The sequence below is a fragment of the Rahnella laticis genome (assembly GCF_015644585.1).
Lineage (GTDB): Bacteria > Pseudomonadota > Gammaproteobacteria > Enterobacterales > Enterobacteriaceae > Rahnella > Rahnella laticis.
Map to the genome: position 1 here is coordinate 401,496 of NZ_JADOBI010000005.1, position 55,649 is coordinate 457,144.

Genomic DNA, 55,649 nt, shown 5'->3' on the forward strand with positions numbered 1-55,649 from the left:
GTAATCGACGCAGCTCAAGAACGTGCTGACCTGATTCTCGCGTCTCAAATTCAAGCTGCCCGCGCATCTGTTGCAGGCGTTTCAGCGATGTTCTGCATTGAGTGTGATCGTCCCATTCCCGAAGAGCGTCGCGCAACTCTGCCAGGCGTTGAGCTTTGCGTGTACTGCAAAGAAATTGCTGAGATGACAGCCAAACATTATCGAGGGGACAAATGATAATTCTCTCGATAGCGTTGTTCATTCTGGCCGGCATTAATGCTGGCTATCTGATCACTGATATCAAAGATGGTCTGTAATGCTGACCAGCCGTTTTAATCCTCACACTGGAACGCCCGACGTATGGGCGTTCCCCTGGAATAAACCCCTCACCCCGATCGTGCCTCAAGAAAGACCGAGACCGTTTACCCGTGATGAATACCATCAGGGGCAAGCCGTTTTAATCAGAGTAAAAAGTCTCTCGAAGGATCTGCGTGAAATCTTCACTGGCCGTTACGCACACCTGCTTAATACCCAGGGGATTATCGCTGCCTACAAATACCTGATTTACACTCTGGGGCGCAGCATCCTGCCGCGTGTTGATGCAGTTAATTCAGCTCACACAATGAATGCTGATGCCTCCATGAGATTCATGTCAGAGGCAGATACCTATCACGGGCTGCCGAGCATGACTGATAAGCCACTGCGCAGGTTTGCTCAGGACATCGCGCGACAACTCAGAGACATCTATGAAGAACGTTGCGAACAGTTGCTAACTCAATACCACGGTGATAACGCGATTCTTTTTGATCGTGATACGCAGTGTGAACTTTATGGCGAAATCGCGGGTATGGCTCAGGCCTTCAATGTCAGGCCGATGCACTGGACAAGGTACCTCAAGGACAAGCTTGATACTGTCTCCGCCATAGCTGGCCTGTCTCGCTTGGTTAATCCTGAATGGTGGCTAAGTCAGCTCAAAGGTCAGCGAACCCGCTGGCGTGAATCTTTGCTGATCGCAATAGGCAAGGTAAACCGCGACGCCTCTCCCTATGCCAGTAAGCAGGCGATACGTGAAGTGCGTGCACGCCGCCTGTCGAATCTCGACTACCTGAAAAGCTGCGACCTTGAAAACGTCGAAACCGGCGAGCGCATTAGTCTAATCGATAAGGTAATGGCGAGCATCTCCAATCCTGAGATCCGCCGTATGGAACTGATGAGCACCATAGCCGGTACCGAAAAATATGCTGCGGCAAATGGCGATGTCGGCATGTTTTTGACGATCACTACCCCGTCCAAATATCACCCGACGCGCATTGTTGGCAAAGACGATAAAAAGCGCGTTCAGCGCAATCATGCGTGGGCCAAAGAAGCCTATACACCGAAAGATGCGCAGCGATACCTTTGCGGGATCTGGAGCAAAATGCGCACCGCTTTCAAAGATAGCGGTCTGTCCGTTTACGGGATGCGCGTTGTCGAACCTCACCACGACGCGACGCCGCACTGGCACATGATGCTATTCACCAAACCCGCCATGCGTCAGCCGGTGATCGATATCATGCGCAAATATGCCATGAAAGAAGACGGCGACGAACGCGGTGCAGCAAAGAACCGTTTTGACTGTAAGCACCTGAACCGTGGCGGCGCTGCTGGCTACATCGCTAAATATATTGCGAAGAATATCGATGGCTACGCACTGGAAGGCGAGCGTGATCACGAAACCGGCGAGTTGCTGACAGACTCCGCTGCCGCTGTTACTGCCTGGGCTTCTACCTGGCGTATCCCGCAGTTTCACCCTATCGGTCTGCCAACGATGGGTTCATATCGCGAGTGTCGCCGTATCCGTTCCATCAGCCTGACCGAAACCTTCGACGAAGAAGTCGAAGCCGTACGCGCAGCTGCTGATGCCGGTGATTTTATGGCGTACATGGAGGCTCAAGGCGGCGCGAATGTTCCGCGTGAAGATCAGACCGTTCGTGTAGCTCGTCGGGTTGCTGCTGAACTGAACGCCTACGACGAAGAAGTGAAAAAGGTTGTCGGCATTTTTGCCTCGCACCTGGGCAACTCTCGTGTTTATGAAACCCGCACAACCCAATGGCGCATCGTTTCTTCCGCCGTTGACCTTGAGGTTTTGACCTCAAAAAGCGCCCACGGCGCGCCTCGGAGTCCTGTCAATAACTGTGGGTTAGGTGGAAAGAAAAAGGCTACAAATTGGCGTGATAGCCAGGCTGGGAACGCGCCTACAGCGTCTAATTCTCTCAGCCTGCGAGTTATTGACTGGACAGACACAGCCGCCGTGAGGGCGATTGTGGCGCGTATAAGGGAGGAAACACCGAGAGTCAGCAAGGCGCAGCGAAGTTTTGACCCAACAAAGGGGCGCGATGTTGCCCCATCAGCAAGATTGACCGCTGAAGAACGGGCGCGATTGCCTCGGATTGAACAGGAATTGCTTAAAAAAGATATCAAAGCACAAAGATGGGAGCTGGAAGCATTAACCCGGGGAGCCAAAATCAGTTTTGGTGACGTTGTGATCCATCATCCTCCTCTTATGGACTGGCAGGAATTTTATGAAGACTAAGACTGGCGAAACATTCATCGAAGCTATTGGTTAAACAATAACATTCAGTTTTTATTGGAATTTGTTAAGAAATGGTAATATTATACTGTATAAATAACCAGTGCACTGAAGTGAGTAATGGACCCCTCTCATGAGCTTAAGATGGCTTTGATAAAAATCCGGCTTATGGCTGACATCGCACAGTCAGCCCAGTGCAGAAATGACGAGTACGCACTGGTGATGGAAATGATCTCTGACATGGCCGATAGCGTTTTGGATGAAGCTGACACGCCGTCAGTGCCGTTCTCTGTTTACGACGATGAAGAATAGCCAGGAACGCGGGAGATCTCACTTTGTCAGCTCTGCATGCAGTGAGTGCATGATTTTGCATTGAGATCGCCCTGCTCTTATGTCCCCGCGACACCAGTGCTGGCGTGGATCAAAGTGGATCACGCAACTGCATTAAAAGCGACCTATAAAGCGGGCAGGCGTGGCGGGGATAGCATTGCGCGCATCTTGTCAAAACAGGATGCGTGGCAAGTGCTAAATCAGAATCTAAGCATGAAAAACTAAAGCTTGTTCGATACAATTATAGAGCCCTGTTGTCCTAAATATATCTCTGTGATAGCCAATTCTCATATGTGTTTCGACTCTTTCTTTATTCATATTTCTATCAGTTGACAACTCCCCTTGAAATACCATTGAAAGAATATACATAAAATCGTGACCATTACAGACATTTAAATAATTTGCGTTTTGCAAAGTTACATTTTGATTTAAGAGTGCTTGATACTCATTTTTTATTCTTTCAAAATCATATCCATCGGCTAACCTACCACTTCGGCTAATAACATGTTGTATATATCCATCCAAATTAAACTCAACCAATTCATTATTCACAGTTACAAAATCTGCGTATCGCATAGATTTGAATCTTAAGAGTAGGTGGTTATTATAGTTTAACCACTTCAAAATACCGATTGAATAACAAACTTCAAGGATGGATTTTTTAATCCTATCTTTAAACTCTGACCTATTTAAGGAAATGATATAGCTATGCTTAGTGAACATATCAATAAATCTGTCAACGACGCCGCCGGCAATTAACATCATTTCCAGATCATGAAAATCCGTTAAATATATATTCTCATATTGGATGCCAGATAAATTATCAAAATCTGCGTCACATATGCCATAACATTTTTCGTTCCCTTCATTTCTGATCTCATTTACTGCCTTAATAACTTCAAGCTTCCCACAACATGGGGAATCAAAATGTATTCTTTCATCATATGCATTTGTATTAAAGAATGAAATATCTGTTTCGCCTTCTAATACTAAGAGAATTTTATTGGCATATAACGCACTTTTGAAAAGCAAAATCATCGAATCAGCCCAATCCGTCAACGTAACGGCTTCCCTTAACGAACTCATTTCAAATTACCTTTTGTAGCTTCAAACAAATCGTACGTTAATTCCCATTTATTATCAATGATTTGTGGTGAGTGGGTGGCAATAATATATTTAGATGATTTGTTTATTTTTTGAATTTTCTTTAATGAATTAAGGAATTCCTTTTGCCATGCAACATGTAATGAAATTTCAGGCTCATCAATTAATATAACATTTTTATCTTTACTATTGAATATTAAATCAAATAATATTACGACTTGATTCTGCTCTCCAGATGAAAGCATATTTCGATCAATTACATCTCCTATATCACTTACAAAAATAAAACCTTCCTGCCTATCAAATTTAACTTTTTTAAATGAAAGTATTTTTTCCTTCAGTAAGGTGGAGAAGAGATCAATCCTACTAAATAATGATTCAAATGGAGCGAGTTTCTCAAGCCCGTCATCTATATATAATTTTAGTACATTAAGGTATTCATTATTTTTAATTACATGAGTTGTATTTGAAGGAAGCAGGTCGATCTCAGAATCAATGAGCCCATAACCCATGTATAACTTTCTCTTATCCTGTATGCCAATTAGTCGATCGCTTATATTACCATACGCGGCTAATTGAGAATCCGCTATCATATCAAAGAGTCTTGAGGGAAATGTTGTATCAAGCCGTTGACTTATTTTTGCTGACTCACTAGTAGCCAGTTCCATTAACTGTATTAGTTTTAAAGCATAATCATCAATAACTGTATTTTTGCTCTCTTTGGTTTCAAGTCGCTGTGCTTTTATAAAAGTGACCCCTTCGCTTGAAAAAAATTTATCCAAAACATTGGAAGTATATTTTGATTTTGAATCAGTGTGTTCATCTTTAACTACACTACCATCTTTAGCCCAAAATTTTATGTAAAAGTTTTGTTTTAATAAGTCTTCGTTATTGCAATCTAGCTTTTCAGGAGCGTCTTTGTAATAAATTTTCTCCTCATACCTAGAAGAACCTTCAGTAACAATTAAAGTGATTGATTTTTTTTTGGTCTTTATTGTTTTGGAAATTTCAATTTCAGCAACATCTGTACTTAAAATAATATTTTCGAACTTCAATTTCTCGAAAATAGTTAAATCATTTATTAATATATCCTTTATTATCCTTAATAAAATTGTTTTACCATAGCCATTTGGACCCGTGAGAATAGTAAACTCATGATTATCCAAAGGAATGTTATAATCCAACATTCCAAACAATCCGTTGACCTTTAGTCTAATTAAATTCATCAAAACCTCGTCTGATCCTTAGTAAGTCTCTCATTATTGTGTTATTCACCAATAAATTGCAATTCAAACCAATCAAAAAAGACATTAAATTAAGGTAGTAACTTGGTTAGAAAATAACACGTCTACTCAATGGGGTGATAATGCGTATGCTTTGAAGGCTACAATTTTATAATGAGTGTATCCATTAACCTCTTTCATTCTCTCCTGCAACGGCGTCAGCTCGTTCCTTACAAACACTTGCGCCGCCTTCTCCACATCCCCAAACCCTCCCGCATTATCAGGTATGATCCCCATCATCTGAGGCGGAACGCGGTGCGCGCTTAGCATGTCGTCCCGGCTGGATTTTTTGATATTAAAGAAGTCGTCCTTGGTGGCAACTTCACTCAGCGGCAGAATCTGAATGCCATCCTTTTTGCCGTTCGGCGCGTACATGAACAGGTTGCGGAAGTTACCCAGGCCTTTGGTATCCCGCATCGCTTTTCGCATCGAATCAATATCACTGCTGCTCTGCGCAGCATCGGTCATATACAGGATGTAACCTGCGTGTGCACCGTTCTGATAATACTTCCGGCGGAACAACGTCGCGGCTTCGTTTAGCCAGGCAGAATTCAACGCACTCAGGTATTCCGGCAGGCCGTAAATCTCCTGGTTAATGTCCGGTTCAATCAGATGAAAGATGCTGCCAGTTGCGAACTGATGCGGCTCTTTCCAGCCCTGCACAAACCAGTACGTCCCCTCTTCCACTCCGCGACGCACATATTTAGCCGGTACGGCCTCAAATCGTAACGGTTCGCCGAGCTGGTTGCGGATCAGTTCCAGGTACGCGTTCCCGAAGACCAGATAATCCAGCGCGAATTTGCTGAACTCCTGCTGGCTCAGGAGCGGATGCGGGATAAATGTCGAAGCGAGGATATTGCGCTTCACGTAAATCGGAGAGCTGTGATGAACGGCGGCGCGCAGACTGCGGGCAAGTCCGTCAAAGCTGACCGGCGGCTCATACCAGCGACCGTTACCGGTGCATTCGATGTAATCCAGAATCTCACGGCGGTCTAAAACCGGCGTCGGATCACCGAAGCTGAATACCTCCGCGCCCTGCTGGCTTTCAGTGGTCGTGGTCTGTGTGGTTTTGCGGTATTTGCGCTTGCTCATTTAGTAGAACTCCAGAATGTTCGGGCTTTGTCCGCCATTGGCTGCGGTCAGCGGTTCATTTAACAGGGCGTGCATGATTGCCCACGCCACGTCGGCGTGGCTGGCCTCTTCACTGCGGCTGGCTTCGTAGGTTGAACGGTTGCCGCTGGCGGTCATGGTTTTGCGGATCGCCATAAACGACGCAGTGATGTCGGTATGGCCGGTGTCGTACTCCAGACGGCCGGAGCTGATGGTGTCTTTTGCTTTGAGTACCAGTGCGGTTTTCACCTCGGGGCTGTAACGGATCTCACGTGCCGCTGGAAAGAATTGCTGCACAAGCTGGAACACACCCTGCCCGATGCCAGTCGCATCGATACCGATGTACTCAACTGCATAACGATTGGTGAGTTCTTCGATACTTTTGGCCTGCGCGGCAAAGTCCATGCCCTTCCACTGGTGACGCTCTAGCACGCGGAACTTGCCGCCAGACACCACCGGCGGAGCGATCACCGCACAGCCTGCGCTGTCGCCGGTGTGCGACGGGTCGTAACCAATCCACACGGGACGATATGCAAATGGCCGCTTAAGATACGGGTCGAAGTCTTCCCACTCGTCCAGACTGTCCACCATGCAGCCCTGCAGCTCGGCGAACGGGAACACCGACGCCTGATCGTCCACAAACTCACACATCAGCAGGTTTTCATATTCGGCGGGGCTGTATTCCAGTTGCAGCTGTTCCAGGTCGAACAAGTTACAGCCGCCTGACAGCGCGTCTTCCACCGTTACAATCTGCCGCCATTGGCCGTCATCGCATAGCACGCCTTTCGACAGGTGCGCGTGCGTGAGATCCAGGTCAATCCTGTCGGCTTTGTTGCGACGGCCTTTGTTGAACAATTCGCCCGACCAGAACGGATAGGCGCTGTGTGCCAGGCTAGACGGCGTTGAGAAGTACGTGCTTCGCCATTTCTTATGCAGGGACATACCGGAGGCGACTTTACGCAGCTCCTGAAACTTAGGGATCCAGAAGTATTCGTCCAGGTAGAGATTGCCGGTATAACTCTGTGCGGTACGGACGTTGGTACCGAGGAAAATCAGCCGTGCGCCATTCGGCAACACAATCGGGTCACCTTTTAAATCGACGTCCACCTGTCGGGCAAAGTCGATAATGTAGTTTTTAAAAACGTGCGCCTGCGCCTTACTGGCCGACAGGAAAATCTGATTACGGCCGGTGGTCAGCGCATCAATCAAAGCTTCCCGGGCAAAGTAGAAGGTTGCGCCAATCTGGCGGGACTTGAGGATGTTACGAATGCGGTGCTGTAATCCGGCCTGATGCCATCCGCGCTGATACTCAAACGATGTTTCAATGAAGATGTCGCCGAGTTTCTCAATGGCTTCATCACTGAACACATTCTTATCGGGTGCCTTTCGTTCGCCCTTATTACGGTTGACAACGTTCGGATTTAAATCAGCCTCGCTGCCGGTATGGTTGTAGCGGTTTACCCGTGCCAGGCGTTCAATCTGTCGGCCTAACAGGTCGATCTCTTTGTAGTCCTTCCCCTCCTTCACATCTTTCATGACGAGCTGGATTAGCCGCGCTTCCATGCTGGTTTCCACGCGAGAGATGGGCGCAATGGCCTCCCACTGATCGCGCGTTTTCCAACTCTGCACGGTCGGCGTTTTTTGGCTCAGCATCTCCCCGATTTGCCGGACAGAAAAGCCCTGCCAGTAAAGCAGTGCCGCCTGTCGGCGCGGGTCGCTGATGATGGTGGAGTTTGAAATATTCATGCCGCCACGTTACCGGCCAGCCAGCCGTTTTTCGCGCTGCCCAAGTTGTGCCATCGGGCAACAACCCGCATCGGCTGGCGGCCTGCGGCGACTCTCTGGAAACTAACTCCCGTTCTCAACACTCATTACCGGAGTCAATTACATGGCAAAGAAAGTATCGAAATGGTTCCGCATCGGGGTCGAAGGTGACACCTGCGATGGCCGCGAAATTGATGCTAACGACATCAAACAAATGGCGGAGACATACAGCGCGAAAGCCTACGGTGCCCGCGTCAATCTGGAACACATCAAAGGCGTTTTACCGACCAGCGATTTCCGCCGCTATGGCGACGTGATCCAGCTTAAAGCCGAACAAATTGATGACGCGGCTGAACCGCTGCTGCATGACAAATGGGCTCTGTACGCAATGATCAGCCCGACCGCGGATTTAACGCAGATGGTTGGCGACGGACAGAAGGTTTACACCTCGATGGAGATCAAACGTAACTTCGCCAACTCCAATAAATCCTACCTGGTCGGTCTGGCCGTCACCGATGACCCCGCAAGCCTCGGCACTGAAATGCTCGAGTTCAGCCGTAAAGCCAGACAGAACCCGCTCGCCGGTCGTAAAACCGATCCGGACAGCCTCTTCACTGTCGCCACCGAAGCACTGATTGAGTTTGAAGATGCGCCGGAAACTGCCCCTTCTCTTTTCGCCCTGGTGAAACAAAAGCTTTCACGTAAACAGGCGTCAGACGATGCCCGCCTGGCTGATGTTCATGAAGCTGTCAGCGAAGTTGCTCAATACGCTCAGACTGAACTGGATAAGCATGAAACCAGCCTGACCGACCTGTTGAGCCGCGTCGATACCTTGGAAAAATCCACCGCTGCCGAACATGACGCCCTCACTGAACTGAAAGGCAAGCTTGCGCAGACACCGGCGCAGAACTTTAACCAGCGCCCGCACGCCACCGGCGGCACAGGCGCTGAAGAGACAGTGACCGACTGTTGATCCGACACCTTTAATTCACCCTCAGGAAATAAGTCATGAAAAAAGAAACGCGCTTTAAATTTAATGCGTTCCTGTCTCAGCTCGCCAAACTCAACAACGTTGACGTCGGCACGCTGGACAAGAAATTTAACGTCGAGCCGTCCGTCACGCAGACGCTGATGACCCGATTACAGGAATCCTCAGAGTTTCTGACCCGTATCAACATCATTCCGGTGGACGAAATGATGGGCGCGAAAGTTGGCGTCGGCGTCACCGGCACGATTGCCAGTACCACCAACACTGACGCGGGTGACGAGCGTGAAACCGCTGATTTCACCAAGCTCGATCAGGAAGGCTATCACTGCACCAAAACCAACTACGACTTCCACTGGATGTACAACAAGCTGGATTTGTGGGCGCGCTATAACGATTTTCAGACCCGACTGCGTGACGCCATTATCAAGCGTCAGGCGCTGGATCGCATCCTGGTCGGCTTTAACGGTGTTTCCCGCGCACCAACTTCTAACCGTGTACAGAATCCTTTGTTGCAGGATGTCGGCGTGGGCTGGCTGCAAAAATACCGTCTGAATGCCCCGACCAAAGTGATGGGCATGATTGTCGCCGAAGACGGCACCGTGACCAATGAGGCGGTGAAAGTCGGTGGCGAAGGTGAATACAAAAACCTCGACGCGCTGGTCTTTGATGCGGTGAATGAACTGATCGACCCTATCTATCAGGACGACACCGAACTGGTGGTTATCTGCGGCCGCAAGCTGCTCGCGGATAAGTATTTCCCGCTGATCAACAAAAAGCAGCCAAACACGGAGGCGATGGCCGCCGACCTGATTGTCAGCCAGAAACGCATCGGCAATTTGCCCGCCGTGCGTGTCCCCGGCTTCCCTGCTAACGCCATGTTGATCACTCGTCTGGATAACCTGTCCATTTACTGGCAGGACGGCACGCACCGCCGCCACGTTGAAGAAGTACCAAAGCGTGACCGTATCGAAAACTACGAATCCATTAACGAGGATTATGTGGTGGAAGATTACGGCTGCGGCTGTCTGATCGAGAACATCGAAGTGACCGTAGAAGAAGACGACGCCGCTGATAAGGCCGAACTCAGCAAATTCACCTCAGCGATCGTTGATGCCATCAAAACTGCATCCTCTACCACTGCACCGGCAGCTCAGGAGTAAGTCATGACCAGCCCTGCCCGACGTCATTTGTTGCGGCAGTCAGCTATCGAAGCCGCGCAGCAGGATACCAGCCTGCTGCGTCATGCCACCGGCTATGAACTGCTGCTGCAAAAGCTTAATGCTGACCAGAAAGCCCTGAAGAAAGCCTATTCCGCAGAAAAAAAGGCAGAACTCAAACGCAAGATGCTGCCCGAATATGCGCCGTGGGTGGCGGGCGTCCTCGCCGAAGGTAAAGGCGCGCAGGACGCCATCCTGATGACGATCATGATCTGGCGAATTGACGCAGGTGATTATGCCGGTGCGCTGGAAATCGCCCGCTATGCGCTGCATTACAAGCTGGCGATGCCGTTCGGCAAACGCCCTGCCGGTTATGCGCTGGCGGAGGAAATCGCCGACATGAGCACCCGCGCTCATGCTGCTGGTGAGCCAGTCGGTCTCGATGTACTCATGACCACAATGGAACTGACGGAAAGCCAGGACATGCCGGATCAGGTACGCGCCAAGCTGCACAAAATCACCGGCTACCTGTATCGCGACGCAGAAAAACTGCCGCTCGCCCTGCAACACCTAAAACGCGCCTTCCAGTTGAACAGCAACTGCGGCGTTAAAAAGGATATTGAGCGGTTGGAGTCAGCCATCAAAAAGGCGGCCAACAGCTAAACAGAACGCGCCCCGCGCCGGACGGCACGCCAGCCGCGACAGGTCAGTGACCGCGTTCAACGCTGGCGTCCACCGTCCACCTATTCAGAGGTCACTATGTCTCTTGTTGTACCTGCACCAAAGCCGGACGCCGCGACGGAACCCGCGATCAAAAACACGCACTTCTGGCCGGATATCAGTCCGTTGGAGTTGCGCGACACGCTGCGCCTGGAAGGAACGGTGACCGCCAAACGTCTGCGAGCCGTCATTAAGTACGCGCTGACCGAAGTTAACGCCGAGCTTTACAGCTACCGCGTCGCACAGCTGGCTCAGGGATACAAAACTCTCGCTGATGTCCCAGCTGACCAGATTGATGATGAAAGTATCAAAGTCTGTGCCTATCTGCGGGCGGTTTCCTCCATTACGGCTGCCATTCTGGCGGAACGATATCCGAACAGTGATACGACCGATGCTGGCAGTAAAAAGGCGGAGATTGTCGAAAGTACGGTTGATGAACTGTGGCGTGACGGCCGCAACGCGATCAGCGACGTCGCCGGTGTGTCTCACTGCATCATCGGGCTGCTCTGATGAAAGTCTATGCCGAACAGGGTGACACCGTGGATTCACTCTGCTGGCGGTACTACGGGCGCACCGTATCGGTGGTTGAACAAATTTACGCGGCTAACGTGGGGTTAGCCGCTGCTGGGGCAATCCTGCCCCATGGCTACGCGGTGGAGCTGCCGGACATTACTCAGGCCGCAGTCAGTGAAACCGTCTCACTTTGGGACTGATGACCATGGAGCGCATCACCTCGTTTATCTGTTACTGCGTCGCGGCCTTTCTTGCCTGGCTCGGCGCAATGTCACCGCAGGATATCGCCTTTCTGGTCGGTGCCGCCGTCGGCGTCGCGACCTTCCTGGTGAACTGGTATTACCGTCGCAAAACCTACCGCCTGCTCAAACAAATGGGCGTCAGTGGAGAAATCAATGCAGCCATCAATCGTTAGACGCTGCGCCGTCGCCGCAGTACTTGCGATTGCCGCGCTGCTGCCGCAAATGCCGACGCTGCAAACATCCGCCGCCGGTCTGGCACTGATTGCCGATTTTGAAGGCTGCCGCCTGTCGGCGTATCAGTGCAGCGCGGGCGTCTGGACAAACGGCATCGGGCACACCGCAGGCGTGAAGCCGCAAACGCAAGTCAGCGAACGGCAGGCCGCCGTTAACCTGGTGGAAGACGTGATGCGGGTGGAGAAAGGCATTGCGCGCTGTATGCCGATCACCATGCCGCCGTCGGTGTATGACGCCGTGGTGTCCTTTGCGTTTAACGTCGGCGTGACGGCGGCCTGCAAATCAACGTTAGCGTTTTTCATCAATAAAGGTCGATGGCGTGACGCCTGCGAGCAGTTGCCGCGCTGGGTGTTTGTTAAGGGCGAGCGCGTCACCGGCCTGGAGCGCCGCCGCGCGAATGAGCTGGCCTACTGCCTGCGGGGTGTCTGATGCGAATTTTAATTTTGGTACTGCTGGCGGCGATAGCGCTGGCGGGGCTGCAAACCTGGCGTATCGGCGGCCTGACTGAAAAAGCCGACCAGGCGCAGCGCATTATCGGCACGCTGTCCGCTGGTATTGAAAGCCGCGACAACGCCATTAACCGCCTGAGCGATGAGGCCGTGACGCGCGAACGCCAGGAACAAAGCCTACGCGCACAGCTCTCACAGGCGGGGCAGTTAGCGCGGAATCGTGAAATTCACCTTCAAAGGTTACTCAATGAAAATCAGGAAATGCGCGACTGGTATAGCGCTCGCCTGCCTGACGGTATTGGCCGGATGCACCAACGCCCCGCCTTTGCCAGCACCGCAGATTATTTACGTTGGCTGTCCGGCGGTAACGAGTTGCCCGATACCGGCAAGCTCACCGGCCACTAACGGCGACTTGAGCGCCGACGTCAGAAACCTGGAGGCGGCACTCACAGCCTGCGGCCTCCAGGTGGAAGCGGTCAAACAATGCCAGGAGGAACACCGTGTTAAAACCCGCACAGCTGCGAAAAGCCTTAACTGACGCCGTGCCGGTGCTGCAAACCAGCCCCGACACCCTGCGGATGTTTGTGGATAACGGGCGCATCGTTTCCATGTTAGCCAGCTCGCTGTCGTTTGAATATCAGTATCAGACCGAGCTGCTGATCACCAACTTTGCCCAGGACTGCGATCTGATCATTGTCCCAATCCTGGCCTGGCTGCGTGAGAACCAGCCGGACATTATGGCGACACCGGAAAAGCAGCAGACCGGTTTTAAATTCAAGGCCGATATGCTGGATGATGGCTCCTACGATATCGCGATTGATGTGCAGCTCACCGAGCGCGTGATCGTCAAACAGATTGATTCCGGTCTGCACGTTGAACACTTTCCGGAACCGCCGCTGCCTGAGCCGGTGGAAAGGCCGCGTGAGCTGTATCTGCACGGCGTGTTAGTGAGTCAGTGGCATGAGTGAACTGACCGCATTTGATACCCGCCTGGCCGGATTGGTTGCGGCGCTGTCACCGCAAAGCCGTAAGGCGATGGCGGCAACCATTGCAAAGCGTCTGCGCAAACATCAGCAGCAGCGTATTAAGCAGCAGGTTACACCTGACGGTCAGCCGTTCACGCCACGCCGTCCGCAGCCGTTGCGGGCAAAGAAAGGTCGCATTAAGCGGGAGATGTTCGCCAAACTGCGCACGGCAAAATACATGAAGGCCAAAGGCAACGCAGACGACGCCGTGGTGGAATTCACCGGACAGGTTCAGCGCATGGCAAAAGTGCATCAGTACGGACTGCGGGATCGTCCTTCTGTCCGCGCAAAAGAAATGCAGTACCCGGCGCGGCCGTTGTTAGGGCTGGACGCCGAAGATATGAAAATATTAGAAGATGAATTAATGAAATTACTAATAATTTAAAGAGTGCCTTATCCAACTTGATACATGTTGAAAATACTTTTACCCATAATAACTTGGCTTTGCTAGTTATTCTTTTAATCGTTGAATTAAAATAGATTCTTTGAAGGATATCCATTTTTCTTTTTCTGCAACAACATCCAATTCATAATAATCACCTTCGATATTTTCTATATGTTTTACCCAGTTTAAATATTCTTTGCAATCTTTTTCAAAATCAATACCAGATGAAAGATAAGCACTTCTTTCATCATTACTCAACTTGCAATAATACGTCGGGTAATCATCCATGCTTTCGTTTTTTTTGCAGCGTTCAACTGCCGCAATAATATATACGTGATTTACTTTCGGATAATTATCGAGTTCTTCTTGGGTTATGTTGCTATTTCTTATTATTTCAATAACCTGTTCAACACTAGGGTTAAAGTAATGTCTCCCAATGTAATTGGAAAATCGATAGTCGATGCTTATTTGTTTTTCATTATTATCTAAATAATCCTCCTTAACCTTTAAGTAAACTTCACCGACCCCACTTGAAAAGTTTTCAACACAGGCTTTCGAAGCCTCGTAAAGGGGATTATCAAAAATACTCGCAATTACAATTGGCAATGGGAAAATAACTTTATTTGGAGAGCAAGTTAAATTTTTATCTTGTCGTAAAAGGTAATTAAATTGACTTATTAAAGCAGCTAATGCAGTTGAGTAATAAGTTTTAATTCTTGCCTCTCCTTCAATTTCATTTCCTTTAGACGCATCGTAAAAAAGGGCATGTTCAAAAAAATCAAACTTATTCAGAAGACGTTGGTATTCTGCATACTGATTTTCTTTATTGTCTTGTATAACATAACTAGCATTCACGGCTATCAGGAAAAGAACATCATTGCGTATTAAAGAACGAACAAGTGATGAAAATACTTTCTTTTCAATTACAGATGAATCATCGATGTAAAAGTTATGCTCGATAAATTTTAGCAAATGATACAAAATTCGCATGTATGGGCTTAGATGACTATGCCCTCTTAATTTATTAAAAGCTGTAAAATGATCAATGGAGCCACTTAACTCCTTTACCAAAGCTAAACCTTCTGGTTTATCAAGGTACAACTGTACTATTTCAAGCTGAGCATTATGCTGCTCAAGCAACAAGCTAAAATGCCGGGTGAATTCATCACGTCTTGTATTATTTTGGGCATATTCCAAAGATCTACGTGCGACTTCTGTGCTATCTTTCGCAGCGTAAGCCGCCTTAGCCGCATAAATCATAGCCCCTGCTGTTACCAATGCGCCAAATAGAGTAAAGAGACCCACTATCGGATCTGTTTTATCTAGGTAAAATTTCCAGACATCAGTAAGTAAGGTAAAGTCCATACATTCCCCTGCAAGTGCATTGTATAAATTTAATACAATTATATGTTTGAGTATGTGTTTGAATCTATTTCAAAGAAGTTCCAACATCAAGTCAAAATAACGCAATGCATTGACAACAATCAAGAAACACACATTTCATTTTCTACAAAATATTACATAGATGCTACCTCTTAAAGAGAATTATGTTCTCTTAGGAAGGTCTTTCACTCAGCATTTAAATTTTCAGAAAACCGCTACGTTGTGCCATAGATACACAACCTGCCTCAAATTGTATGCTGCCTGACAGGACGGCATTCTTTTATGCATGAATACATCAATCCCCAACAACGACATTCCGCGCCTGCTGCGCAATCTGATCCGCATTGGCACCGTTGCCGAGGTGGATTTAAATGCGGGCACCTGTCGCGTCAATACCGGCGGCAACGTTACCGACTGGCTGCACTGGCTGACTTCCCGCGCAGGGCGCGCCCGTTCCTGGTGGGCACCGTCTGCCGGTGAACAGGTTGTGCTCTTCTGCCTGGGCGGCGAGCTGGATACCGCCTTTGTGATGCCCGGCATTTTCTCTGATGAATTTCCGGCACCGTCGGCGTCAGCCGATGCCGTACATGTCACTTTTCCTGACGGCGCGGTGATCGAATATGAACCCGAAACCGGCGCGCTGCTGGCAACCGGTATCAAATCCGCCATGGTAAACGCCTCGGAAAAAGTCGCGGTGACTGCACCGGATATCACCTGCACTGCATCGACACGCATCACGCTCGACACGCCGGAAGTGGTCTGCACTAACAAACTCACCACCGCCACCATCGAGATTAAAAAGGGCGGCACCCTAACCGGCAACCTCACCCATTCAGGCGGGAGCCTCACGTCAAACGGCATCGTTGTTCATACCCATAAACACAGCGGCGTCCAGACGGGCGGCGGTCAGACGCAGGTGCCTTCATGACCAATGCAAAATACATCGGCCTGGCTCGCGACTCTGGGCGCAGCGTCGAAGACCTGGCGCATATTCAGCAGTCGGTCAGCGACATTCTGCGCACACCCGTCGGTTCCCGCGTCATGCGCCGTGACTATGGCTCACTGCTGTCTGAACTGACTGACCGCCCGCAGAACGCGGCGCTACGACTGCAAATCATGGCAGCCTGCTACAGCGCGATCCTCAAGTGGGAGCCACGCGTCAGCCTGACCGGCATCACCTTTGAAACGACGTTTGACGGAAAAGCGGTGGTGGAACTCACCGGCACCCGCAAAGACACGTCCGCCGCCATTTCCTTAACCTTACCCGTGAGTTAATTATGGCAACTATCGACCTGAGCCAGTTACCCGCCCCCGACGTGGTGGAGGTGCTGGATTATGAAATTCTGCTGGCGGAGCGCAAAGCCACGCTGGTATCTCTGTACCCCGAAGACCAGCAGGCCGCCATTGCCCGCACGCTGACCCTGGAATCTGAGCCGATTGTGAAGCTGCTGGAGGAGAACGCCTACCGTGAGGTTATTTTGCGGCAGCGGATTAATGAAGCCGCCGAAGCCGTGATGGTGGCTTATGCCACCGGCGCAGATCTGGATCAGCTCGGGGCAAACGGCAACGTCACCCGCCTGACCGTCACCGCCGCCGATAATACTACCGTGCCCCCGACGGCGGCGGTGATGGAAGCCGACGGCGATTATCGCGGGCGCATTCCGCAGGCGTTTGAAGGGCTGAGCGTTGCGGGTCCGACGGGCGCCTATGAGTATCACGCCCGCAGCGCCGACGGACGCGTGGCGGACGCCTCGGCCATCAGCCCGTCACCGGCCAATGTCACCATCACCGTGTTGTCACGCGAAAGTAACGGCGAAGCCAGCGCGGAGCTGCTGGCGATAGTTGACGCGGCGCTTAACGATGAAAACGTGCGCCCCGTGGCCGATCGCGTGCGGGTTCAGTCGGCGGCGGTGGTGAATTATACCGTTGACGCCACGCTGTATCTCTACCCGGGTCCGGAGGCCGAACCCATCCGCGCCGCAGCGCAAACGAAGCTGCAAACCTACATCAGCGCACAGTCACGACTGGGGCGCGATATCCGCAAGTCAGCCCTTTACGCCGCCCTGCACGTCGAGGGCGTGCAGCGGGTCGAGCTGGCCGCCCCTGCGGCGGATGTTGTCCTGGATAAAACCCAGGCTGCCTACTGCACCGGCTATCAGTTAACACTCGGCGGCACCGATGAGTAGCCGCCTGCTGCCGGTGGGATCGTCCGCGCTGGAGGTGGCCGCCGCGCAGGCGTGCGCCGCTATTGACGCGCTGCCTGTTCCGCTGCGTCAGCTCTGGAACCCCGACAACTGCCCGCTGCCGCTGCTGCCTTACCTGGCGTGGGCGTGGTCGGTTGACCGGTGGGATGAAACCTGGCCGGAGTCCACCAAGCGCGGCGTAGTACGGGCGGCGTATTTTGTTCACCGGCATAAGGGCACCGTGGGCGCGCTGCGCCGCGTGGTGGAGCCGCTCGGCTATCTGATCCGCGTGAGCGAATGGTGGAAAACCAACGATACGCCCGGCACGTTCCGCCTGGACGTCGGCGTACTGGAAACCGGCATCACCGATGACATGTATCAGGAGCTGGAGCGCCTGATTGACGACGCTAAACCGTGCAGCCGCCATCTGATTGGCCTGTCTATCAACCTTGACGTCAGCGGTACGCTTCCCGTTGCAGCAGCAAGCTACAGCGGCGACTTGCTGACCGTTTACCCCTACACCCCTGAAAGTATCACCGTCTCCGGCAGCGGCTACGCCGGTGCGGCGGTTCACCTTATCGACACTGTGAGAGTTAACCCATGACAACCAAATACTTTGCCCTGCTGACGAACCAGGGGGCGGCAAAGCTGGCGAACGCCGCCGCGCTTGGCACGAAGGTACAAATCACCCAGATGGGTGTCGGTGACGGCGGCGGCGCGCTGCCCACGCCTACCGGCACGCAGACGGTGCTTATCGGCGAAAAGCGCCGCGCCGTGCTTAATGCCCTGAGCGTGGACGCCGCCAACAGCAGCCAGATTATCGCGGAGCAAATCATCCCCGAAAATGAGGGCGGGTTCTGGATCCGTGAAATCGGGCTGTACGACAGTGAGAACACGCTGATTGCCGTGGCGAACTGCCCCGAAACCTATAAGCCGCTGCTGGCTGAGGGCAGCGGGCGAACGCAGACCGTGCGCATGATTCTAATCATCAACAGCACGGACGCGGTGACGCTGAAAATCGATCCGTCCGTGGTGCTGGCAACCCGCCAGTATGTGGACACCAAAGTGATTGAGGTGAAGGCTTATGCTGATGAATTAATGGCGCAACATCTGGCAGAAGTCGCCGCCCGCTTGGCCTATGTCCCTGGCGTGGTGGGCGCGTCACGCAAGGCAAAGATGAATGTGATTGCCGCGTCAAAAACAGCAACTTTCATCGCAGATGAATTGATCGTGGAAAGCAGTGCGGGTGAACAATACCGGCTCAGCGCTTTCAGCAAAACCGTGAATCTTGCGGCAGCAGGTGCAGGTGGAATGGACACGGGCGCGGTGCCCTCAGCGGGATTCGTAGGGTTATACGCTATCTTTAATCCCACCACAAAAACCGCTGATGTGCTGGCGGTCAATGCCAGTTCGTCACAACTTGATGAGCGCTATACCGGTGCCAACATGCCCGCAGGATATACCGCCTCAGCGTTAATAAGCGTCTGGCCTGTGTCCGGTGCAATGTTTGCTATCGGCTGTCAGGAAGGTCGGTTTATTGCCCCTCTCTCGACGGGGATGCTGTCCGCAGCCAGCACGGCAACGGCAGCAGCAGTCACCACGTTTGCAACGCTGTCATTTCCTAAGAACGCCAAAACCATTTCGGGCTACGGCACGGTCACGGTGGGCGCGGCGCAAAGTGCCGATTTGTGGTTATGTGCCTTACCGGTGGTGAATTCCGGACGTCGTTTTGCGATTAATGCCCTGAGCAATAACGGGCTCGGGATGACTTTCCCGTTTGACCGGCATCCTGTGTATACCGCGCAGACCCTGTATTACTCGGCATTTTCATCTAACGGGGCATCTTTTGTATTTGGCATTAACATGACGGGGTACACATTCTGATGAACACAATTATCTATGCATTGCCGTCAGATGACGGTCAGAACATCGTGGCGTATTTTGGTACTTCCCCGCAGGATCCTGCTCTCTGGCCTGGCGTTATCGCGCTCGATGCGTCGGATGTAATTTACAAGGCATATTATCAGCAGATGAGCACGCTCGGCATGCACTGCGGCATGATAGAACCGGACTAACGCACGTATTGCCTCCCCTTTGATTTTGTATCGAGCACAGTCAGATCTGACTGTGCTGCAGCCGCGTTGTGCCATTTCCCACACTTCCCTCCTGCCGTGCCTGCGCGCAAACAACACGCGATGATTGACCTCACCCCAATCACAGGAAAAACACCATGGCTGATTATCATCACGGTGTGCGCGTTGTTGAAATCAATGACGGCACCCGCGTTATCTCCACCGTTTCCACCTCCATCATCGGGATGGTTTGCACGGCATCCGATGCCGACGCCGACGCGTTCCCGCTCGATACGCCGGTGCTCATTACCAACGTACTGACCGCCGCCGGAAAGGCAGGCACCCAGGGCACGCTGTATCAGTCGCTGATGGCAATCGCTAACCAGGCTAAACCGGTTGTCGTCGTCGTGCGCGTTGCCGAAGGCGAAACTGAGGCGGAAACCACCTCCAACATTATCGGTAAAACTGACGCGACCGGCATGTATACCGGCATGAAAGCCCTGCTGTCCGCGCAAACGGAACTCGGCGTTAAGCCGCGTATTCTCGGCGTGCCTGGGCTGGATAATCAGGAAGTTGCCACGGCGCTCGCCGCTGTCTGTCAGCAGCTCCGCGCCTTTGGCTACGTCAGCGCCTGGGGATGTAAAACCGTGTCCGATGCCATCAAGTACCGCGACAATTTCAGCCAGCGTGAGCTGATGGTTATCTGGCCGGATTTCGTGGCCTGGAACACCACCACCAACGCCAGCGACATCGCCCCCGCGACGGCTTACGCGCTCGGCCTGCGTGCCAAAATTGACGCCGAAACCGGCTGGCATAAAACGCTTTCAAACGTGGGTATCAACGGCGTCACCGGCCTGTCTGCCAGCGTGTACTGGGATTTGCAAAACACCGGCACCGATGCCGACCTGCTCAACGGGGCGGACGTCACCACGCTTATCCGCAAGGACGGGTTTAAATTCTGGGGACAGCGCACCTGCTCCGAAGACCCGCTGTTTTTGTTTGAGAATTACACCCGCACCGCGCAGGTGCTGGCGGACACCATGGCGGAAGCGCACCTGTGGGCGATGGACAGGCCAATGACGCCGACGCTGATTAAGGACATGATTTCCGGCATTAACGCCAAACTGCGCGAAATGAAAACCGCCGGTTACATCATTGACGGCAATGCCTGGTATGACGCGGAAGCAAATACCGTGGACACGCTGAAAGCGGGCAAGCTCACCATTGATTACGACTATACGCCGGTGCCGCCGCTGGAAGATTTAACCCTGCGTCAGCGCATCACTGATACCTACCTGGCATCGTTTGCCACGGCCATCAACAGCTAAGAGGCGCTAAACCATGGCACTCCCGAAGAAACTCAAATACCTGAACCTGTTTAACGACGGCAGCAGCTATCTCGGCATTGTCAGCGCGCTGACGCTGCCCAAACTCACCCGCAAGCTGGAGAACTATCGCGGCGGCGGCATGACCGGTTCCGCCGCCATTGATTTCGGCCTGGACGACGACGCGCTGAGCTTTGAGTGGACGGTGGGCGGGCTGGATGAGCTGGTGTTGCAACAGTGGGGCGCGGTGGACGCCGTGCCGCTGCGCTTTGCCGGTTCCTTCCAGCGCGACGACACCGGCGAAACCTCCGCCGTGGAAGTCACGATGCGCGGACGCCACAAGGAAATGGATTTTGGCGAGTACAAACAGGGCGAAGACACCGAAACCAAAATCACCACCCAATGTACCTATTTCAAACTGGTGATTGACGGCAAAGACGTGATTGAAGTCGATACCGTGAACATGGTGGAAATTGTCGGCGGCGTTGACCGCGTGGCGGAACACCGCAAAAACATCGGCCTGTAACCCGTAACCCGCGCCGGACTCCGGCGCGTCATCCTCCTTTAGAAAAGAGACACCGCTATGTCAGAACACAATGAAAACATCGTCATCCTGGAAGAACCGATCAAACGCGGCGACACGCTGATTAACCAGGTTGAAGTCATCAAACCGAATGCCGGACATCTGCGCGGAATTGGTCTGGCGGCGCTGGCAAATGCCGACGTTGACGCGCTGACCGTCATTCTGCCGCGCATTACCGCCCCGAATCTGACCGCCCAGGACTGCAAAAGCCTGAACCTGCCCGACCTGATTGCCCTGGCGGGTAAGGTGATTGGTTTTTTATCGCCGAAATCGGAACAGTAAAACTTCCCCCGACCCTGACGGTCGATGACCTGATGGCGGACATCGCGGTGATCTTTCACTGGCCGCCGTCAGAAATGAACCTGATGACGCTGACCGAGCTTTGCGCGTGGCGTCATAAGGCCATGCAGCGAAGCGGAGCCGACAGTGAGTAATTTAAAAGTAGAGGTGCTGTTAAAGGCGGTTGACCAGGCGACCCGCCCGTTTAAATCGGTGGAGAACGCCAGTAAGGCGCTGTCCGGAGACATTAAAAACTCCCAGACCGCGCTCAAAGACCTGAACGCCCAGGCCGGAAAGATTGACGGCTTCCGCAAATCCCGCGCGCAGCTTGCCGTCACAGGTCAGAAACTCAAAGACGCCAAAGCGGAAGCGGCGGCGCTGGCTATCCAGTTCAAAAACACCGCCAACCCCACCCGCGCCCATGCGCAGGCCATGGAAGCCGCAAAGCGCACCGCCGCGCAGTTGCAGACCCAGTTCAATGGGCTTCGGCAGTCGGTGCAGCGTCAGCGCACAGAACTCTCCCAGGCGGGCATCAGCACGCGCACGCTGTCAGACTCTGAGCGCCGCCTGAAAACCTCCATTAGTGAAACCACCGCGCAGCTCAACCGCCAGCGTGAATCCCTGGCACGCGTCAGCGCGCAGCAGGCCAAACTGAACGCGGTCAAAGGCCGGTATCAGGCCGGTAAACAACTGGCCGGCAGCGTCACCGGTGCAGGGGCTGCGGGTGTCGGAATAGCAACGGCGGGCACGGCGGCGGGTGTCGGGCTGCTGATGCCGGGATTTAATTTTGCGCAGAAGAATTCCGAACTACAGGCAACGCTCGGGTTAGAAAAAGACTCCGCCGACATGACCGCGCTGCGCACCCAGGCGCGGCAGCTCGGCGATAACACCGCCGCCTCCGCCGATGACGCGGCCGCCGCGCAAATCATCGTCGCCAAATCCGGCGCGGACAAGGACGGCATTCTGGCGGCTACGCCGACCATCCTGAATCTGTCCCTGGCAAACAAGCGCACCATGGAGGAGAACGCCACCCTGCTGATGGGCGTGAAGTCCGCGTTCGGCATGACCAATGACACCGTGGCGCACATCGGCGACGTGCTTTCTACGGCCATGAATAAATCAGCAGCCACCTTTGAAGGCCTGTCAGACACCATGACCTATGCCGCACCGGTAGCGAAACAGGCCGGTATCAGCGTCGAAGAAACCGCCGCGATGGCGGCCGCGCTGGCCGATGCCAAAATTACCGGCTCGATGGCGGGCACCAGTGCCCGCGCCGTTATTACCCGCTTGCAGGCACCGACGGGCACCGCCGCCGCCGCGCTCGGTGAGCTGAAGGTGAAGACGGCGGACAGCAAAGGCAACATGCGCCCGCTGTTTACCATCCTGAAGGAAATGCAAAAGAGCTTTGAGAAAAACAAGCTCGGTGATGCACAGCGGGCGCAGTACATGAAAGCCGTCTTTGGCGAGGAAGCCAGTTCGGCGGCGATGGTGCTGATGGATGGGGCAACGTCGGGCAAGCTCGACAAACTTACCCAGGCATTCAAAACCTCGGACGGCAAAACCGAGGCACTGGTGGAGGTGATGCAGAACAACCTCGGCGGCGACTTTAAGGAATTTCAGTCCGCCTATGAAGCCGTCGGGACTGACCTGTTTGATCAGCAGGATTCGTCACTGCGCAAACTGGTGCAGACCGCCACCGGCTACGTACTGAAACTGGATAAGTGGATTGTGAACAATAAAGCCCTGGCGACCACGCTCGGCAAGGTGGCAGGCGGTGCGCTGCTGATTATCGGCGCGCTCGGCGTGTTTGGCCTGGTGGCGGGTCCGGTGATCAGCGGCATCAATCTGATCGTCGCCGCCGCCGGTGTGCTCTGGACAATCCTCGGCACGGTGGGCGGTGCGATTGCGACGGTGATCGGCGGGCTTACGCTGCCGATAGTCGCGGTTGGCGTGGCGATTGTCGCCGGTGCGCTGCTTATCCGTAAATACTGGGAGCCGATCAGCGCCTTCTTTGCGGGGGTGATTGAAGGACTGGGCATTGCGTTCGCGCCGGTAAAAGAGCTGTTTGCGCCGCTCAAGCCGGTGTTTGACTGGCTGGGCGACAAATTAAAAATGGTCTGGCAGTGGTTCAAAGACCTGATTGAACCGGTCAAATCCACGCAGGAAACGTTGAATAACTGCAAGGACACCGGCGTGATGTTCGGGCAGGCCATCGCCAACGCGCTGACCGCGCCGTTACAGGCGTTTAATAAACTGCGTTCGGGCGTGGACTGGCTGCTGGAAAAGCTAGGCATCATCAAGGATGAATCGGCAGACATTGATAAAACGGCGGACAAAGCTGACCGGCGTTCGAAGCAATCCGGCGACGGGGATCCGCAAGTACACCCGCTGGACAACCCCGCGCCGGTCACGCCACCGTCTGGTGGTCTGCTGGGCGGCGGTTATGCGCCGGTGTCCGTCGGCGGCGGGCGCAGCTATATCGACCGCAGCACGCACACCTATCAGATTGCCGCCGGTGCCGGTTTGGGTGCCCAGGATACCAGCCGCCAGATCCGCGCCGAGCTGGAAGCCCGTGACCGCGCCCGCATCGCACAGCAACGTTCCCGCATGGATAACGATTAAGGAGAAAGCCGCATGATGTTAACCCTCGGGTTGTTTGTCTTTCAGTTACAGACCGTCCCTTACCAAAGTTTGCAGCGCGATGTCGATTACCGGTGGCCGGTAAACAACCGCGTCGGCCTGCGCCCGCTGCCGCAGTTCCTCGGGGTGAATGAGGAGAAAATCACCCTGTCCGGCGTGCTGATGCCGGAAATCACCGGCGGGAAATTGTCACTGCTGGCACTGAACCTGATGGCTGACGAAGGCAAGGCGTGGCCGCTGCTGGAAGGCAGCGGCACCATTTACGGGATGTTCGTGGTGAACAGCGTCAGTGAAACCCACACGGAACATTTTTCCAACGGTGCCGCCCGCCGGATTGAATTCACGCTGACGCTGACCCGCGTGGATGAATCCCTGGCGGCGATGTTCGGCGACATGAAAGCCCAGGCCGACGGGCTGCTGGATCAGGCTGGTGGTTTAACCGGTCAGTTAGGAGGGCTGCTGTGATTACGGATATGACCATCGGCGCCGGTGCGCAGTTTGCACCGGACTTCACGGTAACCGTCGGCGGCAAAGACATCACGCAGGACGTCAGCAACCGGCTGATTTCGCTCACGCTCACGGATAACCGCGGCTTTGAAGCTGACCAGCTCGACATCGAGCTAAGCGACACCGACGGCCTGCTGGAGATGCCGCCACGCGGTGCGGTGATTAATATCGCGCTGGGCTGGAAAGGCCAGGCACTGACGAACAAAGGCGACTTTACCGTGGATGAGGTGGAGCATCGCGGAACGCCGGACACGCTGACTATCCGTGCCCGCAGCGCGGACTATCGCGGCAGTCTGAATTCCCGCCGCGACAACTCCTATCACGACACGACGCTGGAGGCGGTAGTGTCGGCCGTGGCGGCGCGCAATAATCTCAAGCCCGCCGTTGCCGAGCCGTTCAGGGGCGTGAAGGTGTCGCATATCGACCAGACGCAGGAAACCGACGCAAAGTTTATCACCCGCCTGGCGGAGCTGAACGGCGCGGTTGTCGCCATCAAGGCCGGTAATCTGCTGTTTATCAAACCAGGGGCGGCAAAGACCGCCAGCGGGAAGCCTATCCCACAGATGACGATTGTCCGCAGCGACGGCGACGGGCACACGTTTAATATTGCTGACCGTGGGGCGTATACCGGCGTGTCGGCAAGCTGGCTGCATACCAAAGACCCGAAACCGAAAAAGGTGAAGGTTCAACGCAAACCGAAAGTGCAGTACCTGCGCGCCCTGCAACATCCGAAGGCCAGGAAGGTCAGCGCGAAGGTGCAGAAAACATCGGAGGCAAAGGAAGGCGATTACCTGGCGGGCAGCGAAGACAATGTGTTTACCCTCACCACCATCTACGCTACGCAGAAAACGGCCATGCGGGCAGCGCAGGCAAAGTGGGACAAACTCCAGCGCGGTGTCGCGGAGTTCTCGATCTCCCTGGCTCGCGGGCGTGCGGATTTATTCCCTGAGACGCCGCTGGCGGTGTCGGGCTTTAAATCCGTGATCGACGCGCAGCCCTGGATAATCAGCAAGGTGACGCACAGCCTGGGCAATAGTGGGTTTGTGACGACGCTGAATCTGGAGGTATTGCTGTCGGATGTGAGTTATGAGGCGACGGAAAGCTGATCACTCGACCCGTTTGACGTCAGGATGGAGTTCACTGGCAGCCTCATGAAATATATCGCCCAGCCAGCCCGGAATTTCAGCCTCGGTCATATCATCGGGAATGATGACGTCATAAAGCCTGGAAAACTTTCTTTCAGCCATGTCAGCACGGAAAACCTGCCAGCCATCTGGTGTTTTTTTAACGCCAAGAAACCGGCCAAAGACGTTATAAATCAGCATAAATAATCCTTCATCATAATCCAGACATACGTAGAGTAAGACGCTGAAAAATATATGTAAATCACTGTAATATCAGATGTATGTTTCCGGCCATAACATACAATGATCGCAACTGATTAAAGTGATTACATGGTGATTATTATGATGCACTGCCCGAAATGCCAGCACGCAGCACACGCCCGTTCCAGCCGTTATCTGAGCATCAATACTAAAGAACGTTACCACCAGTGCCAGAATATCAATTGCAGCTGCACGCTTAAAACGCATGAGTCGATTGCGGACATCATCGTCGAGCCAGGTACAGTTCACGCTGTGCAGTTGCACCCGGACAAGCATCAGCAACAATCTTTGCAGATGCATTAAAACAAGAAACCCGCCAATGGCGGGTTTCTTGTTTTAATGATTACCAGCTAAGTTTTTCACCGCTGGCTTTCAGATTTTGTTTGTACATCATATCCAGAGTCGCGTAAGTGCACATATCAAACGCACCTTCACAATAATCCCCGATTACCTTATTCAGTATTTCTTTATTTTTGACTTTGGTCAGATTCTTAAAAGCGGTCAGATTTTGCTTTTCCATCATTCGAAGCGTTGTTGGTTGGCACATATCAACGGCACCATCACAGTAATCCGCCTTTACCTTCGCCTTGATGTATTCAATAACTTCTTGTTTCTGCGCTTCGGAACCGTCGAATTCCATCGGGTTAACAAATGCAGCACTCGCGGTAAACGGAAGCACCAAAACAGCAAATCCCAGAACAAACTTCATCATTAAGTCCTTATAGTGAAAGCAAACTGTTAAGACCAATCTTAACAATCTGGAATCAAAATTTCACGATTTCTGCCGCAACCTTTCCAAAAGATACTGCTTAGACAAATAGACCGGTTGCTGCCATTGCATGTATAAGACTGACTAAATCAAACATTTACACTGGTTTTATATACAGTAGAATTCACATTCTCAAAAAGGAGAATGTGATGAGTGTAAGAAAGCTGTCTACAGGCAAATGGTTATGCGAGTGCTACCCGAACGGGCGCGAAGGTAAGCGGTGCCGCAGGCAGTTTGATTCCAAGGGTGAGGCCTTAGCCTTTGAGACTTACACCATGGATCAGGCAAAGAACAAACCCTGGCTTGGTGAGAAGGAAGACCGGCGGAAGCTGAGCGAACTGGTCGAACTCTGGTACAGCCTGCACGGCTGTTCTCTGAATGATAAAAAGGGACGACTGGGCAAACTAAGGATTATCAGCGCGGGTATGGGTGACCCGATAGCCAGCATGATCACACCGAAGGACTGGGCGCATTATCGTGATCAGCGCCTGCGCGGTGAAATCGATAACGGCTACAGTACCAGTCTGGCTACCAGGAAGGTTTCAACCGGTACGGTGAACTGCGAGCACGCTTTCTTACGGGCGGTGTTCAATGAGCTGAAACGCCTGGGGGAATGGTCGTTGCCTAACCCGCTGGAGAATATCCGCGAGTTCGACCAGCCGGAACGTGAAATGGCATGGCTGACTCAGGAACAAATTTTGCAGCTCATGGCAGCTTGTGAGCAGCATGGAAATGACGAATTAACGCTTATCGTTAAAGTCTGCCTTTCAACCGGCGCACGCTGGAACGAGGCGGCAAAAATCAAAAGCTCGCAGATTTCTCCCTATAAACTCACCTTCATCAATACCAAAGGTAAAAAGAACCGTACCGTTCCCCTCACCCGCCCTATCTACGACGAATTGATCGCCCGTAAAGGCACGCCCTTCTCACCCTGCTATAAGCAGTTTTATCGGGTGATCAGGCTGGCCGGCATCGAGCTGCCTGAAGGTCAGATGACGCACGTTCTGCGGCACACGTTCGCCAGTCATTTCATGATGGCGGGTGGCAACATTATCGTGTTGCAGCGCATCCTCGGGCACTCAGATATCCGGGTCACTATGCGATACGCGCACTTTGCTCCGGATCACCTGGAAGACGCTATCCACCTGAATCCGTTGGCTCAAATCAGTGGCGATAAAATGGCGATGGAGAATCCAAATGAGTAACATTGAGGGTAAGTAAAAATAGCCTAAGTGATTGTTTTTACTATAAGTGATTGTTTTGAAAAACAGGCAAAAAAAAGACCGAATACGATTCCTATATTCGGTCTAGGGAAATGGCTCTTGGGAGAGAGCCGTGCGCTAAAAGTTGGCATTAATGCAGGCGGTTAAGCCGTACAACTTAAAGAGTAGCCGAGGCCTGACTATTTTCCACCCAGCTTGAAACATAGTGATAATAACAATGATGTATTATTCTCATTGTGTGACAACATACGCAAAACATGGGATTAACATCAGGCGGTTACCGGCTGCACGGCGATTCAGCAAAGTGTCTCGGCTTTGGCGATAAACGGCGCGAGGCTCATTTTTTGCCCCGGATTAGCCGGGTCGTCTAGCCAGATTTTCTCCAATGGCACGGCCTGAACCTGGCGGTTTTTAACCTGCTCTTTGGCGACGTCGTTCAGAGGATATTGCGCCAGTGTGCTGTCGTTAATGACATACAGCGCGTTACCGGGACGGCATTGCAGCATGACTTCTTCACGCGTAAAAGCCCAGGCTTTGCCATATTGCAGGCGGCTGATCGTTTCGACCTGCGGCGCCGCAAAACTGCTGGCAGATAAGGTTAGCAACACACAGGCGAGCAGTGTTTTCCTCATGATTTTTCCTCAGTAAATAGTAAATTCTTCATGCTTTTCAGCCCGGCGCAAGGGTTGCAAACCAGCTCACCGCCAGTAAAACCCATAACGCCAGTCCCCATTCGAGCCACGTCATCATGATGAAACGGCGCTGGGCCAGCTCCGGCTGTTTACCCATTAACGGCACCAGCCGGTAACGGTTGAAAATGGCGACGCCGCACATGATCCCGACCAGCGCCACTTTGATGACGAGAAGACGCTGATAAAGCGAGGTCATATCGACCGGCCAGCGCTGCAAAATAATCGCGGTATTCAGAATGCCGGTCAGGATAACCAGCGCGACGGCGGCGTGGCCCCAGACCGAAAACCGGATAAGCGTGGCAATCGCATAAGGGCGCGTCGCAGGTTGTCGCGTATATAACATGCAGGTCAGCAGCGGGTATAAGCATCCGAACCAGTAAGCCGCGCTGAGCAGATGCACGACATGATTAGTCCGGTGTAACAGCCCCAGCGCGCCGTCATGCATCGCCGCATGGCCGATCAGCGCCTGACTCATCAGTAAACCGAGGGCGCACAAAAAGATGATCACGTTGCGTCCCGGCAACCAGTCCATCAGCATGACCAGCAATAATGCTGCCGTCAGTAACAGATGCCAGCGCCAGACGTCACCAAACGACGTCGTGAGCACCAGCAGCCAGACGTTCAGGTTCAGCCCGTCACCCCAGCCATTCCCCATAAGCGCGGCCTGAATTGCGAGCATTCCCACAGACGTCACCGCCGCCAGAATGCCAGACCACATCATCACAGACTGATTTTTACGCAGCAATACGGCAGAAAAGCCCTGGGGTGCCAGTAAGGAGCAAAAGACGCTCAACCCAAAAATTTGCATCAGTGAAGCAAAGTGGACAAACCGGCACAGGACAAACATGGCAGTCAGGCTCATCGTTTATTTAACGGTGAAACTGTACTGACCGTGTGTTTTATGACCATCAACGGAGACAACGCTCCACGTTACCAGGTATTTACCCGGCTTCAGCGTTTCCGGAAGCGGGAGAACCGCCTGAGTTTTGTCATTCGCGGCAAGCGTCATAGCGCCAGCTTTAACGGTATTTTTATCTGCGTCGGTTAGCGTAATTTTGCTGAAATTAGGTTCGATGCCTTCGCTAAAGCCCAGTGACAATTCGGACGGGCTGACGGTGACAACGGTGTCGGCGGCGGGCGTTTCTGTTTTCAGGTGTGCGTGGGCAGAAGCCTGCTGTGAGATAAATCCGCCCAGCAAAACAGCTGAGACTGCCAGTGCACGGCAAAGAGAAGTGGTTTTTTTGAACACGATAATTCCTTGGCTTGCTTAACGATGAATTTATAACGCCGTCACTTTATCGCAAACCGCTCCAAAACGTTTGTCAAAAAAACATAAAAAAACGCAGAGGCCTGAGCACTCTGCGTTTTTATGAACCACATCGACAGGAAAATTAGCCTGCCGGAGCCTGTGCCACCATGTTCTTCAGGTCTTTATCCACGAAGAACAGGCCGTTACCGGTGTTGCTGACCAGAGCCAGTTTATCGAGAACGGATTTGAACAACGTTTCTTCTTCATGCTGTTCAGCAACGTACCATTGCAGGAAGTTGAAAGAAGAATAGTCTTTCAGCGTCATGGACAAATCGGCCAGTTCGTTGATTTTCTGGGTGATCAGTTGCTCATGCTCATAGGTTTGTTTGAACAAATCAGTCAGAGATTCAAACGCCACCGGCGGAGCAGCAATCGCGCCCAGCAGAGGTAATGCGCCGGTATCGCTGACGTATTTGAACAGGCGATGCATGTGATCCATTTCTTCCATGGAGTGCTGTTTCAGGAACGCCGCTGCGCCTTCGTAGCCTTTATCGCTGCACCATGCACTCATCTGCAAATATAAATTGGCAGAGTAAAACTCGAGGTTCAGCTGTTCGTTCAGCTGGTCGATCATTTCTTTTTTAAGCATAATGCGGCTCCATAAAATAAATTAAGGCAGATGAATGGGATTATTTACCCGCATTATGCCCGCATCAATACAAAATAAAAACACCCGATTCACATTATTAATCATGCAGGCAACAATATAAATTAACTCATTGAATTTAATGAAATTTATTTTCATGAAAATATGTATTAATGATAATCATTAACATAAAGAATGTTATTAAAAAGAATCATTCTTATTTAAATATCCTGCTTTAATCTTTTAGTTGAATATAATTATCACCTAGATTTCGGGAATAATTCTTATTTACTCATTAACACCAGGGAATCGCGCCAACAACACTGGGGGATAATAAAATTCTAAAGACAACATTCACCCTGCGCAGGGTGTCGGGTACAATGCGGCGAAATGGTTTAGCAGGAAACAACAATGAGCATTAATCTGGCCGAAATCAGCAAAGACGAGATGGATCGCATTAACGTCGATCTCGCCGCGTCAGCCGTCGCTTTTAAGGAACGTTACAATATGCCCGTTGTAGCTGAGATGGCGGAACGAGATCAGCCGGCGCATTTGCGCACTTACTTCCGTGAACGGGTCATGTTTTATCGCGGGGAATCACATAAATTCTCCCGTTTACCTTACGAACCGAAGCAAAAATAAGCGACGGCTTTGCGGGTAAACGGGGGCACAGAAGCCGTTAACGCCGGGCGGCGAAACGCTGGTTAGTACGGATCAATTGATCGAGGATCCCGGGCTCGTCAAACGAATGCCCTGCCCCTTCGATGATGTGCAGTTCCGCTTCCGGCCAGATCTGTGCCAGATCCCAGGCGTTTTGCACCTGACAGGCCATATCGTAGCGCCCATGGACAATAACGGCGGGAATGTGGCGGATGCGTTCCACATTGCGCAAAAGCTGATCGTCGCTGTCCAGAAAACCCAGATGCGTAAAGTAATGGTTTTCGATGCGGGCAAACGCCAGCGCGAAGTTGTCCTCGCCGAAAGATGACGAACCTTCCGCAGGCAGGAGCGTCACAGTCTCCCCTTCCCACAGGCTCCAGATTTTCGCGGCTTCCAGCTGAACGGCGCGATCTGCCGAGGTAAGACGTGCGCGATAAGCGGCGATGACATCCTTGCGTTCTTCATCATCTAAAATCGACAAAATACGCTGCCATTTTTCAGGGAAGAAGCGGGATGCTCCATCCTGGTAATACCAGGTGAGTTCCTGTTTACGCAGCGTAAAAATACCGCGCAGAACCAGTTCACTGACATGTTCCGGATGCGTTTCGGCATAAGCCAGTGCGAGCGTTGATCCCCACGAACCGCCAAACACCAGCCATTTTTCGACACCCGCGAATTTACGCAGGCGTTCAATGTCTTCGACCAGATGCCAGGTCGTGTTGTTGTCGAGACTGGCGTGAGGTTTTGAACGCCCGCAACCACGCTGGTCAAACAGCATGACGTCATAATCATTGGGATCAAAAAGTTGCCGGTGAACCGATGAGCAGCCCCCGCCCGGCCCGCCGTGTAGAAATACCGCTGGTTTACCTTCCGGGTTTCCGCTGCGTTCCCAGTAAATCTGGTGTCCATCGCCCGTATCAAGCATGCCGCTGGCATACGCTTCCAGAGGCGGATACAACCCTTTTAATTTTGGCATGACATTTCCTGTTCTATTCGGCCAGTGTATTGATTGATGTGCTCGCCTGTTAATAACAGCGCATCGGTTCCGCCACGACAAGTTGTTATGACCAAAAATCGTTATTTCATATGCTGTTCGCATACTTAACACGCAATTTCGCCTGCAGGCTGGCTGCCCGCGAAACGAAAACTGCGAAGATGACAGAAGAAAAACGTGCAAAGCTGCTTGCAACTGACACGAAATAGGCAGTAAATAGCAGAGCAACCCAATCCACCAGCTTTAAAGAGAGGCGATTATGAGTAAAGGAATGGATAGCAAAAAAAATGCGAAGAAAAAGCCACTGAAGACCCCTGCTGAGAAGAAGGCTGAGAAAAAAGCCAAGAAAGCAGCTGCCTGATAAAGTTACTTCGTAGAATAAACCCGCTGAATGCGGGTTTTTTTATTCCCCCGTCATACTTCAAGCCGCAGATGCGTTAGCTGCGCTCCCTCACCCGAATCACTGACCCACGTCAGCTCATCGGGATTCGCTCACTTGCCGCCTTCCTGCGACTTGAATTATTTCGGGGGAACCTGTTATTTCTTCGCTGCCAGCGACAGAACAAAGGCATATTCCAGCGCGATATCTTCGTAAGCCTTGAAGCGGCCAGATTTACCACCGTGGCCGGAATCCATATCCGTGTGCATCAGCAGCTGATTGTCGTCAGTTTTCACATCACGCAGTTTCGCCACCCACTTCGCCGGTTCCCAGTATTGCACCTGTGAATCATGCAAACCGGTAGTCACCAGCATGTGCGGATAAGCCTGCGCACGCACCTGATCATAAGGGCTGTATTGCAACATATAGTCGTAATACGCTTTGTCGTTAGGATTACCCCACTCGTCATACTCGCCGGTCGTCAGCGGAATAGACTCATCGAGCATGGTGGTGACAACGTCGACAAAAGGAACCTGCGCAACGATGCCGTGGAACAAATCGGGAGCCTGATTAATCACCGCGCCCATCAGCAAACCACCTGCGCTGCCGCCCATCGCGTAAACCTGCCCTGCGTCGCCGTAACCTTCAGCTACCAGTTCTTTTGTCACATCGATGAAATCGTGGAACGTGTTGAGTTTGTTAAACAGTTTGCCGTCGTCATACCATTGTTGGCCCAGTTCTGCGCCGCCACGGATATGGGCCAGTGCGAAAACAAAGCCTCTGTCGAGAAGGCTCAGGCGGCTGCCGCTGAACGCCGGATCCATGCTGCTGCCGTATGAGCCGTAGCCGTAAACCAGTAACGGATTGGTGTTTGGCTTGAACAATTCACGGCGGTAAACCAGTGAAACCGGGACTTTCACGCCGTCGCGCGCTGTGACCCAGACGCGTTCGCTGCGGTAATTCGCCGCATCAAAATCTTTCACTTCCTGCTGTTTGAGCAACGTACGGTCATGCGTGTCGAGATCCAGCTCAAAGAGCGAACTTGGCATAGTCATCGACGAGTAGCCGTAACGCAGTAACGACGTATCCGGTTCCGGGTTGTACGCCAGCCAGGTGGTGTACGTCGGGTCATCAAATGCCAGTGATTTTTCCTCACCGCTGATCCAGTGGATCTGGCGCAGCTGCGTCAGCCCCTGATGGCGTTCCTCCACCACCAGCCAGTCGCGGAATAAACTAAAACCTTCGAGCATTACTTCAATGCGTGGTGCAATCAGCGTCTGCCACTGCGCTTCGGTGCCGTTTTCGCTTTTATACAGACCGAAGTTTTTACCGTCTTTGTTCGAACGGATATAGAAATTGCCCAGATAATGATCGAGCGCGTACTCATGATCTTTACGGCGCGACAGGAACACTTTCGGCGTCGCCTGCGGATCATCGGCATCCAGTAGCAGGATCTCGGACGTCGTGGTGCTGTCCAGGTGGATCAGGATGTATTTTTCTGACGTGGTTTTATCCAGCCCGACGTAAAACGTGTCGTCTTTTTCTTCGTAAACCAGTTTGTCCGTCTTCGGATCCGTGCCAACTACGTGGCGATAAACCTGATACGGCAGTAACGTTTTCTTGTGCTTACGGACGTAATACAGCGTCTGAGAATCGTTTGCCCACTCGCTGCTGCCGGAAGTGTTTTTCAGCAGGTCGTCAGTCCAGGTTTCATCATCCAGCTTTTTAATGCGAATGTCGTACTGGCGGCGGGACAGGAAATCTTCGGCCACGGCCATCAGTTTATTGTCCGGGCTGATGTCTAAACCGCCCAGCGTATAAAACTCGCCGTCGCTGGCGCGTTCATTTCCGTCGATCAGCGTCTGCCATTTTTCATGTTCGGCGGCAGGCTGACGCAAATAAATCGCGTATTCGTTGCCCGGCTCGTAACGGGTCTGATAACGGTAACCGTGTTTGACGTAAGGAACGGAGTGATCCTGCTGCGCAATACGCGCGACCATTTCCCCGTAAAGCGTTTCACGCAGCGCCTGATGGGGTTGCATCGCCTGATCGGTGTATTCGTTTTCTGCCGTCAGATACGCCAGAACCTGAGGATCGGCGCGGTCATCGTCACGCAGCCAGTAGTAATTATCGACACGGTCATCGCCGTGTACGCTCAGAGTTTGCGGGCGTTTTTCAGCCTTTGGAGGTGTCATCATCTCGGATCTCTTTGTCCTCTTTATGGTGTGACAAGAGTGACAGGTTTACACGGGGAAACCAAGAGACGGAATGTGCGGGAATTAGCGGGAATGTGCGCCCGTCAGGGGTTGCGGGCGCAGGGGAAAAACTCAGACCGGCGTGCTGTAACTGATTTCACCGAGCTGGCAGTTGAGCGTAACGTCGTAGGTTTTGTCGGCATGATCACCGCGGACTTTCAGCGGGATATCCCATTTCTTGTTATCACCGCTGATGCTGCCGGCATCAACCCACGCAACCGGCGTTGAGGTGCCGAGTGCTTTTTTATCCGCATCCCAGCGCGGAATACGGTTTTGCAGAAAATCGCGTTTCACCAGCGCCGCGAGTTCATCTTTCGTGGCATTCGCACAAGGTGTGACCGTCGCCGTTCTTACTTCAGGCTCATCGGCCTGAGCAGTCTGGATCAGACCGCTCATTCCTGCGACTGCCATTACCGCGCTCAAGATTATCTTTTTCATCGTTCGTCTTCCCAGTCTTTGTCTTTTATTACGCTGACCTTGCCGGAACAATAACCATACATACCGAAAGGTCATCACTTGTGTCAGACAATATAATCATCAACAAGCCAATAACACAACATTAACAATCAGACGAACAATGTAAAACGCGACATCACTCTTTTAGCGCAAAATAATCGCTTTGCAGTTTTTGCCTTTGATTTTCCCTTCCTGCAGGCGTTGCAGGGCTTTTTTCGCACTCTTCTGACGGATAGCAACGTAGGCGTGGATCGGGAACATATCAATTTTACCGACTTCTGCCGCGGTCAGCCCGGCATCGCCGGTCAGCGCGCCGAGAATATCGCCGGGACGGATTTTGGCTTTACGGCCACCGTCGATGCACAGCGTGGCCATTTCAGCATCCAGCGCCACCGGCGTTGCCGCCAGCGCATGCGCGGCAGGTTGCCAGGTGAACCGCTGACGGGTGTAATCTTCGAGCGCCGTCACACGTGGCATTTCCTGCGGAGTCACCAGACTGACCGCCAGACCGCTGGTTCCCGCGCGCCCTGTACGGCCTACACGGTGAACGTGAACTTCCGGGTCAAAAGACAGTTCATAGTTGATGACCAGACCTAACTGTTTGATGTCCAGCCCGCGCGCCGCAACGTCTGTTGCGACCAGCACACGACAGCTGCCGTTGGAGAAACGCACCAGTACGCGGTCACGGTCACGCTGCTCGAGATCGCCGTTCAGTGCCAGCGCACTGATCCCTTTGCCCGCCAGTGCGTCACACACTTCCTGGCAGTCGCGCTTGGTATTACAGAACACTACGCACGATGTCGGCTGATGCTGGTACAACACCGCCGCCAGCAGGGATAAACGCTGATGTTTATCCGCTTCGATAAACACCTGCTTGATGTCTGCCACATCATCTTCGCCTTCAATTTCCACTTTCAGCGGCTCGCGCTGGAATTTGGAGCTGATGCGTTCAATGCCGTCCGGATACGTCGCGGAGAACAGCAGCGTCTGGCGGGTTTGCGGCGTATAGCTGACCACATCTTCAATATCTTCACTAAAACCCATGTCCAGCATGCGGTCGGCTTCATCGAGCACCAGCACTTTGAGATCATCCAGCTTCAGCGTGCCTTTGCGCAGGTGTTCCTGAATACGGCCCGGCGTGCCGACCACGATGTGCGGCTGACGAACCAGCGATTCGTTCTGAGGGCCGATTGACTGGCCGCCGCAAAGGGTCAGGATTTTGATGTTCTGGGTAAAACGCGCCAGACGACGTAATTCTTTACTGACCTGATCGGCCAGTTCGCGCGTCGGGCAAAGCACCAGCGCCTGCGCCACAAACTGTGAAACAGTGATGCTGTTCAGCAAACCAATGCCGAAAGCGGCTGTTTTACCACTGCCGGTTTTGGCTTTGGCGCGGACGTCCTGACCTTGCAGGATAGCGGGCAAAGAGGCTTCCTGAATCGGGGTCATTTCGGTGTAACCCAGTTCATTCAGGTTGGAAAGTTGCTCAGCGGGCAATGTCAGGACAGAAAAGGAATGCGTGCTCAAGGCGATAACTCTTTATGTGAGGCAAAAATCGGGGCAGCGGCAGGAGATCTGGCGCCATGGTTTGCTAAATGATAACAGAGACGCCCGCAGACTGCCTTAAACAGCAGAAAACCGGCTTAAAAAATCCTGTAAATCCCCTTCTGACGTACGCAGGGAATTTTTCAAACACACCGCGCAATCGTTTTCGTCCCCGATAATTTCAGATATACTGCGCCCCGAAATTCTTACTTTCCTTCATCAAAGATCTGGGTACGAAGCTATGTTAACCATTGGTACTGCACTGCGCACCGGCGCCACCCGCGTCATGTTGTTAGGCTCTGGCGAGCTGGGTAAAGAAGTGGCGATCGAATGTCAGCGCCTGGGTCTGGAAGTGATCGCCGTCGATCGCTATGCGGATGCACCCGCGATGCAGGTCGCTCACCGCAGCCATGTCATTAACATGCTTGATGGCGATGCGCTGAAAGCCGTTATTGAAAGCGAACGCCCTGATTTTATCGTGCCGGAAATTGAAGCTATCGCCACCAGCATGCTGGTCGAGCTGGAAAAACAGGGCCATAACGTGGTGCCGTGCGCCGAAGCGACGCGTCTGACCATGAACCGTGAAGGCATCCGTCGTCTGGCCGCGGAAACCCTCAAACTCCCGACATCGACGTATCAGTTTGCTGACGACGAAGCGTCTTTCCGTCAGGCCGTCGACGCAATCGGTTACCCGTGCATCATCAAGCCGGTGATGAGTTCCTCCGGTAAAGGCCAGAGCCTGATCCGCAGCGCTGAACAGTTACAGTCAGCCTGGGATTATGCCCAGCAAGGTGGCCGTGCCGGTGGCGGACGCGTCATTGTTGAAGGTCTGGTGAAGTTTGATTTTGAAATTACGCTGCTGACTATCAGCGCCATTGACGGCATTCATTTCTGTGCGCCAATCGGGCATCGTCAGGAAGATGGCGATTACCGCGAATCCTGGCAGCCACAGCAAATGACCGAACTGGCATTGCAGCGCGCGAAAGATATCGCAGAGAAAGTGGTGAAGGCGCTGGGCGGCAAAGGTCTGTTTGGCGTTGAGCTGTTTGTCTGCGGCGATGAAGTGATTTTCAGCGAAGTGTCACCGCGTCCGCACGACACCGGAATGGTCACGCTGATTTCTCAGGATCTGTCCGAGTTCGCCCTGCACGTTCGCGCATTCTTAGGTCTGCCGGTTGGGAAAATCCGCCAGTTCGGCCCGTCGGCTTCCGCGGTTATCTTGCCGGAACTGACCAGCAACAACGTTTCTTTCAGCGGGCTGGAAAACGCGCTGACCGGTTTCAACCAGATCCGTCTGTTCGGTAAACCGGAAATCAGTGGCAAACGCCGTCTGGGCGTGGCGCTGGCGATTGCCGATAACGTTGAAGACGCGGTTGAGCAGGCGAAACAAGCCGCAGCGGCGGTTACCGTTGAAGGCTGATGCCTGAATAAAGATGAAAAAAAACCGGACTCCGCAAAGGGTCCGGTTTTTTATGCCTGATATGTACTTATCAGGGCGGAAATTTACTCGTCTTCGTCATCAAAGATAACGGTCACGCGATCGCCTTTGTGCGTTTCACGAATTTCTTCCGCAACGGTTGCAATGGCTTCGCCGCTGCTCATTCCGGTTTCCATTAACTGGCGGATACGATCGGCGGCCTGTTCTTGTTCGGAATGTGATAGTGAAGGCATACCTGTCAGCATGGGAGATTCCTGTTGTACGTTAAACCGGCCCGCAGGCTGCGGGGTTGCACAGTATACGCCTTATTACTGCAAATCGCCTGTGCTGCTTTCAGGCAGCCGAATCTATGTTAGGATCGACGCTATAATACGTTTTAATTGCGCCCGGAAGCTCTTACCTGCCATGCAATCCACCCGTTCCGTAAATTTTCATACTTTGCCTTATCATCCCGATGCGCTGTCCGAGCAATTTTCTGCGCTCTCAGCTTTGCCGTGGGCCATGCTTTTGCATTCCGGCTCTGCGCAGCATCAGCATAATCGCTTTGATATTCTGGTGGCGGATCCGCTGGTCACGCTGACGACGTGCGGTGATATCACGCAAGTTGAGCAAAACGGTGAAATGACGTCACGGAAAGACGATCCGTTTGCCCTGCTGGAAGAATACCTTTCGGCATCCGGTTTGCAGGCGGAAAGCTCGCCTGATTTTCCGTTTCTGGGCGGCGCGCTCGGGCTGTTTGGCTATGATTTAGGGCGACGTATTGAGGCACTGCCCGACACGGCAGAACAGGACATCGCCCTGCCGGACATGGCGGTGGGTATTTATGACTGGGCGCTGATCGCCGATCACCATCTGCAACGTGTAACGCTGATTTGCCACCATGATGTTGCCGGCCGCCTGCACTGGCTGACGCAACAGAAGGCCACCGCCGCGAAGCCTTTCCGGCTTAAAGCGCCGTGGCAGTCCAACATGACCCGCGAGGCATACGGTGAAAAATTCCGCCAGATTCAGGAATACATTCACAGCGGTGATTGCTATCAGATTAACCTCGCGCAGCGATTTTCAACGCACTATTCCGGTGACGAGTGGCAGGCATTTTTGCAACTGAACAATGCGAATCGTGCCCCCTTCTCGGCGTTTCTGCGTTTGCCTGAAAACACGGTGATCAGTCTGTCGCCTGAGCGTTTTATCTGGCTGAAAGACCATCAGATCCAGACACGTCCGATTAAAGGGACGTTGCCACGCAGCGAGGATCCCGCAGAAGATGCACATCAGGCTGAGCGGTTGGCGGCATCGGAAAAAGATCGTGCGGAAAATCTGATGATCGTCGATTTATTGCGAAATGACATTGGCCGCGTTGCCACGCCGGGCAGCGTGCGCGTTCCCGAATTATTCAAAGTCGAGCCTTTCCCTGCGGTTCATCATCTGGTCAGCACCATCACAGCAAAACTGCCGGAAGCGTGCCACGCCAGTGCGTTGCTGCGCGCCTGTTTTCCCGGCGGCTCGATTACCGGCGCACCGAAAGTCCGCGCGATGGAAATCATCGAAGAACTTGAGCCACAGCGACGCAACGGTTACTGCGGCAGCATTGCATACATCAGTTGCTGCGGCACGATGGACAGTAATATCACCATCCGCACGCTGCTGACGGCGAAAGGGAAAATTTACTGCTGGGCAGGCGGCGGGATTGTGGCTGACAGCCAGGAACAGGCAGAATATCAGGAAACGTTCGATAAAATTGCCCGCATACTGCCTCAGTTAGGAGACGTTCAGCCGTGACTTTGCTGGAACAACACGCACCCGTGCAGACTTTTTCCCCCGCGGTGGAAGATTTCATCCTGCGCTTTCAGTTGCAGCAACCGCGTATGCCTGCCCCCGCATTGCGCGGAACCCGTCACGCCGCCGTCTTAATTCCGATTATCTGCCGGAAAGAGCCGACAATCTTACTGACGCGCCGTTCCGATCAGCTGCGTAAACACCCCGGTCAGGTCGCCTTTCCCGGCGGCGCAGCCGATGCAACGGATGCCTCAATTATTGCCACCGCGTTGCGGGAAGCTCAGGAAGAAGTCGCTATTGAGCCGGAACAGGTTCACGTTTTAGGCACGCTTTCACCGCAGGACAGCAGCAGCGGTTTTCAGGTGACGCCGGTTGTCGGGCTGTTGCCGGTCGATGTGACGTTCCATCCGGCTGAGGATGAAGTCGCCGAGCTGTTTGAAATGCCCTTGCAGGAAGCGTTTGACCTTGCCCGCTACCACACTCTGGATATTCATCGCAGAGGCATCCATCACCGGGTGTATTTATCCTGGTATCAGCAGCAATTTGTCTGGGGACTCACGGCGGCGATCATCCGCCAGCTCGCCCGGCAGGTTGAAGTCTGAGCCCGCTGATTACATTCCGATCACACTTTTGCATCAAATAAGTTTATTTCATGCGAAAAATGAAACTTTTGCCCCTCAGGCCTTTTAAACTATAGATTGAGCCACAAGTTCAGTTGTGGCTGTCAGGGATCCCGTTCCCTGCCGTAATTCATTACAGGAGTATTCGACGTGATTAGCGTTTTCGACATGTTCAAGGTCGGGATTGGCCCTTCCAGTTCCCATACTTTGGGCCCGATGAAAGCCGGGAAACAGTTCGCTGATGACCTGCTCGAAAAGGGCATGATGCCTGCCGTTACGCGTGTCGCCGTGGACGTTTTTGGTTCCCTGTCTCTCACAGGCAAGGGCCACCACACAGATATCGCCATTATTTTAGGTCTGGCGGGTAACCAGCCAGATACCGTCGACATCGACGGCATTCCCCATTTTATTCGCGACGTTGAGCAGCGTCAGCGCCTGCCGCTGGGTGAAACTCAGCACGAAGTCGATTTCCCCCGTGACACCGGCATGGTGTTTCGCGGTGAGAATTTACCGCGCCATGAAAATGCGATGCAAATTCATGCCTTTTCCGGCGACAAAATGATTTACAGCAAAACCTACTACTCTGTCGGTGGAGGTTTTATTGTCGATGACGAGCATTTCGGTCAGCCGGTGCTTGATGAAGTGACGGTGCCTTACAGCTTTAATTCCGCCAGCGAAATGCTGGCCAAGTGCAAGGAAACCGGCCTTTCGTTGTCAGGTTTGATGATGAAAAATGAGCTGGCCCAGCACAGCAAACAGGACATCGAACAGTATTTCGAGAAAATCTGGCACACCATGCAGGCCTGCATCGACCGTGGTTTGAATACGGAAGGCGTTCTGCCTGGCCCGCTTCGCGTTCCGCGTCGCGCCTCTGCCTTGCGCAGAATGCTGGTGTCCAACGATAAACTGTCTAATGACCCGATGAACGTGATCGACTGGGTGAACATGTTTGCCCTGGCCGTGAACGAAGAAAATGCGGCCGGCGGGCGCGTGGTGACAGCGCCGACAAACGGCGCCTGCGGGATTGTTCCGGCGGTGCTGGCGTATTACGACCAGTTTATTCAGTCGGTCAGCCCGGATATTTACCTGCGTTATTTTCTGACCTCCGGCGCGATTGGCATTCTCTACAAGATGAATGCGTCGATTTCGGGTGCGGAAGTCGGTTGTCAGGGCGAGGTCGGCGTGGCGTGTTCTATGGCCGCGGCGGGCCTGACAGAACTGCTGGGCGGCAGCCCGGAACAGGTGTGCGTGGCAGCGGAAATTGGCATGGAACACAATCTGGGCTTAACCTGCGACCCGGTTGCCGGGCAGGTTCAGGTTCCGTGCATCGAGCGTAACGCGATTGCTTCTGTAAAAGCCATCAACGCCGCACGCATGGCCTTGCGCCGGACCAGTGAGCCACGCGTTTCGCTGGATAAAGTGATCGAGACCATGTACGAAACGGGCAAAGATATGAACGCGAAGTACCGCGAAACGTCCCGCGGCGGTTTAGCCATTAAGGTTCAGTGCGACTAATCATTTGCAGGATTTTTCGTCTCCAGGCGGCTGGCGGGTTGGACCATTTTTGGCCCGTTTGCCGCAGGAAATACCACTCCCGTGGGAGCCGGTAGCAATAAAACCTTCGCTAACAACAACCTGTTGTATTATCAATACATAATGGTAGTGACACTTGCATTATACCCTGCAGGTACGGCATGCTGATTTCCGCCTGATTTTCCCGTTCAGAGAACCTCTCTATACACTGAAAATACATGCCGAAAATATGCAGGGAAAACACACGTGACAACGTCACCGATACGGATTTCTTTTGATTTTTGCCGGGAAAAATAGGGAGTTTTCCACAACTCAGGCAGAGCGTCCGGCGATTTACAGCTACTATCAATAAGAACAAAACGGCTGTGACGCATCGGTAAACCTTTAAAAATAATAATTTTGAGCCTGCATTTAACACGGGATAAAAGGATTAGAACGATGCCGTTCTCCCAGACCGGACTTGCGAAGTATCGTTACTATCGCATTGCGCTTGCCTGCGCAATGGGGGTATTTACGCTGCTTCTGACTCTTGGCATTCGCATTTACGAACAAGCTCAGGTCATCGCAGAAGATCAACAACGTGTGGCTATCCATACCGTTGAAAAATTGGAGAAATTACTCGAACCTGCGTCGCCCGCAGGAAGAGCGATTCCTATCGACCAGACGCTAAGCTGCAACGCGCTGCAACCGGTCATGCAACAAACTGTCGCCCGTATGCAAACGCTGCGATCCATAAGCCTGGTCAGCAACGGCACCATCATCTGTTCGAGCCTGATCGGGGCTTTAGATCTTAATTTCAACAAAACACTGCCTACTCTGGCTCAGGGCAAAACACAGCTTGATCTGCGCGCGTCAAAATGGAGCAAGGTGGATGCGCCGACGCTGGTTCTCTGGCAACCCACGACGCCGGATAATCTCAACGGTGAACTGTTTGTTTATAATATCGGTGTCCTCTCGAACTTCCTGCTTGAGCCCCAGCCACCTTACGCCAGCCACATCGTATTAAATGTCGGAAGACAAAATCTTGAATACGGCAGTGACGAGATTGTGGAAAGCAGTCACCTCCCGCAGCCCGCCCTGCTGAGCGTCAGCTCTGATAAATACGATTTTTCCGTGTCACTCTATGGCGAACAAGCCAGCGATTTAGCCTGGAGTGAGCTGTTATCTCATCTGCCCCTTTCGGTATTAATCAGCCTGCTGACCGCCACCGCGGTTTATCTGCTTTCCGGCAGCCGGATCAGTCTGGCTTATCCGATCAGCCACGGGATTTCGCACCGCGAATTTAAGGTCTACTGTCAGCCCATTATTAACAGTACCGATGGCCGCTGTATCGGCGTAGAAACCCTGATGCGCTGGAAAAATCGCCGTCAGGAATGGGTGTCGCCCGATGTCTTTATTCCGCTTGCCGAACAGCACGGGCTGATCATTTCGCTCACGCGGTACCTGATTCAGACAGTTGCGGATAATCTGGAAGTGTTCCCTGCCACACCGGGTTTTTACGTCAGTATTAATGTCGCAGCGCAGCATTTTAATAACATGGAAATTGTGGATGACATCCGCAAAATCTGGCTTCCGGCGCAGCCTTCGGTTTCCCTGATGCTGGAACTGACCGAACGAACACGTTTGCAGGAATTACGCGCGGCAGAAATTTCACAGCTGAAAGAAATGGGGATCCTGCTGGCCATTGACGATTTCGGCACCGGCCACAGTTCGCTGAGTTATCTCAAAACGCTTAACCCTGACGTACTCAAAATTGATCAGGCCTTCACCGCGTCGATTGGTACGGACGCGATTAATGCGACGGTCACCGACACCATCATTACGCTGGCGCAGCGTCTGAATCTGAAGCTGATTGCCGAAGGGGTGGAAACGCGTGAACAGGTGGAATATCTGCGGCAGCGAAAAGTTGATTCATTGCAGGGTTATTATTTTGCCCGGCCAATGCCGATTGAAGTGTTTCCTGTCTGGCTTGAGCGCTATAAAAAATCGACTCAAATCATTACGCCGCCGAACGAAACCAAACCGGCCTGATAGGCTGTCACTGAATTCAAACCATAAAAAACGGCGACCGGAGTCGCCGTTTTCACTCAAGCAGAACCGGTTACTGTTCCTGCTCCCAGTCATTCTCTGACTTAATACGTGCAATGCGAACGCGCTCGATGCGGTATTCCGACACGTCCAGAATTTCAAAGCGCAGCGAAGCCATTTCAATCACCTCACCCGCCACCGGCATCTGCCCGGACTTCGACAGCAGTAACCCCGCCAGCGAAGCGAAATCATCATCAGGGCTGACCAGCGTGTTCACGTCGAGGATTTGCTGTAGCAAATGCAAATCCGTCCCGCCTTTGGCAATCCATGATTCACCGTCAGCAATAACGTCCGGCGTTTCATCTTCGTCCGGGAACTCGCCCGCAATGGCTTCGAGCACATCAAGCGGCGTCACCAGCCCCTGAATCACGCCAAATTCATTACTCACCACGACCAGACGGCCTTTCGCTTTACGCAGAACCGCAAGCAGATTGATGACGTCCATGGTTTCAGGCACCACAATCGGCGGCGTTTTTTCTGCAAACGCCACGATGTTTTCACCGTTTTCCAGCGCAACCAGCAGGTCCTTCGCACGAACGACGCCGATGACATCATCCAGAGAATGGCGGCAGATAGGGAATAAGCTGTGCGGCGTGTCGAGCAGCTGGCTGCGAATTTCGGCGGGTGACTTTTCACAATCGACCCAGGAAATTTCAGTTCGCGGCGTCATTACACTGCGCAGCGTACGCGAGGCCAGCGTCAGTACGCCGGTGATCATATGCCGTTCTTCTTCAGCAAACGTCTCACCCGCCGGTAACACATCGCCCGCCGGTTCATCTTCATTCTGACTCTGACGTTTCCCGCCCATCAGACGCTGAATCGCCTCGGCGGTACGTTCACGCATAGGACGGTTCGACTGGCTTTTCAGGAAGTTGCGGCGCGCAATCTGGTTGAACAACTCAATCAGAATCGAGAAACCAATCGCAGCGTACAGATAGCCTTTCGGAATATGGAAGCCAAATCCTTCTGCAATCAGGCTCAGGCCGATCATCAGAAGGAAGCTCAGACACAGCACGACAACCGTCGGATGGTTATTCACGAAGCGCGTCAGCGATTTAGACGCCAGCAACATCACACCCATGGCGATCACCACCGCCGTCATCATGACAGCCAGGTTGTTCACCATGCCGACTGCCGTAATCACCGCATCGAGTGAAAACACCGCATCAAGCACAACAATCTGCGCCACCACTGACCAGAAACTGGCGTAGCCGCGGTTTGGCGTTCCCTGTTCATCGTGCCCTTCCAGCCGCTCATGCAGTTCGGTTGTGGCTTTAAACAGCAGGAACAGACCACCGACCAGCAGGATCAGGTCACGCCCCGAGAAGCTGAACTGTGCGATGCTGAACAGCGGCGTGGTCAGTTTGACCATCCACGAGATCAGTGACAGCAGGCCTAAACGCATAATCAGCGCCAGCGACAGGCCGATGATTCGGGCTTTATCTCGCTGTTTAGGCGGCAGTTTATCGGCAAGGATGGCGATAAAAACAAGGTTGTCGATACCCAGAACAATTTCCAGGACAACAAGCGTCAATAAACCGACCCATATTGAAGGGTCCATCAGAAATTCCATGTCAGACTCCGCAATGAGTTAAAGAAAAAAGACGCAAAGAAACGCAATTCGCTGAGCTTCCAGAGGCTCGGCAAACTTTTTTTACTGCAAAATTAACAGATGAAAGCGGTTTCAGTGCGGCAAAAATCAGGCCCATTGGGGCGGATTTGCCGGTGATCATGAGGTGAAAAAGCGAAGAATAGTGACGTCGGTGACAGTCCATAGGGAGGGCTGATGCCCGGTACTCCTGTTCAATTATTGGGAAAATTACTCTATCAGGAATGATTATATGAAGAAAGTATGATTTTTTACCTTCAGCATCATCCTGTAACAACTATGCTGTTTTATTGCCCACGTGAAAGCGTATTCACATTACGTCGTTGAATAACGGACAGTCGTCACAAAAATTATTTTTTCGCACACTAAAATAAATCACGTCGCACAACCTGTTGAGGTTCTGCAGTTTTACTGTTTAGCAGTCTTATCAGAAATTAAGGAAAGATTAGTTACGCAGGGAGTGCCCTGTTCGCCTCAGGAATAAAAACGGGCGGACATCATCAGCACCATTACTTATGTGCATAACTCTTTCCCAGAGTTAACAGAGGAGGTAGCGAGTGAGTATTGCTATTATCATCGGCACGCACGGGTCAGCAGCTGAGCAGTTGCTGAAAACAGCGGAAATGATTTTAGGTGAACAGGATAATGTCGCCTTCATTGATTTCGTTCCCGGCGAAAACGCCGAAACCCTGATCGAAAAGTACACGGCAAAGTTGGGGGGTTTAGACACCAGCAGCGGCGTTCTTTTCCTGGTCGATACATGGGGTGGCAGCCCGTTCAACGCCGCCAGCCGCATTGTTGTCGATAAAGAAAATTACGAAGTTGTCACCGGTGTTAACATCCCGATGCTGGCAGAGACTTTCATGGCACGTGATGATAACCCCTCTTTCGCAGAGTTGGTTGCCATCGCAGTAGAAACTGGCCGAATCGGTGTGAAAGCACTGAAAGCGCCGGAAGCTGCGCCTCAAGCCCCTGCTGCCGCCCCTGCGCCAAAAGCAGCTGCCCCGGCGAAACCTGCCGGTCCGAACGACCATATGAAAATCGGCCTTGCCCGTATCGATGACCGTTTGATTCATGGCCAGGTAGCGACCCGCTGGACCAAAGAAACCAACGTAACCCGCATTATTGTTGTCAGCGACGAAGTGGCTGCCGATACCGTGCGTAAAACGCTGCTGACTCAGGTTGCTCCTCCAGGTGTTACCGCACACGTTGTCGACGTCGCGAAAGCCATTCGCGTCTGGGACAACCCGAAATATGCCAACGACCGCGTCATGCTGTTGTTCACCAACCCAACTGACGTGCTGCGTCTGGTTGAGGCTGGCGTGAAAATCACAACCGTAAACATCGGTGGTATGGCTTTCCGTCAGGGCAAAACGCAGGTGAATAACGCCGTGTCCGTCGACGAAAAAGATATCGAAGCGTTCAAGAAATTGAATGAAAAAGGTATCGAACTTGAAGTGCGTAAAGTCTCTACCGACTCGCGCCTCAAGATGATGGATCTCATTAATAAGATGAATTAATAAGCACATCGAGTTTGTGCAGATTCCCTCAACGTTATCTGCCTGATGCGCCTGTTTATACTCAGCGTCCTTTGGTCATAGGAGAAGTGCAATGGAGATCACCACACTACAAATTGTGCTGATATTTATTGTTGCATGTATTGCCGGGATGGGTTCGATCCTGGATGAATTCCAGTTTCACCGTCCGTTAGTTGCTTGTACCTTAATCGGTTTTGTTCTGGGTGATGTTAAAACCGGGATCATTATCGGGGGTACTCTGGAAATGATCGCTCTGGGTTGGATGAACATCGGTGCTGCTGTTGCACCCGATGCCGCTCTGGCTTCCATTATTTCCACCATTCTGGTTATCGCAGGCGGACAGTCTGTTGGTGCAGGTATCGCACTGGCAATCCCGCTGGCTGCAGCCGGCCAGGTATTAACTATCATCGTTCGTACCATCACCGTTGCCTTCCAGCACGCTGCCGATAAGGCCGCTGAAAAAGGTAACCTGAACGCGATCAGCTGGATCCACGTTTCAGCGCTGGTTCTGCAGGCAATGCGTATCGCAATCCCTGCCGTCATCGTTGCGGTTTCTGTGGGTACTGCCATCGTTCATGATTTGCTGGCGTCCATCCCTGAAGTGGTCACCAACGGTCTGAACATCGCCGGCGGTATGATCGTCGTTGTCGGTTATGCCATGGTCATCAACATGATGCGCGCTGGCTACCTGATGCCGTTCTTCTACCTTGGTTTCGTTACTGCTGCATTCACCAACTTCAACCTGGTTGCACTGGGTGTGATTGGTGTGGTGATGGCGGTTCTTTACATCCAGTTGAGCCCGAAATACAACAAGTCTGCGCAAGCAGCGGCTGCACCGGGTGTTAACGACCTCGACAACGAATTGGATTAAGGGTGAAGGACATGGTTGATCAAACTGAAGTTAAAAAACTCACGGCCAGCGATATTCGCGGTGTGTTTATGCGCTCCAACCTTTTCCAGGGGTCATGGAACTTCGAACGTATGCAGGCGCTGGGCTTCTGCTTCTGTATGGTGCCTGCAATTCGTCGTCTCTATCCTGAAAATAACGACGATCGCAAAGCGGCCATCAAACGCCATCTGGAATTCTTCAACACCCATCCTTACGTTGCAGCGCCTGTTCTGGGTGTAACGCTGGCGATGGAAGAACAGCGTGCTAACGGCGCACCTATCGACGACGCAGCCATCAACGGCCTGAAAGTCGGTCTGATGGGGCCGCTGGCCGGTGTGGGTGACCCAATCTTCTGGGGTACTGTTCGTCCTGTATTTGCGGCACTGGGCGCAGGTATCGCGATGACCGGCAGCCTGCTGGGGCCATTGCTGTTCTTCGTTCTGTTTAACCTTGTACGTCTGCTGACCCGCTACTATGGCGTGTCCTATGGCTACAAAAAAGGTGTCGATATCGTTAACGATATGGGCGGCGGCTTCCTGCAAAAACTGACTGAGGGGGCGTCTATTCTCGGCCTCTTTGTCATGGGGGCCCTGGTTAACAAATGGACGCACGTAAACATTCCGCTGGTAGTCTCCAAAATCACCGACCAGACAGGCCATACCACGGTTACTACGGTACAGACGATTCTGGACCAGCTGATGCCAGGTCTGGTGCCGTTACTGCTGACCTTCGGCTGTATGTGGCTGCTGCGTAAGAAAGTGAATGCTTTGTGGATTATCGTTGGCTTCTTCGCTATCGGTATCTTCGGTTACTGGATTGGTCTGTTAGGCCTCTGATAACCTTGAAAACCGGGGGAGCAATCCCCCGGTTTTTTTATCGCTGTATTTTGCCGGTTTCTGTGTTTCTATCATGTTTTGCCTGATGGCTGTTTGCTGGAGTTTTTCATGTCTGTCACCGATATTGTCCTCGCCCTGTTTACCCTTCTGTTGCTTGCCTACGCCATCTACGACGAATTCATCATGGGTACCCGGAATGGCAAAACGCAGCTGCGGGTGAACCTGCGACGCCGCAACAGGCTGGATTCCATAATTTTTATTGGCCTGCTGGCGATCCTTCTGTACAACAATATCCATTCAAACGGTACGGTGATAACGAATTATCTGTTAATTGGTTTAGGCCTGATTGCCTTCTATTTATCGTTTATTCGCTGGCCAAAAATGCTGTTCAAACCGCAGGGTTTTTATTTCGCCAATACATTCATCACCTACGACAGGATCCGGAGCATGAATCTCTCCGAAGATGGTATTCTGGTATTTGAATTAGAGCAGAAAAAATTACTCATTCGCGTCAATGAACTGGACGATCTTGAAAGAATTTATAACTTAATGGTTAATAATCAGTAAGTTGAATTTAAACACCCGTATATCAATTATAGCCTGATGCATATTAACGACAATGTTATTTAACCTTATGAATCACAATGCCGTTTAATACCACATCAACGCCGTTGTTATTTCAGCCAGTTTGAGAGTTATTTATTCTTTGTGGAAATAATTCCCAGCTCCATTTGAAACCCTTATTTTATTTGTTGTTGTCCCGAATAAAAACATTATGGTAAGGTTGCGCCGTCATTTGGGGAGTAGCCGGTTTTTGAATCAGTTTTAATAATGCGTATTCAAAAACGCCCGTATCAACATACTCGTTTTATATCCTGAAACGTGGTGCGGGCATCCGTGAGGTTGGCGAGACCATAGACACGTAGCGCTGCCGGGAGGTTGGGGGGTGGATTACGTGTATATGGAATACCCGGCCGGGACTCTTCTCGTGAACTTATCCGCCACACTGATTCTTGCTTTTGGCATGTCTATGGACGCTTTTGCCGCATCCATCGGTAAAGGGGCAACCCTTCATCGCCCGCGCTTTCGCGAAGCATTACGTACCGGTCTCATTTTCGGTGTCATTGAAGCCATCACCCCGCTTATTGGCTGGTGTCTGGGCTTATTTGCCACCCGATACATCATGGAATGGGACCACTGGGTCGCCTTTATTCTGCTGTTCATTCTCGGCTCACGAATGATTTTTCAGGGCCTGAAAGAAAAACCTGAAGAAGAGACCATTCTGGCGAGCCGCCACAGTTTCTTGGTCCTCGCAGCCACCGCCGTCGGAACCAGCCTGGATGCTTTAGCCATCGGGGTCGGCCTTGCGTTTCTGGAAGTGAACATCATCCATACCGCGCTGTTTATCGGCATGACGACGATGATCATGTCTACGCTGGGAATGATGTTGGGGCGATTGATCGGCCCGTTACTGGGAAAATGGGCCGAAGTGCTGGGAGGCATGGTGTTGATCGGTATTGGCCTGAGTATCCTGCTCGAACATCTCGGTTACTTAGGCTGATTTAGCAAAAGCCGGCTCCGTTAGTAAGACTGGCGCTGGTGCAGTCTGATCACAAAATCAGTCTCACATTCGAACGCAGACTGGGATTTTAAATTCTCCATCACCTCTTCCGTCGCCCGCCATGCAAACGGCGTCATTTGCAGCAGATCAAACGCTTCTGTGCCTGAAAGGCGCATATCGTAAGCCAGCGTTTCGGTACTGACGCGCTCAAAACCTTCCAGCTGTTCATCCTGTTCAGCATGGAGCTGAACATCCTGATAAATCATGCCCTTCAGCTGATATAAATGACGCGGACCAGGTGCGACGGTCAGCACTACGCCACCGGGTTTAATAGCACGGTAAAGCTCCTGCGCTTTACATGGCGCATAGATGCGTACCACCGCGTCCAGAGAGTTTTCGGCGAACGGCAAACGATGGCTGGATGCGACGCAAAACGACGCATTGTGATAGCGTTTAGCCGCGTAGCGAATCGCCACTTTCGCCACGTCCAGCCCGAAAACATTCATCTTGCGATGCGGTGACAGGCGTTCCGCCAGCGCGGTGGTGTAGTACCCTTCCCCGCAACCAATATCCAGCAGCGTTTCCGCGGTTTCCGGCAGCACGTTATCCAGAATATCCGCCAGCCGGTCACGTAATGGCTGGTAATGTCCGGCATCAAGAAACGCACGGCGCGAAACCATCATTTCAGTGCTGTCCCCGGGTTGTTTCGAGCGTTTATGCTGCACCGGCATCAGATTAACGTAGCCTTCTTTGGCGTTATCAAACTGATGATTTGCGGCACATCGCCATTGCTGGCCTGTCAGCTCAAGCGGCTGGAAACAAAGTGGACATTGATAAGTCATGCGGGAAACCTGCAAGGAAAGTCTGAAAGGGCGAAAATTCGCAACAGGGCTAAGTCTAAAGAAGGCGTACTGTTGTTGCAACTGCTGGAAAATCCGGTTCAAAGACGGCTACACTGAGTTGATAACATTTTTCTAACCGAGACACGAGATGAGTGACAACTCAGCTTTACTCAGCCCTATCCCCGGTATCCTGCATGGATTCGGCGACAAAGAAAATCTGCTCCCCGCACATCTGCAAGCTTATGAATCCACCCGCCCTGAAAAGAAACAGGTTCACGGCACACGTATTGCAGATGTCGTCCAGCCCGGGCAAGACTGCGGCGAGGCCGATGGTTTTATCACATCAACGCCCGGAATCCTGCTGGCGGTTTTCACGGCTGACTGTCTGCCGGTTATTTTTTGCCGTAAGGATGGTAAGGAAGTCGCGGCAATACATGCCGGCTGGCGCGGGCTTATCGACGGCATTCTTGAAAAAATGGCTGAGCGTATTAATGAGAACAGCGATACCTCAGACTGGTTTGCAGCGATTGGTCCGGCGGCAGGAAACTGCTGTTATGAAGTCAGCCAGGAATTGGTTGATGATTTTATGCAACGTCTCGATTTGCCTGCTTCACTGATTTCGCCCCGGCACCGGCATCTCGATCTGGCGGCAATCGCCAGTGCCAAGCTGCATTCCCTCGGCTTTGCGGGCATCGATCATGCCGGCAGCTGTACAATCTGTACCGAAGCGCCTGCCGGAAACGGGTTTAAATACACCAGTTTTCGCCGCAACAGTCATCAGCGTGCAAAAGACCCGACGCATCCGGGGATCAGTGGCCGCAACCAGCAATCGGGCATTATGATCTTATAATCCTGATAAACACCGGATATTCAGGCACAAAAAAACCCGCGCATGGCGGGTTTTTTTACAGCTAAGCGCTGCTTAGATTGCAGTTACGTTAACTGCTGACGGGCCTTTCTGGCCGTCTTGGATTTCGAACTCTACGTTCTGGCCTTCAGCCAGAGTTTTGAAGCCGTTACCCTGGATTGCAGAGAAGTGTACGAACACGTCTTTGCTGCCGTCAGCAGGAGTAATGAAACCGAAACCTTTAGACTCGTTGAACCACTTAACTTGACCTTTGATCTTTGCCATCTTGAGTATTTCCTTTGGATTGTTTAAACCGCCCGAGGGCGTTACATAGACAAACTAGAGTCGTTACTGCTTGAGGCACTAAGATTAGAATCGGCAGAGAAGCGGTATTCAACGTGAACGTCTTTACTCAGAACTTCTATACTGAAAATGCCACACATATACAGAACTGTACCTCGTTTTACCCAGATGCGTTATCACATACTCTGAATTCGATGGCAAGCCATTTTTAATCAGTGATGGACATGTCGCACATATTTGAGCCGGTTAAAGGCACTTCGTGTTCAGTTATGCTGAAATATGTTGATAGACATGCTTTTTTCTGCTTTGCAGTTTTACCTGCATATCAAACAAAACAATAACGACCTGTTTTGATTATTGATCATTTAATGCAGAACCGTAAGCGTAAAACTCATCTTTATTTGAATTTTTATTGCGGCGCGCATTCCAGACTTCTCCAGGAAGCAGGGATTCTGCGTGATAGTCATGCACCTCCCGGCGGGCAACACTCGGGTGATAGCCTGTCTGGCGGGCGAGTTGCACACTTGTCAGACAGAACGGGCACCCTGACAGGAACATATCCGGACGGTATGACTGGTTATGCAATAATCAATTACGCCATAGACGGATAAAATGGTGCAAAACAAAGGGGGCAAAGGAATAAATGCACCTAAACTGTGCGCCTTTATCTCCTCAGGATAATACAATGAAAGACAGCCGTCTGAGAGAATTCAATTCCACACCGGTACATATATAAAGCCACTTTTTCGACATTCCGGATTTTGACATTATAATGAATTAAAGTTTGCGAGTTGGTTAAATCGAGATAACAGTTAATAAACATCCTCCCCCAGACTTATTCAATTATTAAATATCGATATAAAAAATAAATATTAAATACCGTGATCAAAATCCCATCTTAGATTTATCACTTAAAGATATGAGTCACACAACTCTTTCAATCTTTCATCAGAAAAATGACAACCAAGGTTGACTGGTTACTGCACGCAGGTCCCCGGTGTAGTGCCCTATAATCCACTGTATAACCTGAAAAAATTGCAGTTAACGCTCAAAACAGCGCATTTGGAATGTTCTGGCGAGCCATTATTCTGAACAAATGCACGCTGCTGACAGGAGAATTAAGTGTCAGCGGGATTGTAATTAACAACTTTATAACCCCTCTTCTTTGTGCGTGTTCAGAGGGGTTGATCACTTCAACTGATAATACTTCTCATTTAATGGCACGCCATTTACTTTTCGCGTCTGTCCGCGCCCTTAAAAATGAAATTCAACCTTTAGATATGCTTGCACCTATTTTTAATGGTTTGAATTCCATTTCAGGCAAGTCGCTTTGACTCACTGCCTGAGATAATTCGCGTAAAGGCTCATCGAGTGATTCATCCGCTAATTCAAAAACGCCCCAGTGAATGGGCACCGCTTTGTGACAACGCAATTCTTTAAACACTTCGACAGCCTGCTGCGGGTCCATGTGCTGCGCACTCATGAACCATCTTGGTGCATACGCGCCAACCGGAATCGCTGCCAAATCAAATGGCCCCAAACGCTGCCCGATTTTTTTAAACTGATCGCTGTAACCACTGTCCCCGGAAAAGTAGAATTTCAATAAAGGATGAGCCACCACCCAGCCGCACCACAGCGACCGGTTGCGATCCCATAGCGTGCGCATACTCCAGTGACGCGCCGGGACAGCAGAAATCGTGATTTCGCCAAACGTTCTCTCTTCCCACCAGTCGAGTTCCTCAACATGCTTTGCGCCACGCCGCGTTAGCCAGGATTTCATTCCAAGCGGCACCATAAATTGCACGTCGGGGAAGCGGCGCAGGAGACGACGAACCGTCATACGATCCAGATGGTCGTAGTGGTTGTGCGAAAACAGTACGACGTCGATTTTTGGCAGCTTATCGACGGAAACCGCGACTGGCGTTTTCCTTTTCGGGCCGTAAAAACTCAGCGGCGAAGCGCGGTCAGAAAGCGCCGGGTCGGTCAGAATGTAACGACCCGAGACCCGAAGCAACAGGCAGGCGTGGCCTAAAAACCATAACCGGTCATCAGTTCCGCTGAAATCAGCCGCCTGCCACCACTGGCTGACAAAATGTTCATACCCTTTATCAGGAGGAACCGGCAACCCCTGCTCTTTGCGTTCTTTCCTCCAGCGTTTCAGGTCGCCTTCCTGCCGGTTTTGCGGTTCGGCATTCGTGAAACCTTCAGGCGTATGATGGGCTTTTGAAGGATCGTAATAGGGATTTTTACCAGGCATAAGGCTCCTGTGAGATGACGGTTCCGGAGAGCAGTTCAGGTCTGCAATATTGAATAATTATCATACTTGCCAGGCACACCACAGACAGAAAGTGCAAAATAATGTGGCAAATGAACGTTTAGCGGCCATTAAGAAAATCTTAATAACTCTGTGTTGTACTAAAGATGTTCTGAAAGGAGACGCTTTATGACAATGAACACAACGAAAAACCGCAAGTCGTTCACTGCGCGACTGACGCACATTATGCAGATCCAGACACAATATGGACGTCTGTGGCTGCGTTCTCGCTTTCGCCGGTTCACGCTGCCGCCGGCGCTGAAGCTTGTCATCCTGGCGTTTGCCGGGCTCATGATTCTGGCCATCACGGGCACATTGCTGCTGATGATGGATCTCATCTCCCTGATGCTCAGGCTGATAAAACGCCCCTTCCCTCGC

At 52.1% G+C, this 55,649-nt stretch carries 64 protein-coding genes and 1 riboswitch (2 of these 65 cut by a window edge); of the genes, 42 read left to right on the forward strand and 22 right to left on the reverse strand.

Annotation, left to right across the window (positions count from 1 at the left end; translation table 11 throughout):
- From IV433_RS13760 to IV433_RS13770, 3 genes are all read left to right on the forward strand, one after another.
- Positions 1 to 216 carry the 3' portion of a TraR/DksA C4-type zinc finger protein gene (locus tag IV433_RS13760; RefSeq protein ID WP_195814403.1) on the forward strand. Its footprint begins 9 nt before the window's first position, so only the last 216 of its 225 coding nucleotides appear in the window; its start codon lies beyond the left edge, outside the window; its stop codon occupies positions 214 to 216.
- Positions 217 to 295: 79 nt separating this feature from the next.
- Entirely contained in the window at positions 296 to 2,551 is a 2,256-nt protein-coding gene (locus IV433_RS13765; protein ID WP_195814402.1) for a replication endonuclease, read from the forward strand.
- A gap of 141 nt (positions 2,552 to 2,692) precedes the next feature.
- Complete coding sequence (locus tag IV433_RS13770; protein ID WP_195814401.1) at positions 2,693 to 2,860, forward strand: hypothetical protein; 168 nt, start codon at positions 2,693 to 2,695, stop codon at positions 2,858 to 2,860.
- A 225-nt stretch (positions 2,861 to 3,085) separates the two neighbouring features.
- Here the strand turns inward: IV433_RS13770 and IV433_RS13775 are convergent, their stop codons facing one another.
- The 5 genes from IV433_RS13775 to IV433_RS26295 all read right to left on the reverse strand — a co-directional run bounded on the left by IV433_RS13775 (position 3,086) and on the right by IV433_RS26295 (position 8,240).
- Complete coding sequence (locus IV433_RS13775) at positions 3,086 to 3,964, reverse strand: DUF4435 domain-containing protein (RefSeq protein WP_229893372.1); 879 nt, start codon at positions 3,962 to 3,964, stop codon at positions 3,086 to 3,088.
- Positions 3,961 to 5,208, reverse strand: a complete 1,248-nt coding sequence (locus IV433_RS13780; protein ID WP_195814673.1) for an AAA family ATPase — start codon at positions 5,206 to 5,208, stop codon at positions 3,961 to 3,963. Before IV433_RS13780 ends, IV433_RS13775 begins: the two co-directional genes overlap by 4 nt.
- Positions 5,209 to 5,334: 126 nt before the next feature.
- Positions 5,335 to 6,357 (reverse strand): phage portal protein, encoded by a 1,023-nt coding sequence (locus tag IV433_RS13785; RefSeq protein ID WP_195814400.1) that lies wholly within the window; start codon positions 6,355 to 6,357, stop codon positions 5,335 to 5,337.
- Complete coding sequence (locus IV433_RS13790) at positions 6,358 to 8,121, reverse strand: terminase ATPase subunit family protein (RefSeq protein ID WP_195814399.1); 1,764 nt, start codon at positions 8,119 to 8,121, stop codon at positions 6,358 to 6,360.
- A complete protein-coding gene (locus IV433_RS26295) occupies positions 8,118 to 8,240 on the reverse strand; it encodes a hypothetical protein (protein WP_255534026.1) in 123 nt (40 codons plus the stop codon). Before IV433_RS26295 ends, IV433_RS13790 begins: the two co-directional genes overlap by 4 nt.
- A 23-nt stretch (positions 8,241 to 8,263) precedes the next feature.
- On the opposite strand from IV433_RS26295, the gene IV433_RS13795 reads away from it, so the two are divergent.
- From IV433_RS13795 to IV433_RS13840, 11 genes are all read left to right on the forward strand, one after another.
- Positions 8,264 to 9,112, forward strand: coding sequence for a GPO family capsid scaffolding protein (locus tag IV433_RS13795; RefSeq protein WP_195814398.1), 849 nt, complete (start codon positions 8,264 to 8,266; stop codon positions 9,110 to 9,112).
- Between the two features lie 35 nt (positions 9,113 to 9,147).
- The gene (locus IV433_RS13800) at positions 9,148 to 10,287 is read left to right on the forward strand and encodes a phage major capsid protein, P2 family (protein ID WP_195814397.1); all 1,140 of its coding nucleotides are present in this window, start codon (positions 9,148 to 9,150) and stop codon (positions 10,285 to 10,287) included.
- A 3-nt stretch (positions 10,288 to 10,290) separates the two neighbouring features.
- A complete protein-coding gene (locus tag IV433_RS13805; protein ID WP_195814396.1) occupies positions 10,291 to 10,947 on the forward strand; it encodes a phage terminase small subunit in 657 nt (218 codons plus the stop codon).
- Positions 10,948 to 11,043: 96 nt separating this feature from the next.
- Positions 11,044 to 11,514 (forward strand): head completion/stabilization protein, encoded by a 471-nt coding sequence (locus tag IV433_RS13810; RefSeq protein WP_195814395.1) that lies wholly within the window; start codon positions 11,044 to 11,046, stop codon positions 11,512 to 11,514.
- The gene (locus tag IV433_RS13815) at positions 11,514 to 11,717 is read left to right on the forward strand and encodes a tail protein X (protein ID WP_195814394.1); all 204 of its coding nucleotides are present in this window, start codon (positions 11,514 to 11,516) and stop codon (positions 11,715 to 11,717) included. The genes IV433_RS13810 and IV433_RS13815 overlap by 1 nt, the downstream gene beginning before the upstream one ends.
- A gap of 5 nt (positions 11,718 to 11,722) precedes the next feature.
- Positions 11,723 to 11,932, forward strand: coding sequence for a phage holin (locus IV433_RS13820; RefSeq protein ID WP_195814393.1), 210 nt, complete (start codon positions 11,723 to 11,725; stop codon positions 11,930 to 11,932).
- Positions 11,913 to 12,422, forward strand: coding sequence for a lysozyme (locus tag IV433_RS13825; RefSeq protein WP_195814392.1), 510 nt, complete (start codon positions 11,913 to 11,915; stop codon positions 12,420 to 12,422). Before IV433_RS13820 ends, IV433_RS13825 begins: the two co-directional genes overlap by 20 nt.
- A complete protein-coding gene (lysB, locus tag IV433_RS13830; protein ID WP_195814391.1) occupies positions 12,422 to 12,847 on the forward strand; it encodes an Rz-like lysis system protein LysB in 426 nt (141 codons plus the stop codon). The genes IV433_RS13825 and lysB overlap by 1 nt, the downstream gene beginning before the upstream one ends.
- The gene (gene lysC, locus IV433_RS26150) at positions 12,741 to 12,980 is read left to right on the forward strand and encodes an Rz1-like lysis system protein LysC (RefSeq protein ID WP_229893374.1); all 240 of its coding nucleotides are present in this window, start codon (positions 12,741 to 12,743) and stop codon (positions 12,978 to 12,980) included. Before lysB ends, lysC begins: the two co-directional genes overlap by 107 nt.
- Positions 12,943 to 13,410: a phage tail protein gene (locus IV433_RS13835; RefSeq protein WP_195814390.1), complete on the forward strand. Its 468-nt coding sequence runs from the start codon at positions 12,943 to 12,945 to the stop codon at positions 13,408 to 13,410. The genes lysC and IV433_RS13835 overlap by 38 nt, the downstream gene beginning before the upstream one ends.
- Positions 13,403 to 13,852 (forward strand): phage virion morphogenesis protein, encoded by a 450-nt coding sequence (locus IV433_RS13840; RefSeq protein ID WP_195814389.1) that lies wholly within the window; start codon positions 13,403 to 13,405, stop codon positions 13,850 to 13,852. Before IV433_RS13835 ends, IV433_RS13840 begins: the two co-directional genes overlap by 8 nt.
- A 66-nt stretch (positions 13,853 to 13,918) precedes the next feature.
- On the opposite strand, the gene IV433_RS13845 is transcribed toward IV433_RS13840, so the two are convergent.
- Positions 13,919 to 15,217, reverse strand: coding sequence for a putative phage abortive infection protein (locus tag IV433_RS13845; RefSeq protein ID WP_195814388.1), 1,299 nt, complete (start codon positions 15,215 to 15,217; stop codon positions 13,919 to 13,921).
- A 304-nt stretch (positions 15,218 to 15,521) separates the two neighbouring features.
- On the opposite strand from IV433_RS13845, the gene IV433_RS13850 reads away from it, so the two are divergent.
- From IV433_RS13850 to IV433_RS13910, 13 genes are all read left to right on the forward strand, one after another.
- On the forward strand, positions 15,522 to 16,163 hold the full coding sequence (locus IV433_RS13850; RefSeq protein WP_195814387.1) for a phage baseplate assembly protein V: 642 nt from the start codon (positions 15,522 to 15,524) through the stop codon (positions 16,161 to 16,163).
- Positions 16,160 to 16,510 (forward strand): GPW/gp25 family protein, encoded by a 351-nt coding sequence (locus IV433_RS13855; RefSeq protein ID WP_195814386.1) that lies wholly within the window; start codon positions 16,160 to 16,162, stop codon positions 16,508 to 16,510. Before IV433_RS13850 ends, IV433_RS13855 begins: the two co-directional genes overlap by 4 nt.
- A gap of 2 nt (positions 16,511 to 16,512) precedes the next feature.
- Positions 16,513 to 17,421 carry a baseplate assembly protein gene (locus IV433_RS13860; protein WP_195814385.1) on the forward strand — a complete coding sequence of 303 codons (909 nt, stop codon included), beginning with the start codon at positions 16,513 to 16,515 and terminating at the stop codon, positions 17,419 to 17,421.
- Positions 17,414 to 18,022, forward strand: a complete 609-nt coding sequence (locus tag IV433_RS13865) for a phage tail protein I (RefSeq protein ID WP_195814384.1) — start codon at positions 17,414 to 17,416, stop codon at positions 18,020 to 18,022. The genes IV433_RS13860 and IV433_RS13865 overlap by 8 nt, the downstream gene beginning before the upstream one ends.
- Positions 18,019 to 19,302, forward strand: a complete 1,284-nt coding sequence (locus IV433_RS13870; RefSeq protein ID WP_195814383.1) for a phage tail protein — start codon at positions 18,019 to 18,021, stop codon at positions 19,300 to 19,302. The genes IV433_RS13865 and IV433_RS13870 overlap by 4 nt, the downstream gene beginning before the upstream one ends.
- Positions 19,302 to 19,493, forward strand: a complete 192-nt coding sequence (locus tag IV433_RS13875; RefSeq protein WP_195814382.1) for a hypothetical protein — start codon at positions 19,302 to 19,304, stop codon at positions 19,491 to 19,493. The genes IV433_RS13870 and IV433_RS13875 overlap by 1 nt, the downstream gene beginning before the upstream one ends.
- 155 nt (positions 19,494 to 19,648) lie before the next feature.
- The gene (locus IV433_RS13880; protein ID WP_195814381.1) at positions 19,649 to 20,818 is read left to right on the forward strand and encodes a phage tail sheath protein; all 1,170 of its coding nucleotides are present in this window, start codon (positions 19,649 to 19,651) and stop codon (positions 20,816 to 20,818) included.
- A gap of 13 nt (positions 20,819 to 20,831) precedes the next feature.
- Entirely contained in the window at positions 20,832 to 21,341 is a 510-nt protein-coding gene (locus IV433_RS13885; RefSeq protein ID WP_195814380.1) for a phage major tail tube protein, read from the forward strand.
- Positions 21,342 to 21,398: 57 nt separating this feature from the next.
- Complete coding sequence (locus IV433_RS13890; RefSeq protein ID WP_112286887.1) at positions 21,399 to 21,680, forward strand: phage tail assembly protein; 282 nt, start codon at positions 21,399 to 21,401, stop codon at positions 21,678 to 21,680.
- Positions 21,681 to 21,712: 32 nt separating this feature from the next.
- Positions 21,713 to 21,832, forward strand: a complete 120-nt coding sequence (locus IV433_RS26355) for a GpE family phage tail protein (RefSeq protein WP_195814379.1) — start codon at positions 21,713 to 21,715, stop codon at positions 21,830 to 21,832.
- Positions 21,825 to 24,299 carry a phage tail tape measure protein gene (locus tag IV433_RS13900; protein WP_195814378.1) on the forward strand — a complete coding sequence of 825 codons (2,475 nt, stop codon included), beginning with the start codon at positions 21,825 to 21,827 and terminating at the stop codon, positions 24,297 to 24,299. The genes IV433_RS26355 and IV433_RS13900 overlap by 8 nt, the downstream gene beginning before the upstream one ends.
- A 12-nt stretch (positions 24,300 to 24,311) precedes the next feature.
- Entirely contained in the window at positions 24,312 to 24,782 is a 471-nt protein-coding gene (locus tag IV433_RS13905; RefSeq protein WP_112286890.1) for a phage tail protein, read from the forward strand.
- Positions 24,783 to 24,790: 8 nt separating this feature from the next.
- Complete coding sequence (locus tag IV433_RS13910; protein WP_229893399.1) at positions 24,791 to 25,930, forward strand: phage late control D family protein; 1,140 nt, start codon at positions 24,791 to 24,793, stop codon at positions 25,928 to 25,930.
- Here IV433_RS13910 and IV433_RS13915 read toward each other — a convergent pair whose 3' ends face one another.
- Positions 25,931 to 26,149, reverse strand: a complete 219-nt coding sequence (locus tag IV433_RS13915) for a DUF7661 family protein (protein ID WP_195814376.1) — start codon at positions 26,147 to 26,149, stop codon at positions 25,931 to 25,933.
- Between the two features lie 141 nt (positions 26,150 to 26,290).
- Between IV433_RS13915 and IV433_RS13920 the strand changes: the two genes are divergently transcribed.
- The gene (locus tag IV433_RS13920; protein WP_195814672.1) at positions 26,291 to 26,512 is read left to right on the forward strand and encodes a DNA-binding transcriptional regulator; all 222 of its coding nucleotides are present in this window, start codon (positions 26,291 to 26,293) and stop codon (positions 26,510 to 26,512) included.
- A gap of 40 nt (positions 26,513 to 26,552) precedes the next feature.
- Here IV433_RS13920 and IV433_RS13925 read toward each other — a convergent pair whose 3' ends face one another.
- Positions 26,553 to 26,921: a hypothetical protein gene (locus tag IV433_RS13925; RefSeq protein ID WP_229893375.1), complete on the reverse strand. Its 369-nt coding sequence runs from the start codon at positions 26,919 to 26,921 to the stop codon at positions 26,553 to 26,555.
- A gap of 206 nt (positions 26,922 to 27,127) precedes the next feature.
- Here IV433_RS13925 and IV433_RS13930 point away from each other — a divergent pair, with 206 nt between their 5' ends.
- On the forward strand, positions 27,128 to 28,183 hold the full coding sequence (locus IV433_RS13930; protein WP_195814375.1) for a phage integrase: 1,056 nt from the start codon (positions 27,128 to 27,130) through the stop codon (positions 28,181 to 28,183).
- A gap of 314 nt (positions 28,184 to 28,497) precedes the next feature.
- On the opposite strand, the gene IV433_RS13935 is transcribed toward IV433_RS13930, so the two are convergent.
- The 4 genes from IV433_RS13935 to ftnA all read right to left on the reverse strand — a co-directional run bounded on the left by IV433_RS13935 (position 28,498) and on the right by ftnA (position 30,791).
- Positions 28,498 to 28,833 carry a YebY family protein gene (locus tag IV433_RS13935; protein WP_195814374.1) on the reverse strand — a complete coding sequence of 112 codons (336 nt, stop codon included), beginning with the start codon at positions 28,831 to 28,833 and terminating at the stop codon, positions 28,498 to 28,500.
- A gap of 37 nt (positions 28,834 to 28,870) precedes the next feature.
- The gene (gene copD / locus IV433_RS13940; protein WP_195814373.1) at positions 28,871 to 29,755 is read right to left on the reverse strand and encodes a copper homeostasis membrane protein CopD; all 885 of its coding nucleotides are present in this window, start codon (positions 29,753 to 29,755) and stop codon (positions 28,871 to 28,873) included.
- 3 nt (positions 29,756 to 29,758) lie between these two features.
- Entirely contained in the window at positions 29,759 to 30,145 is a 387-nt protein-coding gene (gene copC, locus IV433_RS13945; RefSeq protein ID WP_370530261.1) for a copper homeostasis periplasmic binding protein CopC, read from the reverse strand.
- Between the two features lie 139 nt (positions 30,146 to 30,284).
- Positions 30,285 to 30,791: a non-heme ferritin gene (ftnA, locus tag IV433_RS13950; protein ID WP_104922633.1), complete on the reverse strand. Its 507-nt coding sequence runs from the start codon at positions 30,789 to 30,791 to the stop codon at positions 30,285 to 30,287.
- A 408-nt stretch (positions 30,792 to 31,199) separates the two neighbouring features.
- On the opposite strand from ftnA, the gene IV433_RS13955 reads away from it, so the two are divergent.
- Positions 31,200 to 31,430 (forward strand): DNA polymerase III subunit theta, encoded by a 231-nt coding sequence (locus tag IV433_RS13955; protein ID WP_195814371.1) that lies wholly within the window; start codon positions 31,200 to 31,202, stop codon positions 31,428 to 31,430.
- 37 nt (positions 31,431 to 31,467) lie between these two features.
- Here IV433_RS13955 and pip read toward each other — a convergent pair whose 3' ends face one another.
- The 4 genes from pip to dbpA all read right to left on the reverse strand — a co-directional run bounded on the left by pip (position 31,468) and on the right by dbpA (position 37,059).
- Positions 31,468 to 32,424 carry a prolyl aminopeptidase gene (gene pip, locus IV433_RS13960; protein ID WP_195814370.1) on the reverse strand — a complete coding sequence of 319 codons (957 nt, stop codon included), beginning with the start codon at positions 32,422 to 32,424 and terminating at the stop codon, positions 31,468 to 31,470.
- A gap of 555 nt (positions 32,425 to 32,979) precedes the next feature.
- Positions 32,980 to 35,019 carry a S9 family peptidase gene (locus tag IV433_RS13965; protein WP_195814369.1) on the reverse strand — a complete coding sequence of 680 codons (2,040 nt, stop codon included), beginning with the start codon at positions 35,017 to 35,019 and terminating at the stop codon, positions 32,980 to 32,982.
- A 129-nt stretch (positions 35,020 to 35,148) separates the two neighbouring features.
- Positions 35,149 to 35,514, reverse strand: a complete 366-nt coding sequence (gene yebF, locus IV433_RS13970; RefSeq protein ID WP_195814368.1) for a protein YebF — start codon at positions 35,512 to 35,514, stop codon at positions 35,149 to 35,151.
- Between the two features lie 162 nt (positions 35,515 to 35,676).
- Positions 35,677 to 37,059 (reverse strand): ATP-dependent RNA helicase DbpA, encoded by a 1,383-nt coding sequence (gene dbpA / locus IV433_RS13975; protein WP_195814367.1) that lies wholly within the window; start codon positions 37,057 to 37,059, stop codon positions 35,677 to 35,679.
- A 259-nt stretch (positions 37,060 to 37,318) separates the two neighbouring features.
- Here dbpA and purT point away from each other — a divergent pair, with 259 nt between their 5' ends.
- Positions 37,319 to 38,497 carry a formate-dependent phosphoribosylglycinamide formyltransferase gene (gene purT / locus IV433_RS13980; RefSeq protein WP_195814366.1) on the forward strand — a complete coding sequence of 393 codons (1,179 nt, stop codon included), beginning with the start codon at positions 37,319 to 37,321 and terminating at the stop codon, positions 38,495 to 38,497.
- Between the two features lie 83 nt (positions 38,498 to 38,580).
- On the opposite strand, the gene IV433_RS13985 is transcribed toward purT, so the two are convergent.
- Complete coding sequence (locus IV433_RS13985; protein ID WP_101077138.1) at positions 38,581 to 38,760, reverse strand: YoaH family protein; 180 nt, start codon at positions 38,758 to 38,760, stop codon at positions 38,581 to 38,583.
- Between the two features lie 160 nt (positions 38,761 to 38,920).
- Between IV433_RS13985 and pabB the strand changes: the two genes are divergently transcribed.
- The 4 genes from pabB to IV433_RS14005 all read left to right on the forward strand — a co-directional run bounded on the left by pabB (position 38,921) and on the right by IV433_RS14005 (position 44,475).
- Entirely contained in the window at positions 38,921 to 40,294 is a 1,374-nt protein-coding gene (gene pabB, locus IV433_RS13990; protein WP_195814365.1) for an aminodeoxychorismate synthase component 1, read from the forward strand.
- Complete coding sequence (locus IV433_RS13995; RefSeq protein ID WP_195814364.1) at positions 40,291 to 40,893, forward strand: CoA pyrophosphatase; 603 nt, start codon at positions 40,291 to 40,293, stop codon at positions 40,891 to 40,893. Before pabB ends, IV433_RS13995 begins: the two co-directional genes overlap by 4 nt.
- A 168-nt stretch (positions 40,894 to 41,061) precedes the next feature.
- Positions 41,062 to 42,426 (forward strand): L-serine ammonia-lyase, encoded by a 1,365-nt coding sequence (locus tag IV433_RS14000; RefSeq protein WP_195814363.1) that lies wholly within the window; start codon positions 41,062 to 41,064, stop codon positions 42,424 to 42,426.
- A 456-nt stretch (positions 42,427 to 42,882) separates the two neighbouring features.
- Positions 42,883 to 44,475: an EAL domain-containing protein gene (locus IV433_RS14005; protein ID WP_195814362.1), complete on the forward strand. Its 1,593-nt coding sequence runs from the start codon at positions 42,883 to 42,885 to the stop codon at positions 44,473 to 44,475.
- A 70-nt stretch (positions 44,476 to 44,545) separates the two neighbouring features.
- On the opposite strand, the gene IV433_RS14010 is transcribed toward IV433_RS14005, so the two are convergent.
- Positions 44,546 to 46,105 (reverse strand): TerC family protein, encoded by a 1,560-nt coding sequence (locus tag IV433_RS14010; protein ID WP_195814361.1) that lies wholly within the window; start codon positions 46,103 to 46,105, stop codon positions 44,546 to 44,548.
- A gap of 593 nt (positions 46,106 to 46,698) precedes the next feature.
- Here IV433_RS14010 and manX point away from each other — a divergent pair.
- From manX to mntP, 5 genes are all read left to right on the forward strand, one after another.
- On the forward strand, positions 46,699 to 47,661 hold the full coding sequence (gene manX / locus IV433_RS14015) for a PTS mannose transporter subunit IIAB (protein WP_195814360.1): 963 nt from the start codon (positions 46,699 to 46,701) through the stop codon (positions 47,659 to 47,661).
- A gap of 91 nt (positions 47,662 to 47,752) precedes the next feature.
- Positions 47,753 to 48,550: a PTS mannose/fructose/sorbose transporter subunit IIC gene (locus IV433_RS14020; RefSeq protein WP_101077145.1), complete on the forward strand. Its 798-nt coding sequence runs from the start codon at positions 47,753 to 47,755 to the stop codon at positions 48,548 to 48,550.
- A gap of 11 nt (positions 48,551 to 48,561) precedes the next feature.
- Positions 48,562 to 49,404: a PTS mannose transporter subunit IID gene (locus IV433_RS14025; protein WP_195814359.1), complete on the forward strand. Its 843-nt coding sequence runs from the start codon at positions 48,562 to 48,564 to the stop codon at positions 49,402 to 49,404.
- Between the two features lie 108 nt (positions 49,405 to 49,512).
- Positions 49,513 to 49,971: a DUF986 family protein gene (locus tag IV433_RS14030; protein WP_195814358.1), complete on the forward strand. Its 459-nt coding sequence runs from the start codon at positions 49,513 to 49,515 to the stop codon at positions 49,969 to 49,971.
- Positions 49,972 to 50,189: 218 nt separating this feature from the next.
- Positions 50,190 to 50,385: riboswitch (yybP-ykoY riboswitch) on the forward strand.
- Positions 50,386 to 50,392: 7 nt separating this feature from the next.
- Positions 50,393 to 50,965 carry a manganese efflux pump MntP gene (mntP, locus tag IV433_RS14035; RefSeq protein WP_195814670.1) on the forward strand — a complete coding sequence of 191 codons (573 nt, stop codon included), beginning with the start codon at positions 50,393 to 50,395 and terminating at the stop codon, positions 50,963 to 50,965.
- Positions 50,966 to 50,985: 20 nt separating this feature from the next.
- Here mntP and rlmA read toward each other — a convergent pair whose 3' ends face one another.
- Positions 50,986 to 51,807, reverse strand: a complete 822-nt coding sequence (gene rlmA / locus IV433_RS14040) for a 23S rRNA (guanine(745)-N(1))-methyltransferase (protein ID WP_195814357.1) — start codon at positions 51,805 to 51,807, stop codon at positions 50,986 to 50,988.
- Positions 51,808 to 51,955: 148 nt separating this feature from the next.
- Between rlmA and pgeF the strand changes: the two genes are divergently transcribed.
- Positions 51,956 to 52,657 (forward strand): peptidoglycan editing factor PgeF, encoded by a 702-nt coding sequence (gene pgeF / locus IV433_RS14045; RefSeq protein WP_195814356.1) that lies wholly within the window; start codon positions 51,956 to 51,958, stop codon positions 52,655 to 52,657.
- A gap of 72 nt (positions 52,658 to 52,729) precedes the next feature.
- Here pgeF and cspE read toward each other — a convergent pair whose 3' ends face one another.
- The 3 genes from cspE to IV433_RS14060 form a co-directional block, all read right to left on the reverse strand.
- On the reverse strand, positions 52,730 to 52,939 hold the full coding sequence (gene cspE / locus IV433_RS14050; RefSeq protein WP_002221949.1) for a transcription antiterminator/RNA stability regulator CspE: 210 nt from the start codon (positions 52,937 to 52,939) through the stop codon (positions 52,730 to 52,732).
- 41 nt (positions 52,940 to 52,980) lie between these two features.
- Positions 52,981 to 53,097, reverse strand: coding sequence for a DUF2627 domain-containing protein (locus IV433_RS14055; RefSeq protein WP_071823629.1), 117 nt, complete (start codon positions 53,095 to 53,097; stop codon positions 52,981 to 52,983).
- A gap of 1,127 nt (positions 53,098 to 54,224) precedes the next feature.
- Entirely contained in the window at positions 54,225 to 55,214 is a 990-nt protein-coding gene (locus tag IV433_RS14060) for an MBL fold metallo-hydrolase (protein WP_195814355.1), read from the reverse strand.
- Between the two features lie 186 nt (positions 55,215 to 55,400).
- Between IV433_RS14060 and IV433_RS14065 the strand changes: the two genes are divergently transcribed.
- On the forward strand, positions 55,401 to 55,649 hold the 5' portion of the coding sequence (locus IV433_RS14065) for a hypothetical protein (protein ID WP_195814354.1). 42 nt of this gene lie beyond the right edge of the window; only the first 249 of its 291 coding nucleotides appear in the window; its start codon is at positions 55,401 to 55,403; the stop codon falls past the right edge of the window.

Excerpts from the sequence above, each read along its gene's own strand:
- IV433_RS13765 (WP_195814402.1), top strand. The coding sequence starts at position 296 with ATGCTGACCAGCCGTTTTAATCCTCACACTGGAACGCCCGACGTATGG.
- IV433_RS13770 (WP_195814401.1), top strand. The coding sequence starts at position 2,693 with ATGGCTTTGATAAAAATCCGGCTTATGGCTGACATCGCACAGTCAGCC.
- IV433_RS13775 (WP_229893372.1), bottom strand. The coding sequence starts at position 3,964 with ATGAGTTCGTTAAGGGAAGCCGTTACGTTGACGGATTGGGCTGATTCG.
- IV433_RS13780 (WP_195814673.1), bottom strand. The coding sequence starts at position 5,208 with ATGAATTTAATTAGACTAAAGGTCAACGGATTGTTTGGAATGTTGGAT.
- IV433_RS13785 (WP_195814400.1), bottom strand. The coding sequence starts at position 6,357 with ATGAGCAAGCGCAAATACCGCAAAACCACACAGACCACGACCACTGAA.
- IV433_RS13790 (WP_195814399.1), bottom strand. The coding sequence starts at position 8,121 with ATGAATATTTCAAACTCCACCATCATCAGCGACCCGCGCCGACAGGCG.
- IV433_RS13795 (WP_195814398.1), top strand. The coding sequence starts at position 8,264 with ATGGCAAAGAAAGTATCGAAATGGTTCCGCATCGGGGTCGAAGGTGAC.
- IV433_RS13800 (WP_195814397.1), top strand. The coding sequence starts at position 9,148 with ATGAAAAAAGAAACGCGCTTTAAATTTAATGCGTTCCTGTCTCAGCTC.
- IV433_RS13805 (WP_195814396.1), top strand. The coding sequence starts at position 10,291 with ATGACCAGCCCTGCCCGACGTCATTTGTTGCGGCAGTCAGCTATCGAA.
- IV433_RS13810 (WP_195814395.1), top strand. The coding sequence starts at position 11,044 with ATGTCTCTTGTTGTACCTGCACCAAAGCCGGACGCCGCGACGGAACCC.
- IV433_RS13815 (WP_195814394.1), top strand. The coding sequence starts at position 11,514 with ATGAAAGTCTATGCCGAACAGGGTGACACCGTGGATTCACTCTGCTGG.
- IV433_RS13820 (WP_195814393.1), top strand. The coding sequence starts at position 11,723 with ATGGAGCGCATCACCTCGTTTATCTGTTACTGCGTCGCGGCCTTTCTT.
- IV433_RS13825 (WP_195814392.1), top strand. The coding sequence starts at position 11,913 with ATGCAGCCATCAATCGTTAGACGCTGCGCCGTCGCCGCAGTACTTGCG.
- lysB (WP_195814391.1), top strand. The coding sequence starts at position 12,422 with ATGCGAATTTTAATTTTGGTACTGCTGGCGGCGATAGCGCTGGCGGGG.
- IV433_RS13840 (WP_195814389.1), top strand. The coding sequence starts at position 13,403 with ATGAGTGAACTGACCGCATTTGATACCCGCCTGGCCGGATTGGTTGCG.
- IV433_RS13845 (WP_195814388.1), bottom strand. The coding sequence starts at position 15,217 with ATGGACTTTACCTTACTTACTGATGTCTGGAAATTTTACCTAGATAAA.
- IV433_RS13850 (WP_195814387.1), top strand. The coding sequence starts at position 15,522 with ATGAATACATCAATCCCCAACAACGACATTCCGCGCCTGCTGCGCAAT.
- IV433_RS13855 (WP_195814386.1), top strand. The coding sequence starts at position 16,160 with ATGACCAATGCAAAATACATCGGCCTGGCTCGCGACTCTGGGCGCAGC.
- IV433_RS13860 (WP_195814385.1), top strand. The coding sequence starts at position 16,513 with ATGGCAACTATCGACCTGAGCCAGTTACCCGCCCCCGACGTGGTGGAG.
- IV433_RS13865 (WP_195814384.1), top strand. The coding sequence starts at position 17,414 with ATGAGTAGCCGCCTGCTGCCGGTGGGATCGTCCGCGCTGGAGGTGGCC.
- IV433_RS13870 (WP_195814383.1), top strand. The coding sequence starts at position 18,019 with ATGACAACCAAATACTTTGCCCTGCTGACGAACCAGGGGGCGGCAAAG.
- IV433_RS13875 (WP_195814382.1), top strand. The coding sequence starts at position 19,302 with ATGAACACAATTATCTATGCATTGCCGTCAGATGACGGTCAGAACATC.
- IV433_RS13880 (WP_195814381.1), top strand. The coding sequence starts at position 19,649 with ATGGCTGATTATCATCACGGTGTGCGCGTTGTTGAAATCAATGACGGC.
- IV433_RS13885 (WP_195814380.1), top strand. The coding sequence starts at position 20,832 with ATGGCACTCCCGAAGAAACTCAAATACCTGAACCTGTTTAACGACGGC.
- IV433_RS13890 (WP_112286887.1), top strand. The coding sequence starts at position 21,399 with ATGTCAGAACACAATGAAAACATCGTCATCCTGGAAGAACCGATCAAA.
- IV433_RS26355 (WP_195814379.1), top strand. The coding sequence starts at position 21,713 with ATGGCGGACATCGCGGTGATCTTTCACTGGCCGCCGTCAGAAATGAAC.
- IV433_RS13905 (WP_112286890.1), top strand. The coding sequence starts at position 24,312 with ATGATGTTAACCCTCGGGTTGTTTGTCTTTCAGTTACAGACCGTCCCT.
- IV433_RS13910 (WP_229893399.1), top strand. The coding sequence starts at position 24,791 with ATGACCATCGGCGCCGGTGCGCAGTTTGCACCGGACTTCACGGTAACC.
- IV433_RS13915 (WP_195814376.1), bottom strand. The coding sequence starts at position 26,149 with ATGCTGATTTATAACGTCTTTGGCCGGTTTCTTGGCGTTAAAAAAACA.
- IV433_RS13920 (WP_195814672.1), top strand. The coding sequence starts at position 26,291 with ATGATGCACTGCCCGAAATGCCAGCACGCAGCACACGCCCGTTCCAGC.
- IV433_RS13925 (WP_229893375.1), bottom strand. The coding sequence starts at position 26,921 with ATGATGAAGTTTGTTCTGGGATTTGCTGTTTTGGTGCTTCCGTTTACC.
- IV433_RS13930 (WP_195814375.1), top strand. The coding sequence starts at position 27,128 with ATGAGTGTAAGAAAGCTGTCTACAGGCAAATGGTTATGCGAGTGCTAC.
- IV433_RS13935 (WP_195814374.1), bottom strand. The coding sequence starts at position 28,833 with ATGAGGAAAACACTGCTCGCCTGTGTGTTGCTAACCTTATCTGCCAGC.
- copD (WP_195814373.1), bottom strand. The coding sequence starts at position 29,755 with ATGAGCCTGACTGCCATGTTTGTCCTGTGCCGGTTTGTCCACTTTGCT.
- ftnA (WP_104922633.1), bottom strand. The coding sequence starts at position 30,791 with ATGCTTAAAAAAGAAATGATCGACCAGCTGAACGAACAGCTGAACCTC.
- IV433_RS13955 (WP_195814371.1), top strand. The coding sequence starts at position 31,200 with ATGAGCATTAATCTGGCCGAAATCAGCAAAGACGAGATGGATCGCATT.
- pip (WP_195814370.1), bottom strand. The coding sequence starts at position 32,424 with ATGCCAAAATTAAAAGGGTTGTATCCGCCTCTGGAAGCGTATGCCAGC.
- IV433_RS13965 (WP_195814369.1), bottom strand. The coding sequence starts at position 35,019 with ATGATGACACCTCCAAAGGCTGAAAAACGCCCGCAAACTCTGAGCGTA.
- yebF (WP_195814368.1), bottom strand. The coding sequence starts at position 35,514 with ATGAAAAAGATAATCTTGAGCGCGGTAATGGCAGTCGCAGGAATGAGC.
- purT (WP_195814366.1), top strand. The coding sequence starts at position 37,319 with ATGTTAACCATTGGTACTGCACTGCGCACCGGCGCCACCCGCGTCATG.
- IV433_RS13985 (WP_101077138.1), bottom strand. The coding sequence starts at position 38,760 with ATGCTGACAGGTATGCCTTCACTATCACATTCCGAACAAGAACAGGCC.
- pabB (WP_195814365.1), top strand. The coding sequence starts at position 38,921 with ATGCAATCCACCCGTTCCGTAAATTTTCATACTTTGCCTTATCATCCC.
- IV433_RS14005 (WP_195814362.1), top strand. The coding sequence starts at position 42,883 with ATGCCGTTCTCCCAGACCGGACTTGCGAAGTATCGTTACTATCGCATT.
- IV433_RS14010 (WP_195814361.1), bottom strand. The coding sequence starts at position 46,105 with ATGGAATTTCTGATGGACCCTTCAATATGGGTCGGTTTATTGACGCTT.
- IV433_RS14020 (WP_101077145.1), top strand. The coding sequence starts at position 47,753 with ATGGAGATCACCACACTACAAATTGTGCTGATATTTATTGTTGCATGT.
- IV433_RS14025 (WP_195814359.1), top strand. The coding sequence starts at position 48,562 with ATGGTTGATCAAACTGAAGTTAAAAAACTCACGGCCAGCGATATTCGC.
- IV433_RS14030 (WP_195814358.1), top strand. The coding sequence starts at position 49,513 with ATGTCTGTCACCGATATTGTCCTCGCCCTGTTTACCCTTCTGTTGCTT.
- rlmA (WP_195814357.1), bottom strand. The coding sequence starts at position 51,807 with ATGACTTATCAATGTCCACTTTGTTTCCAGCCGCTTGAGCTGACAGGC.
- pgeF (WP_195814356.1), top strand. The coding sequence starts at position 51,956 with ATGAGTGACAACTCAGCTTTACTCAGCCCTATCCCCGGTATCCTGCAT.
- cspE (WP_002221949.1), bottom strand. The coding sequence starts at position 52,939 with ATGGCAAAGATCAAAGGTCAAGTTAAGTGGTTCAACGAGTCTAAAGGT.
- IV433_RS14055 (WP_071823629.1), bottom strand. The coding sequence starts at position 53,097 with ATGTGTGGCATTTTCAGTATAGAAGTTCTGAGTAAAGACGTTCACGTT.
- IV433_RS14060 (WP_195814355.1), bottom strand. The coding sequence starts at position 55,214 with ATGCCTGGTAAAAATCCCTATTACGATCCTTCAAAAGCCCATCATACG.